This is a genomic window from Solilutibacter pythonis (assembly GCF_003697345.1).
GTDB classification, from domain to species: Bacteria; Pseudomonadota; Gammaproteobacteria; order Xanthomonadales; family Xanthomonadaceae; genus Solilutibacter; species Solilutibacter pythonis.
Genome location: NZ_RFLY01000003.1, coordinates 57,672 through 110,931, shown reverse-complemented (window position 1 = coordinate 110,931; position 53,260 = coordinate 57,672). Strand labels below are relative to the sequence as shown.

General features: G+C 66.5%; 60 protein-coding genes, 1 tRNA gene and 1 pseudogene (1 of these 62 running past the window's edge). 38 read left to right on the top strand and 24 right to left on the bottom strand.

The features are described from left to right. The 30 genes from EBB59_RS03040 to EBB59_RS02895 all read left to right on the top strand — a co-directional run. Nucleotides 1–1,093, top strand: partial view of a glutamate-5-semialdehyde dehydrogenase gene (locus tag EBB59_RS03040; protein WP_122100674.1) — the 3' portion only. 176 nt of this gene lie to the left of the window's left edge; the window shows 1,093 of its 1,269 coding nt (coding positions 177–1,269); the start codon falls outside the window, past its left edge; its stop codon occupies nucleotides 1,091–1,093. Further along, a complete protein-coding gene (locus EBB59_RS03035) occupies nucleotides 1,090–1,623 on the top strand; it encodes a GNAT family N-acetyltransferase (protein WP_122100673.1) in 534 nt (177 codons plus the stop codon). Before EBB59_RS03040 ends, EBB59_RS03035 begins: the two co-directional genes overlap by 4 nt. 22 nt (nucleotides 1,624–1,645) lie before the next feature. Next, nucleotides 1,646–2,299, top strand: coding sequence for an esterase/lipase family protein (locus EBB59_RS03030; protein ID WP_122100672.1), 654 nt, complete (start codon nucleotides 1,646–1,648; stop codon nucleotides 2,297–2,299). A 164-nt stretch (nucleotides 2,300–2,463) separates the two neighbouring features. Further along, nucleotides 2,464–2,634: a zeta toxin family protein gene (locus EBB59_RS14520; protein ID WP_158601695.1), complete on the top strand. Its 171-nt coding sequence runs from the start codon at nucleotides 2,464–2,466 to the stop codon at nucleotides 2,632–2,634. A gap of 24 nt (nucleotides 2,635–2,658) precedes the next feature. Next, nucleotides 2,659–3,051, top strand: a complete 393-nt coding sequence (locus tag EBB59_RS03020) for a hypothetical protein (protein ID WP_245978960.1) — start codon at nucleotides 2,659–2,661, stop codon at nucleotides 3,049–3,051. Then, complete coding sequence (locus EBB59_RS03015; protein WP_122100670.1) at nucleotides 3,048–3,395, top strand: zeta toxin family protein; 348 nt, start codon at nucleotides 3,048–3,050, stop codon at nucleotides 3,393–3,395. The genes EBB59_RS03020 and EBB59_RS03015 overlap by 4 nt, the downstream gene beginning before the upstream one ends. 108 nt (nucleotides 3,396–3,503) lie before the next feature. After that, a complete protein-coding gene (locus EBB59_RS03010; protein ID WP_122100669.1) occupies nucleotides 3,504–3,794 on the top strand; it encodes a hypothetical protein in 291 nt (96 codons plus the stop codon). A 15-nt stretch (nucleotides 3,795–3,809) separates the two neighbouring features. After that, on the top strand, nucleotides 3,810–4,154 hold the full coding sequence (locus EBB59_RS03005; RefSeq protein ID WP_122100668.1) for a hypothetical protein: 345 nt from the start codon (nucleotides 3,810–3,812) through the stop codon (nucleotides 4,152–4,154). Between the two features lie 15 nt (nucleotides 4,155–4,169). Continuing rightward, nucleotides 4,170–4,514, top strand: coding sequence for a hypothetical protein (locus EBB59_RS03000; RefSeq protein ID WP_122100668.1), 345 nt, complete (start codon nucleotides 4,170–4,172; stop codon nucleotides 4,512–4,514). Between the two features lie 69 nt (nucleotides 4,515–4,583). Next, nucleotides 4,584–4,877, top strand: a complete 294-nt coding sequence (locus tag EBB59_RS02995; RefSeq protein ID WP_122100751.1) for a hypothetical protein — start codon at nucleotides 4,584–4,586, stop codon at nucleotides 4,875–4,877. Beyond that, on the top strand, nucleotides 4,874–7,771 hold the full coding sequence (locus tag EBB59_RS02990; protein WP_122100667.1) for a zeta toxin family protein: 2,898 nt from the start codon (nucleotides 4,874–4,876) through the stop codon (nucleotides 7,769–7,771). The genes EBB59_RS02995 and EBB59_RS02990 overlap by 4 nt, the downstream gene beginning before the upstream one ends. Nucleotides 7,772–7,782: 11 nt before the next feature. Continuing rightward, nucleotides 7,783–8,289 (top strand): hypothetical protein, encoded by a 507-nt coding sequence (locus EBB59_RS02985; RefSeq protein WP_122100666.1) that lies wholly within the window; start codon nucleotides 7,783–7,785, stop codon nucleotides 8,287–8,289. Nucleotides 8,290–8,561: 272 nt separating this feature from the next. Beyond that, entirely contained in the window at nucleotides 8,562–9,278 is a 717-nt protein-coding gene (locus EBB59_RS02980) for a YebC/PmpR family DNA-binding transcriptional regulator (protein ID WP_122100665.1), read from the top strand. A 79-nt stretch (nucleotides 9,279–9,357) separates the two neighbouring features. Further along, entirely contained in the window at nucleotides 9,358–9,918 is a 561-nt protein-coding gene (gene ruvC / locus EBB59_RS02975; RefSeq protein ID WP_122100664.1) for a crossover junction endodeoxyribonuclease RuvC, read from the top strand. Between the two features lie 599 nt (nucleotides 9,919–10,517). Next, the gene (gene ruvA / locus EBB59_RS02970; RefSeq protein WP_122100663.1) at nucleotides 10,518–11,111 is read left to right on the top strand and encodes a Holliday junction branch migration protein RuvA; all 594 of its coding nucleotides are present in this window, start codon (nucleotides 10,518–10,520) and stop codon (nucleotides 11,109–11,111) included. Nucleotides 11,112–11,202: 91 nt separating this feature from the next. Beyond that, the gene (locus EBB59_RS02965; RefSeq protein WP_122100662.1) at nucleotides 11,203–13,116 is read left to right on the top strand and encodes a potassium transporter Kup; all 1,914 of its coding nucleotides are present in this window, start codon (nucleotides 11,203–11,205) and stop codon (nucleotides 13,114–13,116) included. Between the two features lie 93 nt (nucleotides 13,117–13,209). Continuing rightward, complete coding sequence (locus EBB59_RS02960) at nucleotides 13,210–14,304, top strand: catalase family peroxidase (RefSeq protein ID WP_122100661.1); 1,095 nt, start codon at nucleotides 13,210–13,212, stop codon at nucleotides 14,302–14,304. Next, on the top strand, nucleotides 14,301–14,930 hold the full coding sequence (locus EBB59_RS02955) for a cytochrome b (RefSeq protein ID WP_122100660.1): 630 nt from the start codon (nucleotides 14,301–14,303) through the stop codon (nucleotides 14,928–14,930). Before EBB59_RS02960 ends, EBB59_RS02955 begins: the two co-directional genes overlap by 4 nt. Before the next feature lie 39 nt (nucleotides 14,931–14,969). Then, a complete protein-coding gene (ruvB, locus tag EBB59_RS02950) occupies nucleotides 14,970–16,010 on the top strand; it encodes a Holliday junction branch migration DNA helicase RuvB (RefSeq protein WP_122100659.1) in 1,041 nt (346 codons plus the stop codon). Further along, nucleotides 16,007–16,426, top strand: coding sequence for a GNAT family N-acetyltransferase (locus tag EBB59_RS02945; RefSeq protein ID WP_122100658.1), 420 nt, complete (start codon nucleotides 16,007–16,009; stop codon nucleotides 16,424–16,426). The genes ruvB and EBB59_RS02945 overlap by 4 nt, the downstream gene beginning before the upstream one ends. Next, entirely contained in the window at nucleotides 16,423–16,866 is a 444-nt protein-coding gene (ybgC, locus tag EBB59_RS02940; RefSeq protein ID WP_122100657.1) for a tol-pal system-associated acyl-CoA thioesterase, read from the top strand. The genes EBB59_RS02945 and ybgC overlap by 4 nt, the downstream gene beginning before the upstream one ends. Nucleotides 16,867–16,880: 14 nt before the next feature. Continuing rightward, nucleotides 16,881–17,669 carry a protein TolQ gene (gene tolQ / locus EBB59_RS02935; RefSeq protein WP_170156546.1) on the top strand — a complete coding sequence of 263 codons (789 nt, stop codon included), beginning with the start codon at nucleotides 16,881–16,883 and terminating at the stop codon, nucleotides 17,667–17,669. Nucleotides 17,670–17,675: 6 nt separating this feature from the next. Beyond that, nucleotides 17,676–18,110: a protein TolR gene (gene tolR / locus EBB59_RS02930; protein WP_122100656.1), complete on the top strand. Its 435-nt coding sequence runs from the start codon at nucleotides 17,676–17,678 to the stop codon at nucleotides 18,108–18,110. Between the two features lie 40 nt (nucleotides 18,111–18,150). Next, nucleotides 18,151–19,131 carry a cell envelope integrity protein TolA gene (gene tolA / locus EBB59_RS02925; protein WP_122100655.1) on the top strand — a complete coding sequence of 327 codons (981 nt, stop codon included), beginning with the start codon at nucleotides 18,151–18,153 and terminating at the stop codon, nucleotides 19,129–19,131. A gap of 106 nt (nucleotides 19,132–19,237) precedes the next feature. Further along, the gene (gene tolB / locus EBB59_RS02920) at nucleotides 19,238–20,533 is read left to right on the top strand and encodes a Tol-Pal system beta propeller repeat protein TolB (RefSeq protein WP_122100654.1); all 1,296 of its coding nucleotides are present in this window, start codon (nucleotides 19,238–19,240) and stop codon (nucleotides 20,531–20,533) included. 40 nt (nucleotides 20,534–20,573) lie between these two features. Next, nucleotides 20,574–21,101 carry a peptidoglycan-associated lipoprotein Pal gene (gene pal, locus EBB59_RS02915; RefSeq protein ID WP_122100653.1) on the top strand — a complete coding sequence of 176 codons (528 nt, stop codon included), beginning with the start codon at nucleotides 20,574–20,576 and terminating at the stop codon, nucleotides 21,099–21,101. Nucleotides 21,102–21,114: 13 nt separating this feature from the next. Further along, nucleotides 21,115–21,894 carry a tol-pal system protein YbgF gene (gene ybgF, locus EBB59_RS02910; RefSeq protein ID WP_122100652.1) on the top strand — a complete coding sequence of 260 codons (780 nt, stop codon included), beginning with the start codon at nucleotides 21,115–21,117 and terminating at the stop codon, nucleotides 21,892–21,894. A gap of 46 nt (nucleotides 21,895–21,940) precedes the next feature. Next, nucleotides 21,941–22,612 (top strand): 7-carboxy-7-deazaguanine synthase QueE, encoded by a 672-nt coding sequence (gene queE, locus EBB59_RS02905; protein WP_122100651.1) that lies wholly within the window; start codon nucleotides 21,941–21,943, stop codon nucleotides 22,610–22,612. Further along, nucleotides 22,609–23,313: a 7-cyano-7-deazaguanine synthase QueC gene (gene queC / locus EBB59_RS02900; protein ID WP_122100650.1), complete on the top strand. Its 705-nt coding sequence runs from the start codon at nucleotides 22,609–22,611 to the stop codon at nucleotides 23,311–23,313. Before queE ends, queC begins: the two co-directional genes overlap by 4 nt. A gap of 46 nt (nucleotides 23,314–23,359) precedes the next feature. Next, nucleotides 23,360–23,435: transfer RNA gene (locus EBB59_RS02895), tRNA-Lys, on the top strand. Nucleotides 23,436–23,842: 407 nt separating this feature from the next. Here the strand turns inward: EBB59_RS02895 and EBB59_RS02890 are convergent. The 5 genes from EBB59_RS02890 to EBB59_RS02870 form a co-directional block, all read right to left on the bottom strand. Further along, on the bottom strand, nucleotides 23,843–25,096 hold the full coding sequence (locus EBB59_RS02890) for a TIGR03862 family flavoprotein (protein ID WP_122100649.1): 1,254 nt from the start codon (nucleotides 25,094–25,096) through the stop codon (nucleotides 23,843–23,845). Further along, entirely contained in the window at nucleotides 25,093–26,454 is a 1,362-nt protein-coding gene (mgtE, locus tag EBB59_RS02885) for a magnesium transporter (RefSeq protein WP_122100648.1), read from the bottom strand. The genes EBB59_RS02890 and mgtE overlap by 4 nt, the downstream gene beginning before the upstream one ends. A 128-nt stretch (nucleotides 26,455–26,582) precedes the next feature. Next, nucleotides 26,583–28,301 (bottom strand): phosphoenolpyruvate--protein phosphotransferase, encoded by a 1,719-nt coding sequence (gene ptsP / locus EBB59_RS02880; protein WP_122100647.1) that lies wholly within the window; start codon nucleotides 28,299–28,301, stop codon nucleotides 26,583–26,585. Next, nucleotides 28,301–28,570, bottom strand: coding sequence for an HPr family phosphocarrier protein (locus tag EBB59_RS02875; protein ID WP_122100646.1), 270 nt, complete (start codon nucleotides 28,568–28,570; stop codon nucleotides 28,301–28,303). Before EBB59_RS02875 ends, ptsP begins: the two co-directional genes overlap by 1 nt. A gap of 10 nt (nucleotides 28,571–28,580) precedes the next feature. Then, nucleotides 28,581–28,976 carry a PTS sugar transporter subunit IIA gene (locus EBB59_RS02870; protein WP_122100645.1) on the bottom strand — a complete coding sequence of 132 codons (396 nt, stop codon included), beginning with the start codon at nucleotides 28,974–28,976 and terminating at the stop codon, nucleotides 28,581–28,583. A 1,194-nt stretch (nucleotides 28,977–30,170) separates the two neighbouring features. On the opposite strand from EBB59_RS02870, the gene EBB59_RS02865 reads away from it, so the two are divergent. The 3 genes from EBB59_RS02865 to EBB59_RS02855 are packed head-to-tail and all read left to right on the top strand — an operon-like array spanning nucleotide 30,171 to nucleotide 33,490. Further along, the gene (locus EBB59_RS02865; protein WP_122100644.1) at nucleotides 30,171–30,872 is read left to right on the top strand and encodes a hypothetical protein; all 702 of its coding nucleotides are present in this window, start codon (nucleotides 30,171–30,173) and stop codon (nucleotides 30,870–30,872) included. A 14-nt stretch (nucleotides 30,873–30,886) separates the two neighbouring features. After that, nucleotides 30,887–31,873, top strand: coding sequence for a sulfite exporter TauE/SafE family protein (locus EBB59_RS02860; RefSeq protein WP_122100643.1), 987 nt, complete (start codon nucleotides 30,887–30,889; stop codon nucleotides 31,871–31,873). Between the two features lie 42 nt (nucleotides 31,874–31,915). Beyond that, on the top strand, nucleotides 31,916–33,490 hold the full coding sequence (locus EBB59_RS02855; RefSeq protein WP_122100642.1) for an NAD(P)-binding domain-containing protein: 1,575 nt from the start codon (nucleotides 31,916–31,918) through the stop codon (nucleotides 33,488–33,490). A 69-nt stretch (nucleotides 33,491–33,559) separates the two neighbouring features. Here EBB59_RS02855 and rapZ read toward each other — a convergent pair whose 3' ends face one another. The 10 genes from rapZ to EBB59_RS02805 form a co-directional block, all read right to left on the bottom strand. Next, a complete protein-coding gene (rapZ, locus tag EBB59_RS02850; protein WP_122100641.1) occupies nucleotides 33,560–34,435 on the bottom strand; it encodes an RNase adapter RapZ in 876 nt (291 codons plus the stop codon). Nucleotides 34,436–34,444: 9 nt separating this feature from the next. Next, entirely contained in the window at nucleotides 34,445–35,413 is a 969-nt protein-coding gene (gene hprK / locus EBB59_RS02845) for an HPr(Ser) kinase/phosphatase (protein WP_122100640.1), read from the bottom strand. After that, complete coding sequence (locus EBB59_RS02840; RefSeq protein WP_122100639.1) at nucleotides 35,410–35,859, bottom strand: PTS sugar transporter subunit IIA; 450 nt, start codon at nucleotides 35,857–35,859, stop codon at nucleotides 35,410–35,412. The genes hprK and EBB59_RS02840 overlap by 4 nt, the downstream gene beginning before the upstream one ends. Before the next feature lie 57 nt (nucleotides 35,860–35,916). Continuing rightward, the gene (hpf, locus tag EBB59_RS02835) at nucleotides 35,917–36,240 is read right to left on the bottom strand and encodes a ribosome hibernation-promoting factor, HPF/YfiA family (protein WP_122100638.1); all 324 of its coding nucleotides are present in this window, start codon (nucleotides 36,238–36,240) and stop codon (nucleotides 35,917–35,919) included. A 119-nt stretch (nucleotides 36,241–36,359) separates the two neighbouring features. Continuing rightward, nucleotides 36,360–37,769 (bottom strand): RNA polymerase factor sigma-54, encoded by a 1,410-nt coding sequence (locus tag EBB59_RS02830; protein WP_122100637.1) that lies wholly within the window; start codon nucleotides 37,767–37,769, stop codon nucleotides 36,360–36,362. A 44-nt stretch (nucleotides 37,770–37,813) separates the two neighbouring features. Next, nucleotides 37,814–38,533, bottom strand: a complete 720-nt coding sequence (lptB, locus tag EBB59_RS02825) for an LPS export ABC transporter ATP-binding protein (RefSeq protein ID WP_122100636.1) — start codon at nucleotides 38,531–38,533, stop codon at nucleotides 37,814–37,816. Continuing rightward, entirely contained in the window at nucleotides 38,533–39,030 is a 498-nt protein-coding gene (lptA, locus tag EBB59_RS02820) for a lipopolysaccharide transport periplasmic protein LptA (protein WP_122100635.1), read from the bottom strand. Before lptA ends, lptB begins: the two co-directional genes overlap by 1 nt. Then, a complete protein-coding gene (gene lptC, locus EBB59_RS02815; RefSeq protein ID WP_122100634.1) occupies nucleotides 39,011–39,568 on the bottom strand; it encodes an LPS export ABC transporter periplasmic protein LptC in 558 nt (185 codons plus the stop codon). Before lptC ends, lptA begins: the two co-directional genes overlap by 20 nt. Further along, nucleotides 39,565–40,113 (bottom strand): KdsC family phosphatase, encoded by a 549-nt coding sequence (locus tag EBB59_RS02810; RefSeq protein WP_122100633.1) that lies wholly within the window; start codon nucleotides 40,111–40,113, stop codon nucleotides 39,565–39,567. Before EBB59_RS02810 ends, lptC begins: the two co-directional genes overlap by 4 nt. Before the next feature lie 27 nt (nucleotides 40,114–40,140). Then, nucleotides 40,141–41,127, bottom strand: coding sequence for a KpsF/GutQ family sugar-phosphate isomerase (locus tag EBB59_RS02805; protein ID WP_122100632.1), 987 nt, complete (start codon nucleotides 41,125–41,127; stop codon nucleotides 40,141–40,143). Nucleotides 41,128–41,188: 61 nt separating this feature from the next. Between EBB59_RS02805 and EBB59_RS02800 the strand changes: the two genes are divergently transcribed. Beyond that, a complete protein-coding gene (locus EBB59_RS02800) occupies nucleotides 41,189–41,434 on the top strand; it encodes a BolA family protein (protein WP_122100631.1) in 246 nt (81 codons plus the stop codon). Continuing rightward, nucleotides 41,434–42,711, top strand: a complete 1,278-nt coding sequence (gene murA, locus EBB59_RS02795; protein ID WP_122100630.1) for a UDP-N-acetylglucosamine 1-carboxyvinyltransferase — start codon at nucleotides 41,434–41,436, stop codon at nucleotides 42,709–42,711. Before EBB59_RS02800 ends, murA begins: the two co-directional genes overlap by 1 nt. 60 nt (nucleotides 42,712–42,771) lie before the next feature. On the opposite strand, the gene EBB59_RS02790 is transcribed toward murA, so the two are convergent. From EBB59_RS02790 to purM, 4 genes and pseudogenes are all read right to left on the bottom strand, one after another. Beyond that, nucleotides 42,772–43,458, bottom strand: coding sequence for a DUF3108 domain-containing protein (locus tag EBB59_RS02790; protein WP_122100629.1), 687 nt, complete (start codon nucleotides 43,456–43,458; stop codon nucleotides 42,772–42,774). 1 nt (nucleotide 43,459) lies between these two features. Then, entirely contained in the window at nucleotides 43,460–44,263 is an 804-nt protein-coding gene (locus EBB59_RS02785) for a DUF3108 domain-containing protein (protein ID WP_122100628.1), read from the bottom strand. Between the two features lie 114 nt (nucleotides 44,264–44,377). After that, nucleotides 44,378–44,947, bottom strand: a pseudogene (purN, locus tag EBB59_RS02780) (phosphoribosylglycinamide formyltransferase); the annotation flags it as partial. 12 nt (nucleotides 44,948–44,959) lie between these two features. Continuing rightward, complete coding sequence (gene purM / locus EBB59_RS02775; protein ID WP_425451787.1) at nucleotides 44,960–46,099, bottom strand: phosphoribosylformylglycinamidine cyclo-ligase; 1,140 nt, start codon at nucleotides 46,097–46,099, stop codon at nucleotides 44,960–44,962. Nucleotides 46,100–46,116: 17 nt separating this feature from the next. Here purM and EBB59_RS02770 point away from each other — a divergent pair, with 17 nt between their 5' ends. Genes EBB59_RS02770 through hda form a run of 3 tightly spaced genes read left to right on the top strand, consistent with a single transcriptional unit; the run spans nucleotide 46,117 to nucleotide 49,074 of the window. Continuing rightward, nucleotides 46,117–47,178, top strand: coding sequence for a DUF2066 domain-containing protein (locus tag EBB59_RS02770; RefSeq protein ID WP_122100749.1), 1,062 nt, complete (start codon nucleotides 46,117–46,119; stop codon nucleotides 47,176–47,178). Nucleotides 47,179–47,185: 7 nt separating this feature from the next. After that, complete coding sequence (locus EBB59_RS02765; protein ID WP_122100625.1) at nucleotides 47,186–48,379, top strand: AI-2E family transporter; 1,194 nt, start codon at nucleotides 47,186–47,188, stop codon at nucleotides 48,377–48,379. Then, on the top strand, nucleotides 48,376–49,074 hold the full coding sequence (hda, locus tag EBB59_RS02760) for a DnaA regulatory inactivator Hda (protein ID WP_122100624.1): 699 nt from the start codon (nucleotides 48,376–48,378) through the stop codon (nucleotides 49,072–49,074). The genes EBB59_RS02765 and hda overlap by 4 nt, the downstream gene beginning before the upstream one ends. A 75-nt stretch (nucleotides 49,075–49,149) precedes the next feature. Here the strand turns inward: hda and murU are convergent, their stop codons facing one another. From murU to EBB59_RS02735, 5 genes are all read right to left on the bottom strand, one after another. Then, the gene (gene murU / locus EBB59_RS02755; protein ID WP_122100623.1) at nucleotides 49,150–49,857 is read right to left on the bottom strand and encodes an N-acetylmuramate alpha-1-phosphate uridylyltransferase MurU; all 708 of its coding nucleotides are present in this window, start codon (nucleotides 49,855–49,857) and stop codon (nucleotides 49,150–49,152) included. Further along, complete coding sequence (locus EBB59_RS02750; RefSeq protein ID WP_122100622.1) at nucleotides 49,854–50,849, bottom strand: aminoglycoside phosphotransferase family protein; 996 nt, start codon at nucleotides 50,847–50,849, stop codon at nucleotides 49,854–49,856. Before EBB59_RS02750 ends, murU begins: the two co-directional genes overlap by 4 nt. Nucleotides 50,850–50,857: 8 nt before the next feature. Next, nucleotides 50,858–51,151, bottom strand: a complete 294-nt coding sequence (locus tag EBB59_RS02745) for a GlsB/YeaQ/YmgE family stress response membrane protein (protein WP_122100621.1) — start codon at nucleotides 51,149–51,151, stop codon at nucleotides 50,858–50,860. Nucleotides 51,152–51,233: 82 nt separating this feature from the next. Next, a complete protein-coding gene (locus tag EBB59_RS02740) occupies nucleotides 51,234–51,491 on the bottom strand; it encodes a GlsB/YeaQ/YmgE family stress response membrane protein (RefSeq protein WP_122100620.1) in 258 nt (85 codons plus the stop codon). Between the two features lie 76 nt (nucleotides 51,492–51,567). Further along, nucleotides 51,568–53,061, bottom strand: a complete 1,494-nt coding sequence (locus tag EBB59_RS02735; protein ID WP_122100619.1) for a M20 family metallopeptidase — start codon at nucleotides 53,059–53,061, stop codon at nucleotides 51,568–51,570. Between the last annotated feature and the right edge of the window lie 199 nt (nucleotides 53,062–53,260).

Sequence of the window (53,260 nt, the reverse complement as noted above, 5' to 3'; positions counted from 1 at the left end):
GGCCGGGCTGTCGCCGGCGATGCGGGATCGGCTGCGGCTGGATGCGGCGCGGGTCGAAGCGATCGCCGCCGCGCTCGACACCATCGCCGCTCAGCCCGACCCGCTGGCGAAGACCGGCGCGCGCGAGACGCGTCCGAACGGCATCGTGGTGGAGCGCCGCCGGCTGCCGCTCGGCCTCGTCGCGATGATCTACGAATCGCGGCCCAACGTCACCGCCGATGCCGCCGCGCTCTGCCTCAAGGCCGGCAACGCGGTGCTGCTGCGCGGAGGCTCCGAGGCGCGCGCCAGCAATGCCGCCATCGCCGCCCGCCTGCATCGCGCCCTGCGCGCGCTGGGCCTGCCGCAGGCCGCCGTGAGCCTGGTCGAGGACACGGCGCGCACGCATGTGGTGGAGCTGCTGCAACTATCCGATCTCGTCGATCTCGCCATCCCGCGCGGCGGCGAATCGTTGATCCGTTTCGTCGCCGAGCATGCGCGGGTGCCGGTCATCAAGCACTACAAGGGCGTCTGCCATCTGTACGTCGATCGTGCCGCCGATCCGGCCACGGCATTGCGCCTCTTGATCGACGGAAAAGCCTCGCGCCCGGGCGTCTGCAACGCCCTGGAGACCCTGCTGGTGCACGCCGACATCGCCGATGCCTTCCTGCCCCCGGCCTTGCGGGCGCTGGCCGCGCATGGCATCGAGGTGCGCGGCTGCGAACGCGCGCGCGCGTTCGACGACGGCATCGGCGCCGCGACCGAGGCCGATTACGCCGCCGAATTCCTCGCGCCGATCATCGCCGTGCGCGTGGTCGACGACCTCGACGCCGCGCTGGCCCACATCGCCCGCCACGGCTCCGACCACACCGAGGTCATCGCCACCGCGGAGCCCGCCGCCGCCGAAGCCTTCATACGCGGCACGCGCGCCTCGGCGGTGATGGTCAACGCCTCCTCGCGCTTCAACGATGGCGGCGAACTCGGCCTTGGCGCCGAAATCGGCATTTCCACCACCCGCCTGCACGCCTACGGGCCGATGGGCGCGGATTCCCTCACCATCGAGCGCTTCGTCGTCGTCGGCGAAGGCCAGATACGCCACCCCGAACTGCAAGCATGAATGCCTCATCGAACTCCCCGCGAATCCGTCGCGCCACCGCCGCCGATGCCGACCTCCTCTCGGCGATCTCCCGCGACACCTTCGTCGATACCTTCGGTCATCTCTACACGCCGGAAGACCTGGCCTGGTATCTCGATTCCACCTATGCGCCGGAGAAATACCGCGATGCGCTGGAAGAGCAGGGCGCCGCCGCCTGGCTGCTGGAAGACACCCCAGGCGACGCCTGGGGCTACGTCTTCGCCGGCCCCTGCGGCCTGCCGCACGACGAAGTGCGGCCGGGCGACCTGGAGCTGAAGCGGCTCTATCTGCGCCAACCGATGCAAAACGGCGGCTGGGGCGCCAAGCTGTTTGCCGAGGCCGAACACTGGATGCGCCGCAACGGCCCGGCGGCGATCTGGGTCGGCGTGTGGAGCGAGAACCTCGGTGCGCAACGGTTCTACGCCCGCCACGGCTACGAGAAGGCCGGCGAGTATTTCTACGCCGTCGGCGCGGCGCGCGACCTTGAGTTCATCCTGCGCAAATCCCTCTGAGGCGCGCGCGGCATCGCCCGGCATGTCTTCAGCCCCACCCCGCGTCGTCCTGCTGCACGGCCTGTGGATGCACGCGCCGGCGATGCGCTGGTTCGCCACCCGGCTGAAGAGCCGGGGGTTCGATGCCGCGCCGCTCGGCTATTACAGCCTGCTGGAAGATACCGACAGTGTGGTGGAACGGCTGGCGGAGGAATTCACCACCCGTCCCGGCAGCCACGTCGTCGCCCACAGCCTGGGCGGATTGCTGGCCTTGCGGGCGGCCGCGCGCGTCGGCGGCGAGCGGCTCGGCCGCATCGTCTGCCTCGGCACGCCGCTGGCCGGCAGCCGCGCCGCCGATGGCGTGCGGACACGGATTCCCGCCGGCGGCAAACTGCTGGGCCGGCATTTGCCGCTGCTGCTGGAGGGCGCGCGCATGCTGCCGCCGGGTATCGAAGTCGGGATGGTCGCCGGGTGCAGACCGCTCGGATTGGGCGGCGTGGTGGCGAAATTCGACTGCGCCCACGATGGCACGGTGGCGTTACCGGAAACCCGTATCGACGGCCTGACCGATCACGTGACGATCCACGCCAGCCACAGCGGCCTGATTTTCTCCGATGTCGCGGTGACTCAGGCCAGCCGCTTCCTGCGCGAAGGTCATTTCATGCATGACGGCGAAAATGCCGGCATCGCTCGATGATGAAAATCGGAATCTGGCGTGCAGCACACGGCTGGTAAATATGGCTCGGCGCGTAACGTGGAGATTGGGATTTCCAACGGAATAATGAAAATCGAGGCGGGCGAGCCTCGCGGGAACCATTCCAAAATACGAAAAGTTCCGCACCCGGAACCCTGCGCCGGGTATTGCATGGCAATGCAGTTACCGGCGATCCCGATGCCCTCCGTGAATTCCACCCCCAGGCCAAAGAATTCCAGCGGACCCACCCCTACACGTGGTCTGGCGACATTCACCCCGATGCGAGTCAATGGGCCGACGAACTGCTCGAAGCCACCGTCTCCGGCAGGAAATGCTGATCGTTGACACTACGCTCAGAAACCTTGTACAAGACCTGGGCGCCGCACGAAGAGATGTCCGACATGCCGATGCCTCCCCCGCCGCCCGTGCCACGGCAACTCCGCAAGATGCTCAAGGACTACCCGGAGCATGTCGAACGATTGCAGCAGACCCTGAACCGGATTATTGAAAAACCGATGAGAGGTACACCGCCTTTCGAGCGGGCGATCTGGCTGCTTGAGGGGTGCTTGGAAACCTTTATCTTCGAGGCCCGGGACGAGTTGGACGCTGCGGAGGAGCGTGGTGATGCGGAGGCCATTGCGCCGGCCGAAGAGAAGATACGACTGATGTTCCGTGCACGGTCTGGCGGTGGGGGTATGTTGAATTTGGAGGATCTATGGGCCTACTTCCAAGCATATAAGGAGGCTTTCAAATGAATGGGCTCACAGGTCATCTTGAGCCTGAAAGGCATGCTCGTATTCTTGCAGAACGAATCCTTCCGGAGAGTGGGTTGCGTACCGCGAACTCGTATGAAAGGCCCAAAGCAATTTTGTTGGGCGGCCAACCGGGCTCTGGTAAAGGTGGGCTCGTCAAGTCGGCTAAAGCAGAGTTCTTTTATAACGTTGTGCCGATTGATCCTAACGAGCTTCGTAATTTCCACCCCCAGGCCAAAGAATTCCAGCGAACCCACCCCTACACGTGGTCTGGCGACACTCACCCCGATGCGAGTCAATGGGCCGACGAACTGCTCGAAGCCACCGTCTCCGGCAAGAAATGCTGATCGTTGACACTACGTTCAGAAACCTTGTATAAGACCTGAGCGCCGCACGAAGAGATGTCCGACATGCCGATGCCTCCCCCGCCGCCCGTGCCACGGCAACTCCGCAAGATGCTCAAGGACTACCCGGAGCATGTCGAACGATTGCAGCAGACCCTGAACCGGATTATTGAAAAACCGATGAGAGGTACACCGCCTTTCGAGCGGGCGATCTGGCTGCTTGAGGGGTGCTTGGAAACCTTTGTCTCCGAGGTCTGGGACGAGTTGGAAGCCGCGGAGGAAAGTGGTGATGTGGAGGTCATTGCGCGGGCAAAGTCCAAAGAGCTGTTGATGGGACGGGCACGTCATCAGGGCATTTATGCTTTAGATGATCTCTCGAATTACTTTCATACGTACACCTGAGTGCCGCACGAAGAGATGTCCGACATGCCGATGCCGCCCCCGCCGCCCGTGCCACGGCAACTTCGCGAGATGCTCAAGGACTACCCGGAGCATGTCGAACGATTGCAGCAGACCCTGAACCGGATTATTGAAAAACCGATGAGAGGCACACCGCCTTTCGAGCGGGCGATCTGGCTGCTTGAGGGGTGCTTGGAAACCTTTGTCTCCGAGGTTCGGGACGAATTGGAAGCCGCGGAGGAAAGTGGTGATGTGGAGGTCATTGCGCGGGCAAAGTCCAAAGAGCTGTTGATGGGACGGGCACGTCATCAGGGCATTTATGCTTTAGATGATCTCTCGAATTACTTTCATACGTACACCTGAGTGCCGCACGAAGAGATGTCCGACATGCCGATGCCGCCCCCGCCGCCCGTGCCACGGCAACTTCGCGAGATGCTCAAGGACTACCCGGAGCATGTCGAACGATTGCAGCAGACCCTGAACCGGATTATTGAAAAACCGATGAGAGGCACACCGCCTTTCGAGCGGGCGATCTGGCTGCTTGAGGGGTGCTTGGAAACCTTTGTCTCCGAGGTTCGGGACGAATTGGAAGCCGCGGAGGAAAGTGGTGATGTGGAGGTCATTGCGCGGGCAAAGTCCAAAGAGCTGTTGATGGGACGGGCACGTCATCAGGGCATTTATGCTTTAGATGATCTCTCGAATTACTTTCATACGTACACCTGAGCGCCGCACGAAGAGATGTTCGACATGCCGATGCCTCCCCCGCCGCCCGTGCCACAGCAACTCCGCGAGATGCTCAAGGACTACCCGGAGCACATTAAAAATCTGCAAGATGACCTGATCCGAGTTGCCTCAAGAAAACACCCCGGTGTTGACCCTTTCGATGTTGCGATATGGGTGCTTGAAAGTGCCCTTGAAACCTTCATCTCAGAAGCCCGGGATGAGTTGGAAGCCGCGGAGGAAAGTGGTGATGCGGAGGCAGTGGCATATGCCAGAAACAAGAGGCATGTGTTCAGTGCGGCACGTGCTGACATGGGTCTTTTATCCGACCTTAAAGCCTATTTAAGCATCCGGAGCTCTCAATGAACGAACAAAGCATCTTAAGTTCACCAGAGCATGCGCGCATTTTTCGGGAGGAAATCCTTTTCGATTACAAACTCTCAAGAAAGTCCAGCCTCGACAACCCCCAGGCTATCATTCTTGCAGGCCAACCCGGCTCAGGTAAGGGCAGATTAAGTGACGTAGCTAAAGCTGAGCTACATGGTGATGTCATCACCGTTGATCCCGATGCCCTCCGTGAATTCCATCCCCAGGCCAAAGAATTCCGGCGAACCCACCCCTACACGTGGTCTGGCGACACTCACCCCGATGCGAGCCAGTGGGCCGACGAACTGCTCAAAGCCACCGTCTCCGGCAAGAAAAACCTCATCTTCGACACCACGCTCAGCGACGGCACATGGGCGTCCGAACTGATAAACGACCTGCAAGCTCAAGGCTATGAAGTCGAAGTGCGTGCCGTCGCCGCGCACCGGCTCGAAAGCGAACTAGGCGTTAACAAGAGATTCGGTGAATCGTTAGATGCCAAGGGCCACGGCCGTCACGTTCCCGCGGCCGCCCGCGAGTCGATCTACGACAAGCTGCCCGCCAGCCTGGATACGATCCACGCAAACACCAACGCCCCGATCCGGCTCTTCAACCGCGAAGGCGCCGAGCTCTACGACAGCCGTCACGACCCCCGGCCGGCCGGCGCGGCGCTGACGGCCGCCCGCGAAGCCCGCCTCAAAGACCCGGCCATTACCCAGGGCCTGCGCGACGGCTGGCGCGAGCAGCAGGGCTGGCACCGCGATCTGCCGCAAAACCTGCCCGACAATCCCCGCGTCGATGCCTACACTCGCGGCAATCTGCTGGCCGAGCGCAGCACCCACCAGGTGGTGGAACGCGTCGAGCGCACCGCGGTGGAAGCGGTCGATGTCGATCACCTCACCCGCATCCGGCCTACCCGCCTTCGCGCCGGCAGCGCGCTGGGCATTGTCGGCCTGGCCTTGGACGCCCACGAGGCCGCCGATACCGCGCGCACCTACCGGCGGCTGCAAGGGCAAGGCAACGCCACCGCCGCCGAATCCGAACTGATCCACTTCGGCTCGCGCAGCGTCGGCGGCTTTGCCGGCGCCGGCCTGGGCATGACGGTGGGCGCCGCCGTCGGGGTCGAGACCGGCCCGGGGCTGCTGCTCACCGGCGCGGCTGGCGGCGTCGTTGGCGTCCTGGCTGGCGACCAACTGGCCGAATGGACTGATCACCGCCGCATCCATCGCCAGCCGGATGGGCAGGGCCACGTCTGGCACTACGACCCGAATGCCCCCGACCAAGGCTGGCAACGCCGGGTGCCCATCGACGCCAGCCTCGATCAAATCGACAACCCGACCCCCGGCTTGCTGCGCGCCTCGCCGGCCCTGGCCAACCAACTCAATTACCAGGCCAGCAGCACCTCGGCCGAGTTGGTGCTGGGGGCCCCGCCCAGGCCGCGCGACCCGTTCGTGCAGGCGAGTGCCGCCACCGACCCGCCCAGCGCTTTCCCGGCCCCCTGGGTTTACCAGGCCGAGCAAGCCGAATGGCGGCGCGAAGTGACCATCGCCTATGTCGAGCGCGGCCTGAGCCCGCGTCGTACCGACGTGGCCGACCCGGAGCGTGCGGCGGCGCTCGACCGCGCGGCGGCCGCCACCCTGCGCGAGAACGCCGCCCACAGCCCGGCCGCCATCGCCGCGCGCTACGAGGAGGCTTACGTCCGCCACGGCTGGGCCGCCTATGGCCCGATGCCGGACGCCGTGCGTCAGGCGCGTACCGACCTCGACAGCCTGATCGCCTCCGATGGCCAGCGCTACCAGCGCCAACGCAACGGCGACTGGCTCAGCGATGGCCTGATTGACGACAGCACCGCGCGCGGCGCTTTGCGCCAGGAACTCGATGCCACCCGGGAAGTCGTGCGCGCCACGCTGCCCGAGCCGCGTCCTGTCGAGACGCCACCGCCGATGACCCCCGAGGCCCGCCTGCGCGATGCCGTGACCGGCGCCTACGCGAACGCGGGTCTTGCGCCGGACGCGGCCCGGCTGACGGCCAGCGCCGCCGCTGTCGAGGCCACTTGGCGCAGCCACGGGCTGGACCCGGGCACCACCGCCTTGCAACTGCGCCCCAACGCCGATGGCCGCTACGCCCTGGACAGCCCGATCGCCAGCCTGCGCCTGGCCGCCGATGGCAAGACCTATGCCATTGCCGCGATGACCACGACGGAAGAGATCCAGCGCGCCGAAGAACGCCAACGCATGCCGGCCGCCCCGCCCAATGAAGTCTCCACGCCGCCCCCGGCCAACCCCGGCCATGCCGCGCCCATGCGCCTGCCCGGCCACGGCAGGCCGGCGGCGGCCCGGTCGCCAGCGCGTGAGGCGGACACGCAATCCGACGCGCTGGTCGCCCAGTACATCGCGGCGACGGCCCAGGGCGACGAACAGGCGATGAGCGCGGCGTGCCGCGCCATGGAAGCCTCGGCATTCGGCCAACGCTTCGCCGAAGAATCGAAAGCCCGGGAACGGGATCGCTTGCAGCGGCTGCCCGGACGCGACCATCCCCTGTTCGCGCAGGCCGTGCAACATCTGGAACGGCTTGGCCCGGACGTGGCTGGTTACTGGGATGACTTGGACATGGAACGGATGGCCGGCGCCATCGCCCACGAAGCCCAGCGCAACCGGCTGCCGGCCATCGAGGCCATCGTGCCCACCCGGGACGGGCAACGGCTGGTCGCCACTTGGCGACATCCCGACAACGACGCGCTCAACGCCACCGCTTCGGTGGATACGATCGAGGCGGCGACCCAGCCGCTGGCACAGAGCCTGGAAGCCCTGTGCGAAGAGACGCGGGAACAGGCCCGGCAGGCGCAGGCGTGGGCGCAACAACAGCAGCAACAACAACATGGCGCGCTCTCGCGCTGAGCCAGGCCGACATGCACCCACACGAGGCACAGGAAACACTCAAGGCGATCATGACGGCCTCGGGCCGGCTGGAGCGGCTGAGCACGGAACTTACGCGGACGTCGCATCAGGCGCAAACGGAAATACGTGAAACGCGCGCGCGGGAGGAAGCCCACTTCCGGGAAGCGATGGTGGCGCAGTTCGAGGAAACGCGGCAACGCATGGAAGCGGCCTTGCGGCCGAAGATCGCCTGGGCTTGGCAGGCGCTGGCGGTATTGGTCGGCACGGGGATATTGCTGTTGGGCGGCTTCGCGGTGCTGCTGGGCCGGGCCAACGAGCGCTTGCGGGTGGCGGAGGCGCGGGCGGATGGCGTGGAAGTACGGGCCGAGGTGCAGGCGGCACTGCGGCAGGTGGAGATCACCACCTGCGGCGGCCGGTCATGTATCCGCCTCGACAGGCGCGCGCCGGTCTGGAAGAACGCCAGCGGCGAGTACGTCCTGGTCGATGGGAAGCCGGGGGAGAAGAAGTCCGCCAAGTGAGGGGGGCCGGCTTGGCGCACGCGTGGCGGGCGGAAAGCCGCCATTCCGCATCGCGGCCGTGGGCGGCGCCAGAGCCTTGAGCCGAAGCCAGCGGTTGCATCTCGCGGGCGGGCGGTAAGTTCAGCCCTGTCGGGGGCGTGCCTCGTGCTCGTCCGGAAAGCCTCATCCCGCGGGCAGGCGGGAGGTTCGGCGGCATCGGCTGGCGTCGAATCCCGCGCGGAAATCTGGATTCCCCTTAAAATCCCGGTCTCTCCACAAACGACGGTTTTTCCATGGGACGTGGCCCTTCGATCGAAGCCCGCAAGAACGCGGTCGATGCCCAGCGCGGCAAGATTTTCACCAAGATCATTCGCGAGATTTCAGTCGCCGCGCGCGCCGGCGGCGGCGATCCCGGCGGCAACCCGCGGCTGCGCAGCGCCATCGACAAGGGTCTGGCGGTCAACATGTCGAAGGACGTGATCGAACGCGCGATCAAGAAGGCCACCGGCGAGCTGGAAGGCGTCGAGTACGAGGAAATCCGCTACGAGGGCTACGCGCCGGGCGGAGTCGCGGTGATCGTCGATGCGCTCACCGACAACCGCGTGCGCACCGTGGCCGACGTCCGTCATGCCTTCGGCAAGTTCGGCGGCAACATGGGCACGGAAGGCTCGGTGGCTTTCATGTTCAAGAAACTCGGCGTGCTGAGCTACGACGCCGGTATCGACGAGGACGCCATCACCGAAGCCGCCATCGAAGCCGGTGCCGAGGACGTGGCGGTGTACGACGATGGCGCCATCGACGTGATCACCGCGCCGGAGTGCTTCGGCATGGTGAAGGCGGCGATGGAGGCGGCCGGCTTCGCGCCCGGTTTCGCCGAGGTGACGATGCGCGCCGACAACGACGTGGCCGTGGCCGGCGAGGATGCCGACAAAGTGCGGAAGCTGCTCGCCTGGCTCAACGACATGGACGACGTACAGGCGGTGTATTCCAACGCCGAACTGCCGGAATGAAGCCTGGGTTCGGCGAGCGCGGCCGGCGCGTCGGCTTCGCGCCTCCGGGCGCTTTGGCGGCGGCGGGAGCCGATGGGCGATGACGCGGCGGCTTTCCGCCTCGCCCCTTCCGCGTCCCGCGCCGCGCCGCATTCTCGGCATCGATCCAGGTTCGCAGCGCACCGGCATTGGCATTCTTGATGTCGCGGCCGACGGCTCGCTCAAGCACGTCCACCACCGACCGCTGAAGCTCCTGGGCGCCGAGTCCTTCCCGCAGCGGCTGCGCCTGCTGCTCGATGGGCTTTGGACGCTGGTGGAGGAATACCGCCCGGACGAAGTGGCCATCGAACAGGTCTTCGTTTCCAACAACGCGATGAGCGCGTTGAAGCTGGGCCAGGCGCGTGGCGCGGCGATTGCCGCCTGCGTGGCGCGCGACCTGCCGGTGGCCGAATACGCGGCCAAGGAAGTGAAGCTGGCGCTGGTCGGCAAGGGCGGCGCGGACAAGGCGCAGGTGCAGCACATGGTCGGGGTGATGTTGAACCTCAAGGGTAAATTGCAGGCCGATGCCGCCGATGCCCTGGCGGTCGCCATCACCCACGCCCACGTTCGCGCCAGCGCGGCGCGTCTGGGCGTGGGCGTGCGGCAGGCGTGGGGGAGGTAGGGTTTTGGGTCAGGGGTCAGGGGTCAGGGGTCAGAGATCAGAGATCAGGGGCTGGGGGGCATGTTGAGTCCCGCGTGTGCATTCGCCGCAAGTGCTCACAGTCCTTACGCCGGCCCTACCGCTTTTCCCTGGCTCCTGAAATGTTCATGCCTTCTGACCTGGCATGTGCATTCGCCGCAAGCGCTCACAGTCCTTCGCCGGCCCCACCGCTTTTCCCTGGCTCCTGAAATGTTCATGCCTTCTGACTTGGCATGTGCATTCGCCACAAGCGCTCACAGTCCTTCGCCGGCGCCGCCGCTTTTCCCTGGCGCCTGAAATGTTCATGCCTTCCGACCTGGCATGTGCATTCGCCGCAAGCGCTCACGGTTCTTCGTCGGCCCCACCACTTTTCCCCGGCCCCTGGCTTCTGGTCTCTTGAAATATTCATGCTGAGTCCGGTATGCGCATTCGTCGCAATTGCTCACAGTCCTTACGCCGGCCCCACCGCTTTTCCCTGGCGCCTGAAATGTTCATGCCTTCCGACCTGGCATGTGCATTCGCCGCAAGCGCTTACAATCCTTCGCCGCCGCCGCTTTTCCCTGGTCTCTGGCCCCTGAAAGATGATTGGACGACTCAAAGGCACCTTGATCCACAAACAGCCGCCGTGGCTGGTGCTCGACGTGCATGGCGTCGGCTACGAGCTGGAGGCGCCGATGAGCACCTTCTACGACCTGCCGGAAGTCGGGCGCGAGGTATCCCTGTTCACCCACTACGCGCAGAAGGAGGACAGCGTATCGCTCTACGGTTTCCTCGGCGAGGCCGAGCGCAGGCTGTTCCGCGACGTGCAGCGGGTCAGCGGGATCGGCGCGAAGATCGCGCTGGCGGTGCTTTCGGGCGTGTCGGTCAGCGATTTCGCGCGGCTGGTGCAGAGTTCGGATGTCACCGCGTTGACCCGTATTCCCGGCATCGGCAAGAAGACCGCCGAGCGGATGGTGGTGGAACTGCGCGACCGCGCCGCCGATCTATCCGGCGGGCCGGCGGCATCGTTGCCGGGGCAGGCGCCGGATGCGTTGTCGGAGTCGATCATCGCTCTCCAGCAACTGGGCTACAAGCCGGCGGAGGCCGAGCGCATGGCCAAGAAGGCCGCGGGCGAGGGCGAGGGCGACAGCGCCGAGGCGATCATTCGCAAGGCGCTGCAATCGGCGCTCAAGTAGTCTTCGCCGCGATCTTCGGCGGCTGCGCGTCGGGCTGCGCGCTCGCGCCCATGGGACTATCATTCGCGGTTCATACGTTTCGACGTCATCCATGAAACAGCAAGCGACCCCGGCGGGGGGCGGCGGCCACGGCCATCACGCGAAGGGCGGCCTGGCCGGTCTGATCGTCGGTGCGATCGGCGTGGTGTTCGGCGACATCGGCACCAGCCCGCTGTATACGTTGAAGGAAGCCTTCAGCCCCCACTACGGGCTGGTGGCCGATCACGATACGGTGCTCGGCGTGCTTTCGCTGGTGTTCTGGGCGTTGATGCTGGTGGTGACGCTGAAGTACGTCACCATCATCATGCGCGCCGACAACGAGGGCGAGGGCGGCATCATGGCCTTGATGGCGCTGGCCCAGCGCACTTTGCCGAAGGGGTCGAAATCGGCTTACGTGGTGGGTGTCTTCGGCATCTTCGGGGCTTCGCTGTTCTTTGGCGATGGCGTGATCACGCCGGCCATTTCCGTGCTTTCGGCCATCGAGGGCCTGGAGGTGGTCGCGCCAAGGCTGCACGACTGGATCGTGCCGCTGACGGTCATCGTGCTGCTGGCGCTGTTCATGGGCCAGCGCTTCGGCACAGAGAAGGTCGGCAAGGTATTCGGCCCGATCACCCTGCTGTGGTTCGCCGTGCTGGCGTTGCTGGGCGTGGTCAACATGCTGCATGCGCCCGAGGTGGTGAAGGCGTTCAATCCGATGTGGGCGGCGCGCTTCTTCGCCGAACATCACTGGCATGGCGTGTTCATCCTCGGCGCGGTGGTGCTGGCGGTAACTGGCGGCGAGGCGTTGTACGCCGACATGGGTCATTTCGGCGCCCGCCCGATCCGCTACGCCTGGTATTTCTTCGTGCTGCCGGCGCTGATGCTGAACTATCTGGGGCAGGGCGCGCTGGTGCTGGAGAACCCGGAGACGGTCAAAAACCCGTTCTACCTCGGCGTGCCGGAGTGGGCGCAGTGGCCGATGATCGCTCTGGCCACCGCCGCCACCGTCATCGCCTCGCAGGCGGTGATCACCGGCGCGTTCTCGGTGGCGCGCCAGGCGATGCAGTTGGGCTACGTGCCGCGCATGCGCATCAAGCACACCTCCAGCGATACCATCGGCCAGATCTACATCCCGGCGGTCAACTGGACGCTGATGGCGCTGGTGATCGGGCTGGTGCTGGCCTTCCGCACTTCCAGCAACCTGGCCGTGGCCTATGGCATCTCGGTGTCGTTGACCATGCTGATCGACACCCTGCTGCTGGCGCTGGTGGCCAGCAAGCTGTGGCCCACGCACCGGCGCTGGGTGCTGCCGCTGTGCGTGGTGTTCTTCGTGATCGAGTGGGCCTTCGTGATCGCCAACGGCGCCAAGATTCTGCAAGGCGCCTGGTTCCCGATCGTGCTGGGCCTGCTGCTGTTCACCCTGTTGCGCACCTGGCGCCGCGGCCGCGAGCTGCTGCGCGCGGAGATACAGAAGGAAGGCATCCAGATCGACAGCTTCCTGCCCGGCCTGATGCTCTCGCCGCCGGTCAGAGTGCCGGGCACGGCGGTGTTCCTGACCGCCGACATGGGCGTGATGCCGCACGCGCTACTGCACAATCTCAAGCACAACAAGGTGCTGCACGAGCGCAACGTCTTCCTGACCGTGGAAACGCTCACCGTGCCTTATGCGCCGAAGGGCGAGCGTCTGAAGATCGCCGGCATCGGTGACGACTTCTGGCGCATCACGGTGCGTTACGGCTTCATGGAAACGCCGGACGTGCCGCAGGCGCTGATGCAGTCGTGCGACCAGTGCGACCTGATCGTCGATCCGATGGACACCACGTATTTCGCCAGCCGCGAGACCATCGTCGCCAACGCGCATCGCGGCATGCCGCTGTGGCGCGACAAGCTGTTCGCGCTGATGCACCGCAACGCCGCGCCCGCCAGCGGGTTCTTCCGCATCCCCGGCAACCGGCTGGTGGAGTTGGGCGCGCAGGTGCAGATCTGAGGCGCGCCATTCCGCCCGCCCGTGGGCGGGAACTTGCCAGGCAGGGGGGAGTCTGATCTTCCCCAGCCGTACTTTCCTGTTTCGAGTTTCCACATGAGTTCCCAATTGCTTTCTGAATTGCGCCGTCGGCCCTGGCTGGCGGCATCGGCCATCGGCGCGGTGGTGCTGGCGGCGGCATCGGCCTTTGCCTGGTCCGCGGGCTGGATCGGCGCTCGTGAGCGGCTGACCTCGCAGCGCCTGATCGAAGCCGTCGAGGTAGGCAATGGCCGGCCCTATCCCGGTTTTCGCCGTGCCCACGCCAAGGGCCTGTGCGTCGGCGGCTGGTTCGAGCCGAGCGAGGCCGCCGCCGCGTATTCGCGGGCGCGGGTGTTCTCGCAGGCACGGGTGCCGGTGGTCGGGCGCATGTCGATAGGCGGTGGCAACCCGTATGGCGCCGATGACAGCGCGCGCGTGCGCAGCATGGCGCTGCAATTGCAGAGCGACGACGGCCAGCAATGGCGGATGGCGATGAACAGTTTTCCGTTCATGTCGGTCTCCACCCCCGAAGCCTTCCGCGACCAGGCGCTGGCCATGCGCGCCGATCCCGCCACCGGCAAGCCCGATCCGGCGCGGCAGGCGGCGGTGGCGGCGCGTTATCCCAGCATCCGAGCATTCCAGGCCTGGGCGAAGTCCGCGCCGTGGCCCACCAGTTGGGCGAATACCCGCTACAACGGCGTCAACACCTTCCTGTTCCAGGATGCGCGAGGCGGCGAACACGCCGTGCGTTGGTCGATGCGGCCGCATGCGGCGTTCGCGGCCATGGACGAAGCCGGCCGCAAGGCGGCCGGCGCGGATTTCCTGGCCGCCGAGTTCCAGCAGCGCCTGCGCCAAGGCCCGCAACGCTGGGATCTGGTGCTGACGTTCGCCGCGCCGGGGGACGTGCTGGAAGACCCCGCGCGCGCCTGGCCCGAGCACGCGCGCCGCGAGATCGTGGCCGGCACGCTGGCGCTGGAGACGGCCACCTCGCAGCAGGATGGCGCCTGCCGCGACATCAACTTCGACCCGCTGATCCTGCCCGAGGGCATCCGCGGCTCCAATGATCCGATCCTCCATGCGCGCTCGGGGGCGTATTCGCGCTCGTTCAACCTGCGCGAGCGGGAAACCGCTCTCGGACGGAAGGCCGAAGGCGGCAAGGAGGTGGACCGATGAACGCAGCGCCCGGCATGTTCAAACCCTTCGCGCGACTCCTGCATTGGCTGATGGCACCGCTGATCCTGGCCATGCTCTACATCGGCGTCGGCATGGTGGCCTCGCTGCCGCACCGCGACACGCTGCTGGCGCTGCACCGGCCGCTCGGCATCGCCATCCTGCTGCTGGCGCTATTGCGGCTGGCGTACCGTTGGCGGCACCCCCCGCCGGCGCTGCCGGCCGACCTGCCGCGCTGGCAGCGGTTCGCCGCGCATGCCTCACATTGGCTGCTGTACGCCCTGATGCTGGCGATGCCGTTGATCGGCTGGGCCACGCTCTCCGCCGGCGGCTATCCGGTCGAACTGTTCGCCGGCCTGGTGCTGCCGCCGCTCCTGCCGCACGATGCCGCCCTGTACGCCGGCCTGCGCGCCTTGCACGGCGTGCTGGGGTACCTCTTCTTCGCCATGCTCCTGCTGCATGCCGCCGCGGCGCTCTCGCACGCCTGGATGCATGGAGATGGCGTGTTCTCCAGCATGACCTGGCGCCGCCACGATGCGCGGCGCGCGCATGAGCGGACGGGCGAAGTCGAACCGGAACCCCCGCCGGGGATCGTTCCCGACGAGACGGAGCCGGTGCGCCCGGTGTAAGGTCGCCGCTGGCGATCCACCGTTCACCGCAGCTTGTCCATGACCGAATCGCGATTGATGGCGCCCGCCGCCGCCCAGCACGAAGACGCCGCCGATGCCGGCCTGCGTCCGAAACGCCTGGCCGACTATCTCGGCCAGGCGCCGGTGCGCGAGCAGATGGGGATCTACATCGATGCCGCCAAGGGCCGTGGCGAGGCGCTCGATCACGTATTGATCTTCGGCCCGCCGGGGCTGGGCAAGACCACCCTCTCGCACGTCATTGCCAACGAGTTGGGGGTGAGCCTGCGCGTGACCAGCGGGCCGGTGATCGAACGCGCCGGCGACCTGGCCGCGCTGCTGACCAACCTGCAACCGCACGATGTGCTGTTCATCGACGAGATACACCGCCTTTCGCCGGTGGTCGAGGAAGTGCTGTATCCGGCGATGGAGGATTTCCAGATCGACATCATGATCGGCGAAGGCCCCGCCGCGCGCTCGATCAAGCTCGACCTGCCGCCGTTCACCCTGGTCGGCGCCACCACCCGCGCCGGGCTGTTGACCGCGCCGCTGCGCGACCGCTTCGGCATCGTCCAACGGCTGGAGTTCTACGACGTGGAGGAACTCGCGCGGATCGTGCGGCGCTCGGCCGGGATTCTCGGCATCGATTGCGAGGCCGAGGGCGCCGCCGAAATAGCGCGGCGCTCGCGCGGCACCCCGCGCATCGCCAATCGCCTGTTGCGGCGCGTGCGCGATTACGCGCAAGTGAAAGCCGATGGCCGCATCGCCCACGAGGTGGCCGCCGCGGCGATGCGGATGCTCAAGGTCGACCCCGAGGGATTCGACGACCTCGACCGTCGCCTGCTGAATCTCATCATCGACAACTTCGATGGCGGCCCGGTCGGCGTGGAGTCGCTGGCCGCCGCGCTCAGCGAAGAACGCGGCACGCTGGAGGACGTGATCGAGCCGTATCTGATCCAGCAAGGGTTCCTGGTGCGCACCGCGCGCGGGCGCATGGCCACGCACAAGGCTTACCGTCACATGGGCTTCGCGCCCCGCGCGCGCGATGACGATCGCTTCGTCGAAGAAGAAGACGCGCCATGAGCCTTTCGCTGCGCGAGCGGGTGCCCGATACCGCCACCTACCGACATCTACGCCGCGAGGCGGGGTTGAGCGAGAAAAGCGAAGCCGCCGCCGTGCTCGGCCTGCCGCGTTCGCTGTATTCGGTGATGCTGTTCGATGGCGAAACGCCGGTCGGCATGGGCCGGGTGATCGGCGATGGCGGGCTGTTCTTCCAGGTGGTGGACATCGCCGTGCTGCCGGCCTGGCAGGGGCGTGGACATGGCAAGCGGATCATGTCGGCGATTGCCGGGTGGCTGCGCGCCAACGTGCCGGCATCGGGCTATGTCAGCCTGATCGCCGATGGCGAGGCCCGGCACCTGTACGCCCGGTATGGCTTCCTGCCGACCGCGCCGGTTTCGATCGGGATGTACTGGCTGTCGCCCGGCGGGGCGGGATGACCCGCATGCCCATGACTTCGCAACCGCCACCGGAGAATGCCTTTTCCTTCCCGGTCCGCGTCTACTGGGAGGATACCGATGCCGGCGGCGTGGTCTATCACGCGCAGTACCTGGCCTTCATGGAGCGCGCCCGCAGCGAATGGGTGCGCGCGCTCGGCTGGGGCCAGGATCAACTGAGCCGGACGCACGACCTGGCCTTCGTGGTCCGGGCGATGCGGGTCGATTTCCGCGCCCCGGCGAAACTCGACGATCTGCTTTCAGTCAGCGTGGTTCCGGCACAATGCCGGCGCGCCAGCCTCGTCGTGACGCAGGAAATCCGCCGCGAAGGCCGGTTGCTGCTGGATGCGGAAGTCCGCGTCGCCGCCGTGTCGGTCGCCGATTTCCGCCCCCGCGCCATTCCCGAGGCCGTGCTTGCGCGCCTCGCCTCCCCCGCAATCTGAAGGACGAACACCGGATGCCGGCTTCCCCACTCGCTCCCGTCATCGCCGCCCAGGTCACGACACAGCCGATCGATGCCACCGCCGCGCCCGCCGTGGAGGTCGCTCAATCGGCCGGCCAGGCGGCCGCGCCGGCGATCTCCGGCGACCTCGATCTCTGGCAGTTGATCCTGCACGCCTCGCTGCCGGTGCAACTGGTGATGGCGCTCCTGCTGCTCGCTTCGGTCGCCTCGTGGGTCATCATCTTCCGCAAGAAGCGAGTGCTCGACCGCGCGCTGAAGGAAGCCGACGATTTCGAGGAACGCTTCTGGTCCGGCACCGACCTCGGCAAACTCCACGACACCGCCCAGCGCAACGGCAACGGCGGCATGGAATCGGTGTTCGAGGCCGGCTTCCGCGAATTCCACAAGAGCCGCCAGCGCCGGGGCGTGGAGGATGGCCGCCTGCGACTGGAATCGGCGCAGCGCGCGATGCGCGCCACCGCTTCGCGCGAGATCGACGGCTTGGAGCAGAACCTGGAATTCCTCGCCAACGTCGGTTCCATCAGCCCCTACGTGGGGCTGTTCGGCACGGTCTGGGGCATCATGATTTCGTTCCAGGGCCTCGCCAACGTCAAGGAAGCGACCATCGCCACGGTCGCGCCCGGCATCTCCGAGGCGCTGATCGCCACCGCGATGGGTCTGTTCGCCGCCATTCCGGCGGTCTGGGCCTACAACCGCTACGCCACCAAGGTGGAGCGGGTGGCGGTGAAGTACGACGCCTTCCAGGAGGAGTTCTCCTCGATCCTGCAACGCCAGGCGGAGTAAACAGCCATGGCGCGCCGCTACAAGAAGCGCAAGCTGAAGGCCGAGATCAACGTCGTGCCCTACATCGACGTGATGCTGGTGCTGCTCATCATCTTCATGGTCACCGCGCCGCTCCTGAACCTTGGCGTGGACGTGGAACTGCCGCAGTCGCGGGCCAAGTCGATCCAGAGCAAACAGGACCCGGTGGTGGTCAGCGTGGACCGCTCGGGCCGCATGTTCCTCACCCTCCAGGGCGACAAGAACCGCGAAGTCAGCCGCGAGGAAATGGTGGAGAAGGTCGGCGCCTTCGTGCGCAACCGCCCGGAAGTGCCGGTTTACGTCGCCGGCGATGCCAATGCGCCCTACCAGACCGTGTACGACGTGCTCAGCCTGTTGCAGACCGAGGCCGGTGTCGCCCGCGCTGGTTTGATGAGCACGCCGCTGGAGCCGGTGCGCCGATGAGCGCTGGCATGTCCGGCGTGCGGGCAGGCGGGGCGGGGCGATGAGGGAGACGCGCGCCGATACCGCCCGTGCCGTCGCCTTCGCGTTGGGCCTGCACGCGTTGCTGGCCGTATTGGTTTTCGCCGGTCTGCACTGGGTGCGCAAGCGCGCCGATCCGGCCGGCGGCGGCCCGGTGGTGGAGGCGGAGATGGTCGATGCCGGCGCGTTGTCGGCGAAGATGCGGCGTGCACTGGCCAGCCGCGCACCGGTGGAGGTGGAAGTGACGCCCGAACCACTGCCCCGGGCGATGGACGAAGCCGTCGAGGAAGCGCCGCCACTGCCGCAACCAGAACCCGAACCCGAGCCGCAGGAGGCGGCCGTGCCGCCACGGCCGGCCCCGCAGGCGCCGTTGGCCCAGCCCGACACCCGCGAGCAGGACGAAGCCCGTCGCGAGGCGATCGACCGCGAGACCCGCGAGCGCGAACAGGAAGAGAAACGCCGGCAGGAGCAGATCGAGTTGCAGCACCGGCAGGCACAGGCACAGGCCGAACAGAAGCGGCGCCTGGCGGCCCGGCAGCAGGCCGAAGCCAAGGCCAAGGCGGATGCCGAGGCGAAAGCCAAGGCCGACAAGGAGGCCCGCGAACAGCGCGCCTTGGAGCTGGCCGCCGCCCGCGCCCAGCAACAGGCCGATGCCCAGGCGCGGGTCGCCGCGCGCGCGGCGGCGTCCAACCCGGGGCCGGCGGCGGGCGCGGGGCAGGGCAAGGACACGCGCGCCGAATGGCTGGCGCTGGTGGTTGGAGAAATCGAGAAGCAGTGGCGACGCCCGGACGACATCCCGCGCGGCCAGCGTTGCCCGATCCGCATCAAACTGCTGCCCGGAGGCGAAGTGCTCTCGGCCGAGGTGCAGCCGAGCTGCCCTTACAGCGAACAGAACCGGCGCACCGTCGAGGCGGCGGTGAAAAAAGCCAGCCCGCTGCCGCTGAAAGGCAACGAGGATCTCGCTTTGCGCGATTTCGTGGTGAATTTCTTCCCCTCGCGGTGAAAAGGCGGATTTGTCGTGGCAACATCCAGTTGACCCTGAACTTCCATTCATCTATCACTTCCCGGCACGTTAATCTTTGCCGCACAGGAACCTCGGCCCCGGATTCATGAAAGCCTTTCCCCACTTCGCGAAGCGCTTCCTCCTTACCAGCCTGCTGGTGTTTTACACCGGCCTGGCCTTTGCCCAACAGGCCGAGGTCGACCTGGTGGGCGGCCGCGATGCCGCCACCCCGATTGCCGTGGTGCCGTTCGGCGGCGACAAAGGGGCGGAGATCGCCGCGATCGTGACCGCCGACCTGGCCCGCTCCGGCCAGTTCCGGCCCTTGCCCGAACGCGATCTGGGCGAGCGCCCGACTGCCACGGCCGAGGTCAACTATCCGTTCTGGCGCACCCTGGGGCAGGACTGGCTGCTGGTCGGCCGCGTCATTGGCGATTTGTCCGTGCAATACGAACTGTTCGACGTCGCCAACCAGACCCGCGTCATCGGCCTGATCAAGACCGGCCCGTCCACCGCGATGCGCGACATCGCCCACCAGATCGCCGACGAAGTCTATGAGAAGGTGACGGGCGTGCGCGGCGCGTTCTGGACCCGGATGGCCTATGTCAGCGTCAGCGGCCTGGGCAAGTCGGCCAGGTACGCCATCATGGTGGCCGATGCCGATGGGCACGGCGCCCGCAGCGTCGCCAATTCCAATGCCCCGCTGATGTCGCCGGCGTGGAGCCCGGATGGCCGGCGGTTGGCCTATGTCAGCTTCGAGAGCGGCAATTCGGCGATTTACGTGCAGGACCTGGGCAGCGGCCAGCGCGAGCGCGTCGCCGCCTTCCCCGGCATCAACAGCGCGCCGGCGTTCTCGCCCGATGGCCGTCGCCTGGCGATGACGCTTTCCAAGAGCGGCAATCCGGAAATCTACGTGATGGACCTCGACAGCAAATCGTTGTCGCAGGTGACGCGCCAGTCGGGTATCGATACCAGCGCCACCTGGAGCGCCGATGGCGGCAGCCTGTATTTCACTTCCGACCGCGGCGGCCGCCCGCAGATATACCGCGCCTCGGCCGGCGGCGGCGGGGCCACCCGGGTCAGCTTCCAGGGCGGCTACAACGCCGATGCCAGCGTCTCCGCCGATGGCCGCAAGATCGCCATGGTGCAGGGTGGCGGCAACAGCTATCGCATCGCGCTGATGGATTCGAGCCTGGGCGGCGCGCGCTGGAGTACGATCTCGCCCGGCTCGCTCGACGAAAAGCCCAGTTTGTCGCCGAATGCCGCGATGGTGGTGTATGCCGCCCGCGCCGGCAGCGGCAGTGCCTTGCAGGTAGTTTCCAGCGATGGCCGCGTGCGCGAGCGCTTGCCCGCCGCCGGCGACGTCCGCGACCCCGCCTGGGGTCCGTACCGCGAGCGGCGCTGAGCGGCCAACTTCCACACGACCCCCTGACAGGAGAACCCCGATGCACCCGATCCCCCGCCTCGTCCTCGCCGCGATGTTGTGCACCAGCGTCGTCGCCTGTTCCAAGAAAGTGAAGGAAACCCCGCCGCCGCCGACCACCGGCGACGCCACCGCTCCGGCCGATACCGCCCCCGCTCCCTATACCCCGGCGCCCGGCGCCTACACGGCCGCCGATCTCGATCGTGACGCCTGCCTGCGCCAGCGCTCGCTGTATTTCGACCTGGATCGCGACGGTGTCAAGCCGGAATTCCAGAACCTGATCCTCTGCCACGCCAAGTACTTGCGCGACCGTCCGATGGCGCGCCTGACGCTGGAAGGCAACACCGACGAACGCGGCAGCCAGGAGTACAACCTTGGCCTCGGCGAGCGCCGCGCCAACGCGGTGATGCAGGCGCTGCAAGCGCAAGGCGCCAGCAATGGCCAGGTCACCGTGGTCAGCTTCGGCGAGGAGCGCCCGGAGTGCCGCGAGTCGAACGAGGGCTGCTGGTCGAAGAACCGCCGCGCCGACCTCAACTACACCGTGCCGTAAGCGACCGACCGTGATGAAGAAGCCGCATTCGTTCCTGCTGTCGTCCGCGTTGTCGGTCGCCCTGTTCGCCTCGGCGCCGGCCGAGGCGCAGCGTCGGCAAAGCATTGCCGATCGCGTCGCCGCGTTGGAGCAGCAGGCGAATGCGCCTTCGCCTACCCTCGAACTGCTGCGCCAGATCGAGGAGATGCGCAACGAGATACAGGGCCTGCGCGCGCAGATCGAGGAATTGCAGCACCAGAACGAGGAGACCGCGCGTTCGGCCCGCACGCAGTACCTCGATGTCGATACCCGTCTGCAACGGCTGGAGACGGCAAGCGCGCCGCCGCCGGTAGTACTGGACCCGGCCGGCATGCCTGACGCTACCGCCGCGCCGCCGGAGACGGCGGGCGAGCCGGCGCCGGCAACCCCCGGCGAGCGCGCCGCCTACGATGCCGCGCTGGCCGCGTTGAAGGCCGGCAAATACGCGGATTCCGCGCGGATGTTCGCCGATTTCCTCGACCGGCACCCCAACGGCCCCTACGCGCCGAACGCGGTCTACTGGCTCGGCGAAAGCTATTACGTCACCGAGAACTACACCTTGGCGCTGGAGCAGTTCCAGTCGCTGGCGCAGCGTTGGCCCAATCACGACAAGACACCCGGTGGCATGCTCAAGCTCGGGCTTTCGCAACTTGGCCTGAAGCAGGAAGCCGAGGCGCGCAGGACGCTGGCGGCGGTGGTCAAGCAGTATCCCGGCAGCGATGCCGCGCGTAGCGCCGAGCAGCGGCTGCGTGCGCTGGGGGCCGCGAAGAAATAAGCCGTGCGGCCGGGGCATCGGCGTGCCAGGCGGTAGAATCCCGCCGATGAATTCCAGCACTCCCGAGCCCGCCGTGGCGGATCGCCTGCGCATCACCGAAATCTTCTGCTCGTTGCAGGGCGAATCGCGCAGCGCCGGCTGCCCGACTGTTTTCGTGCGCCTGACCGGCTGCCCGCTGCGTTGCGGCTATTGCGACACGGCTTACGCCTTCCACGGTGGCGAATGGCGCGAAATCAATGCCATCGTCCGGGAGGTCGAGGGACACGGCGTGCGCCACGTCTGCGTCACCGGCGGCGAGCCGCTGGCGCAGAAGCGCTGCATCGCGCTGTTGGCCAAATTGTGCGATGCGGGCTTCGAAGTCTCGCTGGAAACCGCCGGCGCGTTGGACATCGCCGGGGTCGATCCGCGCGTGGCGCGCGTGGTCGACATCAAGACGCCCGGTTCCGGCGAGGCCGCGCGCAACCGTTGGACCAACCTGGCATTGCTGACCCCGCGCGACCAGGTGAAGCTGGTGATCTGCTCGCGCGCCGACTACGACTGGGCGAAGGCCATGCTGGCCGAGCACCGTCTGGCCGAACGTTGCGAAGTGCTGTTCTCGCCCAGTTACACCGAGTTGCGGCCGCGCGAACTGGCCGAATGGATCGTGGCCGACCGTCTGCCGGTGCGTTTCCAGATGCAGTTGCACAAGCAGCTTTGGGGCGAGGAGCAGGGCCGATGAAGACGACGATGCCGAAGCGGGCGGTGGTGCTGGTCTCAGGCGGCATGGATTCCGCGGTGGTCGCCGCGATCGCGCGCGCGCGGGGCTTCGAGGTATTCGCGTTGTCGGTCGCCTACGGCCAGCGCCACGAGTCGGAACTCGCCGCCGCCGAGCGTGTCGCCGCGATGACCGGCTGCGCGCGCCACAAGACGGTGGATGTCGATCTGCGCGCGATCGGCGGCTCCGCGCTCACCGACGAAGTCATCCCGGTGCCCACCGACGACGACGGCCACGAAATCGGCGGCGACGCCATTCCCAGCACCTACGTGCCGGCGCGCAACACCATCATGCTGTCGGTCGCGTTGGGCTGGGCCGAAGTGCTCGGCGCGCGCGACATCTTCTGCGGCGTCAACGCGGTGGATTATTCCGGCTACCCGGATTGCCGGCCGGTTTTCATCGAAGCGTTCGAGCGGCTGGCCAATCTGGCCACCAAGGCCGGTGTGGAGGAAGGCGGCATTCGCATCCACGCGCCGCTGATGCGGATGACCAAGGGGGAGATCGTTCGCGAGGGCGTGCGTCTGGGCGTCGATTTCTCGCGGACGGTGAGTTGCTACCAGGCCGATGCCGACGGCCGCGCCTGTGGCCATTGCGATGCCTGCCGCCTGCGCGCACTGGGGTTCGTCGAGGCCGGCATCGCCGACAATACCCGCTACATCGTGTAAGATGCACGCCCCGGTGCAAGGCCGGGGGTGCGGCGAGAGTCGCAATGGGCCGTTAGCTCAGTTGGTAGAGCAGTTGACTTTTAATCAATTGGTCGATGGTTCGAGTCCATCACGGCCCACCATATGAATCGAGGGCTTGCGACCGTTCGCAAGCCCTTTTTCGCGCTTATCGGGAAAACTGCCGGGAAATTAGCGCCGGCGCGGAAGTCCCACGGGCGGGGCGCAGGATTGCATGAATGTTGTCTGCGCGATTCCCCCTGTCGGCTGGCTCGGCTCAGGGTATGTCGGCTGGTTTGCCGAAGCGCCGAGGAGTGCCCGCGCATGATCGATGTCGTTCTGTTTCGGCTCATGCCGCCTGAAGTGCCGAGCGCGCGTGATTCTGCTTCGTGCGTCGCCGGATTCGTGGGCGGTGGTGGGCCGGGGCGACGCACCTGGCGGCTTCGAAGCCTGGGCGAGTGCGGGTAGTATCGATTTTCCGCTAAAACTCAGGTTGCGCACGGTGGCGGCCGTGGTTGGTCCGGCGCGTGGGTTATGGGGTTTGCCGCCGCAGCCACGCTACCGCGCCGCGCCCGGCGCAAAGGCCGCTGGCGAAGCAGGCTTGCAGCAGATAGCCGCCGGTCGGGGCTTCCCAGTCCAGCATCTCGCCGGCGCAGAAGGTGCCGGGGTGTGCGTGCGACATCAGGGTTTCGTCCAATGCTTCCAGCCGCACGCCGCCGGCGCTGCTGATCGCTTCGGCGATCGGGCGCGGTCGCCGAAGCATCAACGGCAGGCGCTTGATGGTGCCGCCAAGCCGTTCGACATCGTTGCCGGCGTCGCGTCCCAGTGCTTCGAATACCAGTGCCGTTTTTGCCGCATCCAGGCCGGCTTGGCGGCGCAGGTGTTCGCCCAGGCTGCGTTTGCCGCGCGGTTTGGCGAGGTCTTGGCGCAGCCGCGCGGTGTCGCGGCCCGGGACGAGGTCGAGCCAGAGCAGCGCCTCGCCATCGCGGGTGATGGCATCGCGCAGTTCGGCGGAAATCGCGTAGACGAGGCTGCCTTCGATGCCGGTTCCGGTGAGTACGCATTCGCCCTGTAGCGCGTGTTCGCGGCCGTTGGCATCGCGCCAGTGGGCGATGACCGGCTTCAGCGGCGCGCCGGCGAAATGGCTGGCGAGGTGTTCGCTCCAGCCGATGTCGAAGCCGCAATTGGCCGGTTGCAGGGGGGCGATGTCGATACCGGCCTGGCGTATCGGTTCGGCCCAGCCGCCATCGCCGCCGAGCTGCGGCCAACTGCCGCCGCCCAGAGCCAGCACGGTGGCGGGGGCGGTGAAACGCAACTCGCCGCCGGGCGTGGCGAAGCGGTGCGCGTTGGCCGCGTCCCAGCCCAGCCAGCGGTGCCGTAGATGAAATCGCACGCCGGATTCGCGTAATCGGCGCACCCAGCCGCGTAGCAGGGGGGCGGCTTTGCGGTCGCGCGGAAACACGCGTCCCGAGCTGCCGACATAGGTGTCGATGCCGAGGCCGAGCGCCCAATCGCGCAAGGCGTCGGCATCGAAGCCGTCCAGCCAGCCTCCGACTTCACCCGCGCGCTCGCGGTAGCGGGCATCGAAGCCGGGGCGCGGTTCGGAATGGGTGAGGTTCAGTCCGCCCTTGCCGGCGATCAGGAATTTGCGCCCGACCGAGCCCATGGCATCGAACAGATCGACTTCGATGCCGGCCGCGCGCGCGGTTTCCGCCGCCATGAGGCCGGCCGGACCGCCGCCGACGATGGCGAGGCCCGGCAGCGGCGTCGTCGTGCCGGCGCTCATCGCAGCAGGATCAGCGTGGCGAGGCCGAGGAAGGTGAGGAAGCCCAGCGTGTCGGTGATGGTGGTGAGGATGACGCCGCCGGCCAGCGCGGGATCGAAACCGAAGCGCCTGAGCGTAACCGGCACGAACACGCCGCCGAGCGCGGCGAAGGTGAAGTTGGCGGTGAGCGCGATGCCGATGACGCCGGCCAGCGCCGGGTTGTGGAACCACACCAGCACCACCAGCCCGAGCAGGACGCCGAGGATCAGGCCGTTGATCACCGCCACCCGCACTTCCTTCCATACCAAGGTCGGCACGTTGCTCGAAGCGATCTGGCCCAGCGCGATGCCGCGCACCATGAGCGTCAGCACCTGGGTGCCGGCGTTGCCGCCCATGCCGGCGATGATCGGCATGAGCACCGCGAGCGCGGTGAGCTTCTCGATGGAGCTTTCGAAGCGATCCACCACCGAGGCGGCGAGGAAGGCCGTGCACAGGTTGATGCCCAGCCAGACGAGGCGGCGGCGGAAAGCCCGGCTGACCGGCGAGAACAGGTCTTCGTCGTCGTCCAGGCCGGCCGCGCCGAGCGCCTGATGTTCGGCCTGCTCGCGGATGATGTCGACTACGTCGTCGATGGTGATGCGGCCGAGCAGCACGTTGGCGTCGTCCACCACCGGCGCGGAGACCCAGTCGTTGTCGGAGAAGCGGTGGGCGACTTCGTCGCTGGAATCCTCGACGTGGATCGATTCCAGTTGGTCGTCGATCAACTGGTTGATCGGCGTTCCGCCGTCGTGGGTGACCAGGTCCTGCAACGCCACCCAGCCCATCAACTGGTGGCGCTTGTTGACCACGTAGAGGTGGTCGGTGTTGTCGGGCAGCTCGCCGCGCAGGCGCAGGTAGCGCAGCACCACGTCGATGCTGGTGTCGGCGCGCACCGTCACCACGTCGGGGTTCATCAGACGGCCGGCGGTGTCCTCGTCGTAGGAGAGCACTTGTTCCAGGCGCTCGCGGTTGTCGCGGTCCATCGATTTCAGGACTTCGTCGATCACCGTATCGGGCAGATCCTCGACCAGGTCGGCGAGGTCGTCGATGTCGAGGTCCTCGACGGCGGCGACCAGTTCGTCGTCGTCCATCTCGGCGATCAGGCTCTCCCGCACCTCTTCGCCGACGTGGACCAGCACCTCGCCGTCGTCCTCGGGATCGACCAGGCCCCACATCACGCTGCGCTTGGCCTGCGGCAGCGATTCCAGCAGGTTGCCGATCTCGGCCGGGGTCAGCGAATTGACCATCCGCCGCACCGGGCCCAGGCGGCCGCTGTCCAGCGCATCGGAGAGCATGCGCAGCTGGCGCACGGTCTTGTCGTGGCGAAGGGCTTCGGCCATGGCGGGTTCCGGATGGCGCGGTCGTGCCGGGGCGCGATCGCAGGGCGGGGTCGCACCTGCGGCGCGACGGGGATCAGACGTTCATGATGGCGGCATTATCGCCGCTGCCCCGCGGGCTTGGAAGCCTGTCAGGCTTCGTGCGCGCGCATCCAGTGCTCGATGGCGGCGCGGTCGCGTGCCCGCAGCAGGGTGCGGCCGGCTTTGCGCAGCGTGGTGAGATCGGCGTTGCGGATGGTGCGTCGCACTTCCAGCAAAGTACCGGGGTGCAGGCTGAATTCCGTCAGCCCCAGCGCTAGCAGCAGTGGGGTGAAGTGCGCATCGCCGGCCATTTCGCCGCAGACCGAGACCGGCCGCGCATGCCGGCCGCCGATGCGGATGACATCGGCCAGCATTCGCAGCAGGGCCGGATGCAGCGGCGTGTAGAGTTCGCCGAGATATTCGTTGTCGCGGTCGGCGGCCAGCAGGTATTGCACCAGGTCGTTGGTGCCGATGGAAAGGAAATCCACCTCGCGGATGAAACCGGGCAGGGCGATGGCGGCGGCCGGTACTTCGATCATCGCGCCGAGCGGGATCGCCTCGGTGACGACGTGGCCCGCTTCGCGCAATTCGGCGGCGGTCTCGGCGATCAGGCGCCGCGCGGCGCGGATTTCCTCGCGCCCGCTGACCATCGGCAGCAGGATGCGCAGCGGGCCGTAACCGGAGGCGCGCAGGATGGCCCGCAACTGGGTGCGGAAGACGTCCCGCCGCGACAGCGACAGGCGGATGCCGCGCAGGCCGAGCGCCGGGTTTTCCTCGTTGCGCGGCGCCAGGCCGGTGTCGTCGGCCTTGTCGGCGCCGAGATCGAGGGTGCGGAGGGTGGCGGTGCGTCCGGTCAGGCCCAGCACCAGATCGCGGTAGGCGTGGAACTGGGTGTCTTCGTCCGGCAGCTCGTGGGTGCCCAGGAACAGGAATTCGGTGCGGTACAGGCCAACGCCGGCCGCGCCCAGCGCGTGCGCCTCGGCCACGTCGGCGCGCGATTCGGCGTTCGCCCATAGCTTGATGTCGACGCCGTCGCGGGTACGGGTCGGCTCGCGGCGCAGGCGGCCAAGCTGCCTGTGCTCCTGCCGATAGGCGGCCAGACGCTGGCGATGCGCTTGGAGGTCCGCGCTTTCCGGCTCGCGGATGACGATTCCCTCGCCGCCATCGACCGCCAGCACGTCTCCGTCGTTGATGTTTTGCAGCGCCAGCGCGGCGCCGACCACCAGCGGCAAGTGCAGACTGCGGGCGAGGATCGCGCTGTGCGAAAGCGCACTGCCGCCGGTCGTGACCACCGCCAGCACGCCCTGCGCCTGCAACTGCGCCACCTCGGCCGGGGCGATGGCGTCGGTGACGAGGATGTCGCCGGCGATGCCGTGTAGCTCCGCGTCGCACTGGTGCAGGGCGGCGTGGATGCGGCCGATCACCTGGTCGATGTCGTCGATGCGGCTGCGCAGATAGGCGTCTTCCATCCCCAGGAACACGTTGGCGATGCGGTCGCGCTGGCGGCGCAGGGCGTAATCGGCGGTGTAGCGTTTGCGGCGGATGTAGTCGTCCAGACCCTGAAGCAGCTCGGGGTCGTCCAGCAACAGGGCGTGCAGATCGAGGAATTCACCGACCTCGTGCGCCAGCGCGCCATGCAGGCGCTCGCGCAGACGGTGGATTTCCTCGCGCACCTGCGCGATGGCGCGATGCACGCGCGCGAGCTCGGCTTCGACCTCGTGCGCCTCGATGTGCGCCTGCTCGACCTCCAGCGCATGCGGCAGTCGCACCCGCGCGCGGCCGAGCGCCGCCCCGCGCGAGGCGCCGATGCCGGAGAGGTCGCGTCGCATCAGCCGCCCTCGTCGAAATTGCGGGCGAAGAGATCGGTCACGGCGTCCATCGCCGTGGCTTCGTCCTCGCCGTCGATGCGCAGGCGCACCACCGTGCCCTGGCCGGCGGCCAGCATCATCACGCCCATGATGCTTTTCGCGTCCACCTCGCGTCCCTTGGCGGCGATCCTGATACCGCTGCGAAAGCCCGACACGGTCTGCACCAACTTGGCGCTGGCGCGGGCGTGCAGGCCCAGTTGGTTGGTGACGATGATTTCACGTTCGATCATGCGCGCGGTCTCAGACCGGGTCGTCCAGCAGCACGGCGTTGCGGCCACCGACCGATGCGGTCGATTGCAACTCGTCCAGCGACTGCTCGGGGTAGTTCATCACCCGCAGCAGCATGGGCAGGTTCAGCCCCGCCACACGCCGCACCGGGGTGCCGAGGCGGGCCAATTGCGCGGCCAGGTTGCTCGGGCTGGCGCCAAAGAGATCGGTCAGCACCAGCACGCCCTGGCCGCCGTCGACCCGGCGCAGTGCGGCGCTGGCGGCTGGCAGCAGCTCGGCGAGGTTGGCATCGAACGGCACCTCGAAAGTGCCGGTGGCCAGTGGCAACTGGCCAAGCACGCGGCTGGCTGAGGCATGCACGGCCGGGCCGATGCCTGTATGGGTGACGAGGAGGATGCCAACGCTCATGGAGACCCCGCAATCGGGGAATGCGAAGTGATGGAGAGGCCGGAAAGCAGATGCATGGGCGAAACGGTCGAGTGACGGGGTGTCCAAGTGTGCAACAGAACCGGACAACTATCCGGCGCCTCGACCGGTCCCGTTGCCGCCGATCGCCGTGCGTCGCGATGGGGGGCCCGATTCGCGCGGATCTTCGCCGTGGCGACAAGCCTGAACAGGGTGTCGAACAGTAATTGAAGCTGAATAGGAAGACCTTGCTCCCTATTCACGAAAAAAGTGAATTTATGTGAAGTCTGATGTCGTATGGCATGTGCTTGGTCTCCGGGCGGGAGGGGAGATGAGATGCGTCCGATGCCCGGAGATTTCCGCATTCACTGGAGGGCAGTCGCCCGTGGCGATGGACGTGCGCTCCGCAGGCCGGAGCGAAGGCGGTGGTGAGTTCGCATGGAGAGGCCGGTTGCAATGGGGGACACGCGTTCTCCAGTGGGCCGCTATTGGCATTGAATGGCATCAGTCCGGTCATCAGACTGTCATTTTCGGCTGATAAACAAGATTCTCGATGCCTTCAGGGGAACGCCGAGTAGCGGCCGGGGAGGGCGTCCCATCGATACGTCGCGGGAAATGATGGCGATGCGTGGGTGGAAATATTTACCGAAGGGATTCGCATTGGAGGTGCGGATAAATACGCGTGACCCCCAGGTCGTCGTTTGTCCGCGATGGCGGGGCGGTTGGGGAACGGCCGCGTTGGCGCGCATCGGTGGAGTGGTTATGGAAAGTACATCGTCACGGATACTTTTCGCCATTCGAATTAATCGGGTCTATTTGTCGATTATTTTCAATCGTTGCGCATCGGGAGCTGGTTGAGGTTGCCAAACAGGAACTGCGGGAGGATGGAGTGCCCGGGCAGAAAAATGGGATGGGGAGTGGCATGGATTTGCCGGTGAGTGAGGCGCCGGCAAGCGTGCAGGCACAGGGATGGAGGAAGGCGCGCGATTGGTAATTCACTGAATCTGCCAATGGGGCGGGTGTCATGTGGATTGCCAGCCGGCGGTGTGTGCGCCAACGTCAGGAGTTTCGACAGTGGTTGAACGCCGGGCGGGGTTTTCAGGAATGGATTCGTATTCCCGGGCATGGATTGCATTTAATCGATGCGGTGCGAGTTCGGGTGAGTGTTTTTTCATTAACAAGGTTAAGGAGTCTAAGATGAAGAGAGTATTCGATGAAATCGAGCGGCAGGCGTCCAAGGTCAGGGAGCACCTTTTCATTAGGCTAATCGATGAAACGCCGGCCTCCCTGGTCAAGGCCAGATTCCGTTTCTGGGCGCCGGGATTCATCCATCTGGGAATGACGTTCAGGGATGTCAATAAATTCATCATTCCGTTTGACAACCCCAAGGATAAATTCGAGGCGGCGATCAACGAGCATGCGGAAGTCGACAGCAAGCATTGGAATATGCTTCTTCACGACCTGGGGGTTCTGGAGCTGGACCGGGAGATGCGCCTCAGCGATAGTATCCGATATATATGGGGTGATGAATATTCGTTCATCAGGGAATATATATATTCCTTTGTTTCGCGCTGCATGAGGTGCGGGGACGACGTGATGAAACGGGCCGCGGTGATGGAATCGGCCGAGGCCGGGGTGAAGACCTTCTTCTCTGCGGTCGAAAGAAGCTCGGATAAATTCAAGAAGCAGTACGGCCAGGAGTTGCTGTATTTCGGGTCGGAGCACATCAAATCGGAAACCGAGAATGCCTTCACCAGTAATATTTTCGAGGAAATTTCCCTTGATGAGGAAAAATGCGAAGAGTGCCTGGCGCTGGTCAGGGAGCATTTCGCGGCGGTAAAGGTGTTCCTGGATAACAAGTACTCGACCACGATGAGTAAGCCGGAACTGGTTCCCTGAGCCTGCACAGTAGTATGGATATTAAAGCGTTTTTCTCTAGGAAGAATACGCTGTTGGCCCAGTGCGTCGCGTTGGCGGTCTGGGCGTGGGTTATTTTTTTCACGGGAAAGCTGCCGGATTTCGTGGCGAATGGATTCGTGGTGCCCACCATGCTGGCGGGATCGTTCGTGGCGGGTTCCACGAGTGAGGGCGGCGGTGCGGTGGCCTTTCCCGTGATGACTTTGTTCTTCAATATCAAGCCGGCGGTGGCCAGGGACTTTTCCCTGATGATCCAAAGTGTGGGGATGTGTTGCGCTGGATATTATATTTACCGGAAGGGAGTGCCTGTTGCCAGGCGGTTGTTGGCTGTTTCCCTGGCGGGTTGCTTCGTCGGGCAGGTCGTTGCATTCAAGTTCATCGATGGCTATTTCCTGCCGGTGGTGTTGAAGATTTCCTTTGCCTCCATATGGATGGGTTTTGCACTGGTCATGATCCCGCGGCTGAAGGATGCGGGTGGCCACTACTCATCGGATATTATTGCGCGCAGCCGCGTCGCGTATCTGGTGGCTTTTTTCCTGGCTATTGTCGGCGGGGTGGTGACGGCTTTGATCGGAACCGGGGCCGATATAATAATGTTCTCTTTCGCGGTGCTGGTCTTGAACATATCGGAAAAGGTCGCGACCCCGACGTCGGTCGTTTTGATGGGGCTGGGTTCGCTCATGGGTGTGGCGATCAAGTCGACACTGGTTCCCGGCGGGTTTTCCCCGGAGGCGCTGGATTACTGGCTGGTTGGGGTTCCCGCCGCCATGATCGGCGCCCCATTGGGGGCCAGGGTAGCCAGTAGGGTCTCGCGGAGGGTGATTATCGTGTTGTTGCAAATATCCATAATGATCCAGTTCGTTTTTGCGTGGGTTATCTTGCCGCTTACCCTCCAGCAGAAGATGTTGAGCATTGGTCTGTTGGTTTCCTTCATTATGGTTTTTCATGTGCTGAGTGGCTGGGGGCGGCGGGCGCGGTGGTGATGCGGATTTGTTTTTGAACCGTGAAATTGTGGGGAGGTAATCATGAGAGTCGGAATTGTCGGAGCGGGTGCGTCGGGACTGGTGGCGGCCAAGGAGCTTCTGGAGATGGGGGATTGCTCTTCGGTCGAGGTTTTTGAAAGCAGGTCGTCGATAGGCGGTGTGTTTTCCAGCTCTTATCCCGGGTTGAGGCTGGTTAATAATCCCTGCCTGGTGGCCTTCAGCGATTTTCTGCCCGATGTCGATTCCGGGTGTATGGATATGTGGTCGGCCGCGCAGTATCTGCGATATCTCGAAGATTACGTCGATGAATTTTCGTTGCGCCAGTGTATAAATTTCGATTCGAAAGTTGTCCGGGTGCGCAAGCAGGGGCGGGAATGGCTGGTGAGATACGAGTATTCCGGTATCGAGAGGGAAAAGGTTTTTGATCACCTTGTCGTGTGCAGTGGCGTCAACATGTCGCCAAGGCGGATATCCTTGCCTGGGCAGGACGACTTTCATGGAGACATCCTTCATGGCGCGGACATAAAGGAAAAGGACGTTTTCAACGGCAGAAAGGTGGTGTTCGTGGGGCTTGGCGAAACCGGATCGGATCTGGTTGAAATGGCCTGCGAAAATGGCGCCGAGGTCAGTGTTTCGGTCAGGCGCTGGCCGGGTTATTTCATTCAGCGTTATCACGACGGAAAGCCGACAGATCTGGATACGTCAATTCTCTACCACTGCCTGCCACGAAAAATCAACCAGACTTTCCTTGGCGGGCTACTGCGTCTGAAGAGATCCGTTGAAAGGGGAATGATAAGGTCAGGTAGGGGAAGGGAGGTGCAGGAGGCGATCGACTTCTTGAACAATGGTTATCGGGATGTGGCCGGGCTTGGTCCGTTCCGCAGGATTACAACCAAGAGCGAAGGCTTTATAGAAAGGTATCTTTCGAATCCGGGAATCCTCAAGAGGGGAATTTCCCGGGTTCACGCGGCGGGCGTTTCCTTCGAGGGTGGGGAATACGTGGATGCGGACATGATCGTGATGTGTACGGGTTATGGGCACGATGTGGCTTTCTTGCCCGACGAAATGTCCAGGGAATTCACGAGCAGGAATATGTATCACTATATGTTCCCCCTGCATGACGACAGTATCAGCTTCGTGGGGTTTGTCCGCCCGGGGGTGGGAGCCATTCCTCCGTTGTCGGAGCTTCAGGCGCGGTGTCTGGCGCTTAAGTTGGCGGGGAAGTACACGCTTCCTTCTTTGGAGGAACGGAAGGCGTCGATCGAGAATTTCAGGGCATTGTTCGAGGAACAGTTCCCGAAGGATTACCAAAGAATTCCCCACATCGTGGATTTTTACACTTATATCGTTTCCCTGGCCGGGGCGATAGGGGCCATGCCGAGGCAGGGCAGGCTTTTCCGGCAGAGCATCAGGCTTTGGTACAAGGTGAACGCTTCATTTCTGTGTCCCGGAATTTTCAGGCTGCATGGGCCGGGAGCAAAGCCTCACTTGGTGGTGGACAAGATAAAAAATCTGCCCACTATGCCCAAGCGGGTGCTTCTCATAGAAGTCGTTGCCTTTCTGTTGTGCAAGATCTTCCATGCGCTGGGGGCTGACAAGTACCGCGTCATAAAGTGACGTGGCCCTGCCGGAATTTCCTTGCGAGGGTGGTTTCGCATCTTCGCCGGGAAGCTGCTCCCGGCGGGGTTATTCGAGTTCCCGGTGGAATGTTGTCGCTTCTGGCCAGTTTCTGTCGCGGTATTCGACGGCCAGAGTCTCGGCCAGATAGACCGAGCGGTGTCGGCCGCCACTACAGCCGAAAGCCACGGTGATGTAACTGCGGGTTTCCTCGCGGAGGCGTGGCAGCCAACTGGCGAGGAATTCGCGCACCTGGGCCAGGTATTTCTGCACGTCGGGTTGGGCGTCGAGGAATTCGCGCACGGCGGCGTCGCGGCCGGAAAGCGGGCGCAGCTCCGGGTTCCAGTGTGGATTGGGCAGTACCCGCGCATCGAACACGAAGTCGGCATCGGCCGGCAGCCCGCGTTTGTAGGCGAAGGATTCGAATAGCAATGCCGGCGGCGTATCCTCGCCGATGCCGAGTTGGTCGATCATCCGGCGGCGTAGCTGGTGTACGTTCAAGCTGCTGCTGTCGATCACCGCGTCGGCCAGCCCGCGCAGGGGTTTGAGGGCCTGGCGTTCTAGCGCGATGGCATCGGCCAGCACCAGCCCGAGGTGGCTTAACGGGTGTCGGCGGCGGGTGTCGGCATAGCGGCGCAGCAGCACTTCGTTGCCGGAGTCGATGAATAGCAGGCGGGGATCATGGCCAAGGCGGCCCAGCGCCGATAGCCATTCCGGCATGTGGGCGAGGTCGCTGCGGCTGCGCACGTCGATCGCCACGGCCAGCCGCTCGGGTGCGCCGGCTTCGTGTTCGGCCAGGCTGCGCACGGCTTCGGTCAGCAGTTCCGCCGGCAGGTTGTCGATGCAGTAGTAGCCGAAATCTTCCAGTGTCTTCAATGCGATCGATTTGCCCGACCCGGACATTCCGGTCAGCAGCACGAAGGGCGGGGGCGAGGGGGCGGTCATCGTCGGGTTCTATGGGGGTGTCGGTTCCGGCGCGGCGGCTTCGAGAAAACGCGAATGCCGGGCCATGAAGGCGGCTGCCGGATCGATGCCCTTCACGCGCAGGATGTGCAGGCGCGCGGCGGCTTCGGTCAATACGGCCAGGTTGCGGCCGGGCATCACCGGCAGGGTGATCATCGGCACGTCCAGATCGAGCACGCGGCGGGTGCCGAGGTCGCCGGTGATGCGTTCGATCCCGCTTGGCTGCGGCTCCAGGTGCGGCCGGGTCAGGTGCACGATGAGGCGCAGGTATTTGTTGCGCTTGACCGCGGTGTCGCCAAACATGCTGCGCACGTTGAGCACGCCCAGGCCGCGAACTTCCAGCATGTCCTGTAGCAGTTCCGGGCAGGTGCCGTCGAGCACGTCGGGGGCGATCTGGGTGAATTCGGGGGCGTCATCGGCCACCAGCCGGTGGCCGCGACTGACCAGCTCCAGCGCAAGCTCGCTCTTGCCCGAGCCGGATTCTCCGGTGATCAGCACGCCGATCGAATAGATCTCCATGAACACGCCGTGCAGGGTGGTGCGCGGCGCCAGTTCGCGGGCCAGGTGGTACTGGAACAGATTGAGCAGCTCGTGACCGCGGCGGGGCGAGCCCCAGACCGGGGTGCCGGATTCCTCGGCGGCGGCCAGCAGGTCTTCGGGGGCGGTTTGGTGCTTGCTCACCACCAGCGCCAGTGGCCGGGCCTGAACGATCTTCTCGATCACCTCCCAGCGCGCGCGCGCGTCCAGCCCGTCCAGCCAGTTCAATTCCTCGGTGCCGAGGATCTGCACCTTGTTCGGATAGATGATGTTGAGGTAGCCGGCCAGCGAGGGGCGGCGGGCATTGGTGTCCTCGGCGACCAGGGTGCGTTCCGGCGCGTCGAGCGCCGCCAGCCAGCGCAGGTCGAGGCGATCCTGTAGGTGCTCGTAGAGCGCCTGCGCGGAGATGCGTTGGCCGCTCATGGCGCGGTCGTGGTGAGGAGGGCGTGGATGGTGGCGGTATCGGGCGCGCCACGCAGCGCGTCGCGCAGGCCGGGGGCGGCGAAGCGCTCGGCGATCTCGGCCAGCAGCCGCAGATGTTGGTGCGTGAAGTGTGACGGCACCGATAGCGCCAGCACCAGATCCACCGGCTCGCCGTCCAGCGCGCCGTAGGCGATGGGCTGGGAGAGCCGGATGAAAGCCGCGCGGGCCTGTTCGAAAAGATCGTTGCGGCCGTGCGGCAAGGCCACGCCGTGGCCGATGGCGGTGCTGCCGAGGCGCTCGCGCTGGCGCAGGCTGTCGGCGATCGGGCCGAGCTGGGCCTTGGTATCGGCCAGCAGGCCGGACAGGGCGATGATCAGGTCATCGCCGTCGCTGCAATCGTGCAGGACGGCGATGCGGTCAGGTTGCAGGATCTGCGTCAGGCTCATGCCACGCGCCGGTGCGACAACAACCGACGAGGATACCAGCCTGCGGGTGGCCGGCGCTCAGCCGAAGGTGCCGTCTCGGGTGGGGTTGTCGCCGCGGCGGTGATCGGTCAGTTTTTCCTTGTGCTTGATCAGCAGGCGGTCGAGCTTGTCGACTAGGAGGTCGATGGCGGCGTACATCGTCTGCGCGCTGGCATCGGCGTGGTAGTCGCCGCCGGGCAGTTTGAGGTTGCCTTCGGCGCGGTGGTCGGGCTTGTCCACGCGCAGTTGCACGCGCAGCTCGCCGCGTGTGCCGTGACGGCCGAGGCGCGTCATCTTTTCCTCGACGTAGCTACGCAGGGCGTCGGTGACTTCGATGTTCTGGCCATGGACTTCGATCTGCATGTCGGCTCTTCCTCCATTGGGTGGGTTTGCGTCGACAGCATCGCCCATCCGGGCCGGAAAGGGGTGAAAGGCGGGTTAATACGGGGGCGAAAAGTACCGGTGGGGGCTGCCGCGGCCGGTTACAGCCGCACGCGTTCGTGCGAGGAGGCGATGCCCAGCACTTCGCGGTACTTGGCCACCGTGCGGCGCGCGACCGGTACGCCGCGTTCCTTGAGCTTGACGACCAGTGCGGCGTCGGAGAGCGGCTTGCGCGGGTTTTCGGCGTCGATCAGTTCCCGGATCATCGATTGGATCGCGGTGCTCGATGCCGATACCCCATCGTTGTCGATGCCGGAGGCGAAGAAGTCGCGTAACGCCAGGGTGCCGCGCGGGGTGTGCACATGCTTGCGGGCGATGGCGCGGGAAATGGTGGACTCGTGGAGTTCCAGTTTGGCGGCCACTTCACGGAGCGTCAGCGGGCGCAGCGCGTTCTCGCCGAATTCCAGGAAGCCGGCCTGCTCGCGAATCAGGCAGTTGAGCACTCGCAGCAGTGTCTCGCCGCGTTGTTCGATGTTCTTCAGCAGCCAGCGCGCTTCCTGCAACCGGCCGCGCAGGTACCGGCCGTCGCTACCGGCGGCCTTGGCGGCCATCCGCGCGTATTCGTGGTTGATGCAGATGCGCGGCCGCGACGGCGCGGCCAGCGCCGCGCGCCAGAGGCCTTTCTGGCGCCAGATCACCGCATCGGGCGTGACGTAGGTATCCTGCGCCAGGCCGCCGATCTGGGCGCCTGGCCGTGGATCGAGGGTGCGCAGCAGTTCGATCGCCGTGGTCGCTTCGCGGGGGGCGCAGTGGAATTCGCGGGCCACGCCTTCGGGGCCGATCTTCGGCAGGCGCATGATCGCTTCGGCGGCGATGCGCCGGGCCAGCGGCAGCGCGGGGGTGTTTTCCGGCAATTGGGAGAGCTGGATGCACAGACATTCGCCGAGGTCGCGGCTGCCGCTGGCCAGTGGGTCGAAGCGTTGGATCAGGTGAAGCACCGGCAGGATGTCGCTCTCATCGATCTCCCACCTGGGGCGTAGCAGTTCGATGATGCCTTGCAGCGGTTCGCGCAGGTAGCCGTCGTCGTCGATGGCATCGATCAGCGCGCTGCCGATTTGCAGGTCGCGCGGGCCGAGGTGGCTGAGGCAGAGCTGCCACAGCAGGTGCTGGCGGAGGTCTTCCTCGGCCGCCTGGCGCTCGACGATATCGTCGCTACCGCCGTTGCCGCGGCGCCATTCCTCGCCGTTCTGCCAGTCGCCGGGGGTGCTCCAGTCCTCGCCGGCTTCGAGGCGTTCCCATTCGGGCGCTTCCTCCTTGTATTCGGCGTTGCCGTCGCTGGCCTCGGCCGGTGGGGAGTCATCGCTCCATTCCAGCAGCGGATTGGTCTCGATCGCCTCGGCGATTTCGGTTTCCAGCTCGATGGCCGACATTTGCAATACGGCCAGCGCCTGGCGTAACTGTGGCGTCAGCGCGAGCTGCTGGGTCTGGCTGGCGGTGAGTTGTTGCTTCATGGAACCCCGGCACGGAACAGATGTCCCGCCGCCGGTGTCCACGGTTAGAGACGGAAGGTCTCGCCGAGATAGACGCGTCGAACGTCGGGATTGGCCAGCAGCGCATCCGGAGCCCCCTGAGCAAGCACGCCGCCTTCGTTCAGAATATACGCTCGGTCACAGATTCCCAAGGTCTCGCGCACGTTGTGGTCGGTGATGAGCACGCCGATGCCGCGATTCTTGAGGTGGGTGATGATGCGCTGGATCTCGCCGACCGAGATCGGATCGACGCCGGCGAATGGCTCGTCCAGCAGCATCAGCCGTGGATTGGCGGCCAGCGCGCGGGCGATCTCGACCCGGCGACGTTCGCCCCCGGAGAGGCTGGCGCCGTTCTGTCCGGCGACGTGGCCGACCTGCAATTCGTCCATCAGGCTGGCCAGTTCGCGTTCCCGGCCGGCGCGGTCGAGGTCTCCGCGCAACTCCAACACCAGGCGCAGGTTGTCGGCCACCGACAGCTTGCGGAACACCGAAGGCTCCTGCGGCAGGTAGCCGACGCCGAGTTTGGCGCGGTCGTACATCGGTGCACTGGTGATGTCCTGGCCGTCGAGGACGATGCGGCCGGCATCGGCCGGCACCAGGCCGACGATCATGTAGAAGCAGGTGGTCTTGCCGGCGCCGTTGGGGCCGAGCAGGCCCACCACTTCGCCCGCGCTCAGCGTCAGGCCGAAGTCGTGGACGACCTCGCGCGACTTGTAGCGTTTGCGCAGCCCCTCGGCGACCAGCATCACCCGCCCGCCTTCGGCTGGATGGTCATGCGCACGCGGCCGCCGCCTTCGCCGCCGCTCTGCACTTGGCCGGTCTTCATGTTGTAGACCACGCGCTCGCCTTTCAGTACGCCGCGCGGCTGGGTGATCTCGACGTTGCCGGTCAGCACGACGATTTCGGTATTGAAGTCGTAATCCACCGCCGAGGATCGGGTATTGACCTGGGTGCCGTCGTCCATCTGCTGGTTCATGGTCACGCCGCCGGTCATGCGCGCCTTGCTGGGACGCCCGTCGCTCTGGGTGAACTGCCCTTGCGCGGCGTTGATCTTCAACGTGCCCTGGGTGATCACGACCTTGCCGCGCATCTCGCACGACATGTTCCCGCCCAGGCCGCAGCTGGACCAGTCGGCATCGATGGTCATCGGTTGGTTGCGGTCGGACGATTTCGCCAGCGCCCCCCCACTGGCGGCGGCGAGTGCGGCGGCAAGGAGCAGGGCATTACTGGATGGACGGCGCATAGCGGGCACGGACCTCGGATTTCAGGGTGACGCGGTTCTGGTCGAGCTGGGCTTCGAGCCCGCGACCGCGGATTATAGAACCGGGCTGGGTGACGACCACTTCGTCCTGGCTGGTGGCGCGCTCGGCGTCGGGGAAGACGTCGAGCGACGCGGTTTCCAGGCGCGTCCGGTTGACGCCCCCGGGGTTGTCCAGGCGCACGTCGCCGCGTAGCCGCACCTCGCTGCCCTCGGCGTTCACCCAGGCGGTCCTGGATTGTGAGCGCCAGCGGCTGCCGTGCTTGTCGGGGAAGAGGAAGGTCGGGGTGCGGATGTCCATCTCGCGGTTGTCGGGATTGCGCGCCAGCTCGGGCGCGCGCAGGGTGAAGCCCTCGCTGCCGTCCTTCTTGAGGGTGACGATCTCGAAATCGTGCAGGACGTAGTCCGGGCGCGCCTCGGCCTGGCCGTCGCCGCGCAGTTGCTTTTGCTGGCGCAGGATGGCGATGCCGCCGGCGATCGAAGCCAGTAGCAGGGCCAGGGTCAGCCAGCCGCGCCAGTTCATGCGCCCGCCCCGAACGCGGCGAGCACGGCTTCGCGTTTGTCCCGCGCTTCCAGCAGCAGGTCGCAGAAATCGCGGGCGGCGCCGTGCCCGCCTTCGCGCGGGGTGATCCAGTGCGCATGGGGCGCGGTCCACGCGTGCGCATTGGCCGGGGCGACGGCCAGCCCGACGTGCGGGAATACGCCGAGATCGACCAGATCGTCGCCCATGAAGGCGACGCACGTCATGTCGATACCCATTTTCGCGGCGATGGCGCGCGTCATGGCCAGCTTGTCGTGCGCGGCGGTGTGGACTTCGGTCAGGCCCAGCTCGGCGCCGCGGATTTCAGTGACGCGGCTCTTGCGCGCGGTGATCAGCGCGACCTCGATGCCGTGCTTGCGCAACAACGCCAGCCCAAGCCCGTCCTGCGCGTGGAAGGCCTTGTGCTCGCGGCCTTCGTCGTCGAAATGCAGGCGGCCGTCGGTCAGTGTGCCGTCGACATCGAAACACGCCAGCCGGATGCGGCGGGCGCGTTCGAGCAGTTCGGGGGGAAAGGGGGTATCGGGCATCGTCTGCGTCGGCAATATGAACGGGGATCAAACCACGCGTGCGCGCAACAGGTCATGAATGTTCAGGGCGCCGACCACCTGCCGGCCGGCATCCACCACGATCAAGGCGCTGATCTTGTGCGCTTCCATCCGCTGCGCGGCTTCCACCGCCAGGGCGTCGGCCTGGATGGTCTTGGGCGCGCGGGTCATCACCTCGGCGATGCGGGTGCTGTGGACGTCGGCGCCGGCATCCAGGGTGCGGCGCAGGTCGCCGTCGGTGAACAGGCCGGCGAGGCGGCCTTCGCCATCGACCACCGCGGTCATGCCCATGCGCTTGCGGCTGATTTCCATCAGCGCCTCGGTCAGCAGGGCGGTCTCCCGCACCCGCGGCACTTCGTCACCGACGTGCATGACGTCGCGGATGTGCAGCAGCAGGCGGCGGCCGAGGCTGCCGGCCGGATGCGAGCGGGCGAAGTCGTCGGCGGTGAAGCCGCGCGCCTCCAGCAACGCCACCGCCAGGGCGTCGCCCAGCACCAGCGCGGCGGTGGTCGAGCTGGTCGGGGCGAGGCTGTGCGGACAGGCTTCGGCCGGGATGCTGGCGTCGATGTGGACATCGGCCTGGCGGGCGAGGGTGGAGTCGGGGCGGCCGGTCATCGCCACCAGCCGGTTGCCCTGGCGGGCCAGCACCGGCAGCAGCATCACCAGTTCGTCGGTCTCGCCGGAGTTGGACAGCGCCAGCACCAGGTCGGTGTCGGTGATCATGCCGAGATCGCCGTGGCCGGCCTCGCCCGGATGTACGTGGAACGCGGGCGTGCCGGTGGAGGCGAGGGTGGCGGCGATCTTGCGCGCGATGTGGCCGGACTTGCCCATGCCGGTGCAGACCACCCGGCCCCGGGTATGCAGGATCAGGGCGCAGGCGCGGGCGAAATCGTCGCCGAGGCGGGCCCCGACGGCATCCAGCGCGGCGCGTTCGGTCTCGAACACGCGGCGCGCGCTGGCGAGCAGGGAGTCGGGGGAGGGGGCGGCGTCGTGCATGCCGGTGTCGGTGCTTCCGCTAAAATGGCCGGCTCATTTTACGTGCTCCGAGGTGTGGCCGATGAACCCGCAGATCATCCAGCAGTTGATCGAAGCCGGCCTGCCCGGCGCGTGTGTCGAGGTGGCGGGCGATGACGGCGTGCATTTCGAGGCGCTGGTGGTCAGCGAGGCTTTCGCCGGCAAGCTGCCGCTGGCGCGGCACCGCATGGTCTACGCCACGCTGGGCGAGAAGATGGGCGGCGATATCCACGCCCTGGCGTTGAAGACGATGACGCCGGAAGAGGCCGCCAGGGCCGGAGCCGCCTGATGCAGAAGATCGTGGTCGAAGGGGGGCGGGCGCTGGACGGCGAAGTGCCGGTTTCCGGCGCCAAGAACGCGGTGTTGCCGATCCTTTGCGCCACCTTGCTGGCCAACGAGCCGGTGACCATCCGCAATGTGCCGGCCTTGCACGATGTGGCCACCACCAAGAAGGTGTTGGCCGGACTCGGGGCGGGGGTGGAGATCGATCCAGCGACCTGGGGCGGCGGCCGGGACAGCGCGGTGACGGTCGATCCGCGCGGGGTGAACGGCCACGTCGCGCCCTACGAGCTGGTCAAGACCATGCGCGCCTCGGTGCTGGTGCTGGGGCCGCTGCTGGCCCGCCACGGCGCGGCGGAGGTGTCGTTGCCCGGCGGCTGCGCGATCGGTTCGCGGCCGGTCGATCAGCACATCAAGGGCATGCAGGCGCTGGGCGCCGAGGTCGTGGTCGAGCATGGCTTCATCAAGGCCCGCGCCGGACGCCTGCGCGGCGGCCGCGTCACCTTCGACATGGTCAGCGTCGGCGCCACCGAGAACGTGCTGATGGCGGCCTGTCTGGCGGAAGGCGAGAGCGTGCTGGAAAACGCCGCGATGGAGCCGGAGATCGTCGACCTGGCGGATTGCCTGGCGGCGATGGGGGCGAAGATCGAGGGAGCCGGCAGCGGGCGCATCCATGTCCAGGGCGTGGCGGCGCTCGGCGGGGCGACGCACAGCGTGCTGGCCGACCGCATCGAGGCCGGTACCTTCCTGGTCGCGGCGGCGATGACCGGTGGCCGGGTGACCGTGCTGCACGCGCATCCGCAGTCGATGGACGCGGTGCTGGCCAAGCTGGCCGAGGCCGGCGCCGAGGTGCTGGTCGAGGGCGACCGCATCACCGTGGACATGCGCGGCCGGCGCCCGCGCGCGGTCGATGTCAACACCCTGCCGCATCCGGGCTTCCCCACCGACATGCAGGCGCAATTCATGGCGATGAACTGCATCGCCGAGGGCGCGGGGATGATCCGCGAAACCATTTTCGAGAACCGCTTCATGCATGTGCAGGAGTTGCAGCGGTTGGGGGCGGACATCAAGGTGGACGGCCATACCGCCGTGGTGCGCGGGGTCCCGGACCTGACCGGCGCGCCGGTGATGGCCACCGACCTGCGCGCGTCGGCCTCGCTCATCCTGGCCGGGTTGGTGGCCAGGGGCGAGACGGTCATCGACCGCATCTACCACCTTGATCGCGGCTACGAGAACATCGAGGCGAAGCTCTCGGGATTGGGCGCGAAGATCCGCCGGGTTGGTTGAGCGCGTCGGCCGAACACGGAAAACCCGCGGTTTTCCGCGGGTTTTCGTTTGTGGCGGGGATCACTTCATCGATTGCAGGCGCAGGTCGATAGTGTCGCCATCGTCTTCCTTTTGCAGGATGCGCACCGGCAGCGGGATGCCCTCGGCGACCCATACCGTGCGGGTGGTGCCGCCGTCGCTGCTGATCACCTTGATGGTTTCGGTCGGTTTGCCGGCGACGGTCATGTTCTCGCGGCCGGCCACGCTGAAGTTCATCGCGCTGGCCTTGCCGTTTTCGATCAGGCGGTAGCGCATCGGTTTGCCGGCCAGGGCGTCCTGCACGATGGCGAGGTTCAGCGTCATGCCGTCGACGTCGCCGGCTTGCAGGCGTACCGGGCCCTGGCGGTCGGGCTTGATGTCGCCGCTCCAGCGCGCTTGCTGGCCGGACCAGTCGTAGCTGCCCTGCTTGTTGCGCTTCTTCACCACCATGTTGATGGTTTCGCGGTTCGAGAGCGGGCGCAGTTGGGCGCCGGAGGCATCCACCACCGCGCTGCGGCTCAGTTGAACCAGCGCGTTCTGCATGCTGAGGTTGTAGTTCCAGCGGTCGCTGCCGGCCGGGGCCAGCGACATCGTGGCGTTGGCGGCCATGTTGTTGTAGCTGGCGCGGTAGCTGGCGTTGAAGGGTTTCAGCTCCGCGGCCCGCGCGACGGGCAGGGCCAGCGCCAGCAGCATGGTGGCGCCCAGGCCGGTCTTGGTGGCGTGGTTCATGTCAGGCTCCCTTGTAGTTGATCAGGAGAAGGTCGAGCGCTTCGTCGTCGCCGTCCTTCAGATAGATGCGGACCGGCAGCGGCACCACCTGAGTCACCCATATCTTGGTCTGGTCGTTGCCGCCGTTGCTGCGCTCGACGCGCAGGGCATCGTAGCTGATCTCGCCGATGGCGATGTTCTCGGTCGCCGGCGCGGTCGTGTACTGGTAGGTGCGCAGGCGCGCATCGTCGACGAAGCGGTATTGCAGCGCCTTGCCCGGGCGGGCGTCGCGCATCAAGGCGAGGTTGATCAGCAGGCCGCTCATGTCGCCCTCTTGCAGTGCGATCTGCCTGCCGCGGCGCGATTTCTTCACGTCGCCACTCCAACTGGCGCTGTGCTTGCCCCAGTCGTATACGCCCACCGTCTTGCGGGTGGCGAACAGGGCGTTGCGGACGGTGCTCTGCGAGATCGGCCGGTAGTGTTCGCCCTGGACATCGAACACCGTGCTTTGCTGGATGTTCATGCCGGCCATGCCGGCGACGCCCTGGGTGCCGACGATGTTGAGATCGATGCGCCAGCGCGCGCCGCCGGTATTGACCAGACGCATGGTGGCGTTGCCCAGGGGTTTGCCGGCGCGGAACACCTGGTAGGCGCCGACGAAGGGTCTGAGTTCGTAGGGCCGGTAGTCGCCGGCGTCGGTCGTCAGCGCCGGGGCCGGGGCCGTCTGCGCGGCCGGGGCCACAGGCGACGACGGCGTTTGCCCGGCGGCCAGCGCCAGCGGGGCGAGCAACAGCGCGTTCAGCGGCAGGGATCTGAATTTGTGCATGGGGGCGGGGCGGGAACTCGATTCAGGCCGGGCAATCTAGCCATTGCGCCGTAAATATCGGATGACCATCCCGGTGGCGGTTGTCCGCGGTTCAGTCCGTCAGCGCGGCGGTGTCAGCCGGCCGGCCACGGCCTCCGCCAGCACTTGTTGCAAGAGGGCGTGCTCCGCCGGCAGCAGGCGCGCGGCCAGCGCTTCGGGCGTATCGCCGGGCTCGATGGCGATGCGGGTCTGGGCGATGAGCGCGCCGCCGTCCAGCTCGGGCGTCACCCAATGCACGCTGGCGCCATGCTCGGCGTCGCCGGCCTGCAATGCACGGCGGTGGGTGTGCAGACCCTTGTATTTGGGCAGCAGGGATGGGTGGATGTTGAGCAGCCTGCCGGCGAAACGGTGCACGAAATCGTTACCGAGGATGCGCATGTAACCGGCGCAGACCACCCAGTCGGGCGCGCGGGCGGCCACCGCGTCGGCCAGTTCGGCGTCGAAGCCGGCGCGATCCGGGTACGACCTGGCCTCGCGCGACCAGCGCAACGGCGCCGGCGCCCGGGCCAGCGCCGGGCAGTCCGGCCGGTCGGAGAACACGCCCGCCAGTTCGGCTTCCAACCGGCCGGCGTCGATGGCGTCGATCATCGCTTGCAGATGGCTGCCGCGTCCCGATACCAGCACGGCGATGCGCGGCTTGTGCATGTTCGAAGCGGCTCAGACGAAGCGCACGCGCTGGCCGTCGGCGCGTTCGACCACCCGGCCGATCGCTCGCGGCGCCAGCGCCATGTCCGCCAGCGCCGCGCTGACCGCGTCGGCCGCATCGGCCGGAGCCACGAACACGAAGCCGACGCCGCAATTGAAGGTGCGCCACATTTCGGCATCGGCCACGTTGCCGGCTTCCCGCAGCCACTGGAACACGGGCGGCAGTTCGATGGCGGCGGCCTCGATGTCGAGGCCCAGCCCCTCGGGAACGACGCGGACGATGTTTTCGGTCAGGCCGCCGCCGGTGATGTGCGCCATCGCGTGGATGGCCTGGCCGTGCGGGCCGCGCAGCAGTTCGAGCACCGGCTTGACGTAGAGCCGGGTCGGCGCCATCAGCGCGTCGACCAGCTTCGTTCCGCCGAGATCCAGGTCGGCCGGGCGGCCGGCGCGGTCGTAAATGCGGCGGATCAGCGAATAACCGTTGGAATGCGGGCCGCTGGAGGCGATGCCGATCAGTACGTCTCCGGCCTCGACGCGGCCGCCGTCGCGGATTTCGCTCTTCTCCACGCCGGCCACGCAGAAGCCGGCCAGATCGTATTCGCCTGGCGGGTACATGTCGGGCATTTCGGCGGTCTCGCCGCCGATCAGCGCGCAGCCGGCCTCGGCGCAGCCTGTCGCGATGCCGCCGACCACCGCCGTGGCGGTGTCCACGTCCAGCTTGCCGGTGGCGAAGTAATCGAGGAAGAACAAAGGCTCGGCGCCCTGCACCAGCACGTCGTTCACGCACATCGCCACCAGGTCGATGCCGATGGTGTCGTGGCGACCCAACTGCTGCGCCAGCTTGAGCTTGGTGCCCACGCCGTCGGTGCCGGAGACCAGCACCGGCTCGCGGTACTTGGCGGAAAGATCGAACATCGCGCCGAAGCCGCCCAGGCCGCCCATCACCTCGGGCCGGAAACTCTTTCCGACCAGTGGCTTGATCCGTTCGACCAATGTGTTGCCCGCGTCGATGTCCACGCCGGCGTCGCGGTAGGTCAGGGGTGTGGGTTCGTTCACGGGAGGCTTCGTCAGGCGGCGGGGCGGCGATTTTAACAGCCGCCGGGTGGCCGAGATGGACGCGCAAGCCGCGCTGCGGCACCATTCGCGCAGGATCGACCGGGAAACGAACGATGCGTACAGCCATCCGATGGACATGGGCGGCGATGTTGCTGCTGTGCATGACGCCGGCTTTCGCGCAACGTGCCGAGGGCAGCCGCGCGCGCGCCCAGGGCGTGTACGAGGCGGAAGTGCTGGTGCGCTCGCAGACCGATGGCGAGCGCGATGGCGGCTTCGCCCGCGCGCTGTCGCAGGTGCTGTCCAACCTTTCGGGCGAGCGCAATCCCGGCGCGCGTCCTGGGGTTGGCCAGGAACTGCGGCGGGCGAAGGAGTACGTGGCCGGCTACGATTACCGCCAGGACGAAGGCGTCTCCGCCAGCGGCGCGCCCAGCTTCGACACCCTGCTGGTGGTGCGCTTCAAGCCGGAGATGGTCGATGAACTGATCAAGATGGCCGGCGTGCCGGTTTGGCCGACGCCGCGCCCGAAGCCGGTGCTGTGGCTGGCGATCGATGATGGCAGCGGCCCGCGTCTGGTCGGTCTGCAACAGAACAACGCCGCCCGCAGCATTCTCGACCGTGCCAAGGCGCGCGGTTACAGCCTTGGTCTGCCCGCCGGCAATGCCGCCGAACAGGCCGCCGCCGGCGCCATCTGGCGGGGCGATACCGCCGCCGTCGCGCGTATCTCCAGGGCTTATTCGCCGCCGATGCAGCTCGTCGGCAAGCTCTATCGCGCCGGCGCCGGCTGGAAGGCCGACTGGATATTCGTCGACAACGGCCGCGTGCTGGCGCGCACCTCGACCGGCGATGGCGATGCCCGCCGCGCCATGTCCGGCGGGGCCGACATGGCCGCCGACGCGCTCACCCGCAAATATGCCCGCGCCACCGTGCCGGACAGCCCGCCCGGCGATTTCGTGGTGACGATTTCGGGCATCGCCGGCGCCGGCGAATACCTGCGCCTGATTGGCTGGCTGGAAGGCCACCCGCTGGTCGGCCGCATCGTGCCGGTCTCGGCCGAGGGCGGCAGCGTGGTGCTGCAATTGGCGCTGAGGAGCGGCCTGCCCGGATTCCGCCGCTCGCTTGAGCGTGACGGGGTGATCGTCGCGGTGGGCGACGATGCCGATTTCGTGTTGCGCTGAGGTGGGGATGAAGCCACAACACCCCCCGCGCCAGGCATCGCTGGCCGACATCGCCGCTTTTTTCCGGCGCCTGCAATGGGCCGCGGTGGCGGTGGGCGTCATCTGGCTGGTCAGCCTGCTGGCGCCGATCCTTACCCCGTTCGTGATCGCCGCGATGCTGGGCTGGCTGGGCGATCCGCTGGTGGACCGCATCGAGGCGCGCGGCGTCGGCCGCAATACCGCGGTGATCGCCGTGTTCACCGGGATGTCGCTGGGGCTGCTGGTGGTGGTGCTGATCCTGGTGCCGGTGATCGCGCGTCAGATCATGACCTTGGTCGAATCGTGGCCGGAATACCAGGCGTGGTTCGCCAACTGGTTCACCGGGCGGCTGGCGCCCTGGGTGCTGGCGAAATTCAAGTTCGACCTGCTGGCCTGGTTCGACAGCGAACATTTGATGGCGATGCTGCGCGAGCACTGGCAGCGCGTCGGCGGTGTCGCGGCGACCGTGCTGGGCTTCCTCTCACGCTCGGGCATGGGCATGGTGTTGTGGCTGACCAACCTGGTGCTGATCCCGGTGCTGGCGTTCTTCTTCCTGCGCGACTGGGATCGTTTCGTCGAGCGCATCGCCGCGCTGATCCCGCGCGATCACCTGTCGACGGTGACGCAACTGGCGAAGGAATCCGATGCCGTGCTCGGCGGCTTTCTGCGCGGCCAGTTCCTGGTGATGGTGGCGCTGGGCGTGATGTACGGTCTCGGCCTGTGGCTGGTCGGGGTGAAGGTCGGCATCCTGATCGGGGTGATCGGCGGATTGCTCAGCTTCGTGCCCTACCTCGGCCCGGCTTCGGTGGTGGTGATGGGCGGCATCGCCGCGTTGGTGCAGGGCGGCGGCTGGCCGATGCTGGCCGGCGTGGGCGTGGTGTTCACCGTCGCTCAGTTGATCGAGAGCTACCTGCTGACGCCCAAGCTGGTCGGCGACCGCATCGGCCTGCACCCGATGGCGGTGATCTTCGCGGTGATGGCAGGCGGCGTGCTGTTCGGCTTCGTCGGCATGCTGCTGGCCTTGCCGGGCGCGGCGGTGATCAACGTGCTGCTGCATTTCGCGGTGGAGCGCTATCGCGCCAGCCGGATCTACGTCGGCGAGCAGCCGGCGATCGTGCTGGAGCAGGCCAAGGGTTCCCGGCTGCTGATGCCCGAGGAAGACACGGGGCCACCCGAGGCGTGAGCAATACCCCGCAACTGCCGCTGGCGCTCCGCTATCCGCCCGATCAGCGCCTGGAAAGCTTCGTCGCCGCGCCGCCGGCCGCGCTGGCCCAGTTGCACGCGCTAGCGGCGGGCGCGGGCGACTGGCTGTACTTGTGCGGGCCGTCGGGCGTGGGCAAGACCCACCTGGCGCTGGCGGTCTGCGCCGAGGCCGAAGCGCGCGGCGTCGAGGCGCAATATCTGCCGTTGGTCGCGCTGGCCGGTCGTCTGGCGGCGGCCTTGCCGGCGCCGCGCGCTGGCGCGCTGTACGCGCTGGACGGCCTGGATGCCGCCGCCGGCGGGCGCGCCGATGAAGTAGCCCTGTTCGATTTCCACAATGCCGCCCGGGATGGCGGCGCGTACTTGCTCTATACCGCGCGCGCGGTGCCCGACGCGCTTGGCCTGGACCTGCCGGATTTGCGCTCCCGTCTCGGCCAATGCGCGCGGATCGCGCTTGCGCCGCCGGATGACGCCGTCCGCGCGGCCATCCTGCGCCTGCGCGCCGAACGCCGGGGGCTGCAATTCGACGAAGCCGCGATCGACTGGTTGCTGAAGCGGGTCGAGCGTGACATGTCCAGCCTCACCGCGCTGTTCGAACGCCTCGACCGCGAGTCGCTGGCAGCGCAGCGGCGGCTGACCGTGCCATTCTTGCGGCAGGTGCTGGAGGCGGGCGGCTGAACGCGGCGGCGCGCATAGCCGTGCCGGCGTGCCGATGTTCCTTCAAACCGAGTACGGCCAGACGCATGGCCGCCGTCAATCGCCGGCGCGCAATGCCGTATCCAGTGCGCGCAGCCGCGCCGGCGTGCCGACATCGGTCCAGCGGCCGGGATGCCTTTCGCCGCTCACCATTCCCCGCGCCATCGCCGCGCGCAGCAGCGGGGCCAGCTTGAAGCGTGGTGGCGCGTCCGCAGCGCCATCGGTATCGTCGATCACCGCGTGCCAGTCGTCGAACAGTTCGCGCCGGTAAACGCCGATGCCGGAGAAGGTCAGCTTGCCGTGGCCATCGGCGTGCAGGCGGCCCGTGGCATCGAGGGCGAAATCGCCGGCTGGATGGTGCGTCGGGTTGTCCACCAGCAGCAGGTGGGCGAGGCCAAGGGGGTCGCGTGGCAGGCGGGCGAAATCGGCATCGCTCCAGACATCGCCATTGACCGCGATGAACGGCGTGTCGCCGAGCAGCGGCAGGGCGTTCCACATGCCGCCGCCGGTTTCCAGTGGCGTCGGGCCTTCGTAGGAATAGTGCAGGCGCAGGCCGAAGCGGCCGCCGTCGCCCAGCGCGGCGGGGAATTGCCCGGCCAGCCAGGAAGTGTTGACAACGACTTCCCGCACTCCCATCGCCGCCAGTTTCTCCAGGTGCCAGACGATCAGCGGTTTGCCGCCGACTTCCAGCAATGGCTTGGGCGTGGTGTCGGTCAGCGGACGCATGCGCTCGCCGAGGCCGGCGGCGAAGATCAGCGCTTTCATGCTGGCGATCGATCGTGCGCGGCCAGCGCCGGCTTGACGCGGCCATCGATGAAGGCGGCCAGCCCGGCCAGCGGCGCATGTTTCGACAGCGTCTCGTCGAGATAGGCGAAAAAGCGCGGCGCGTCGGCCAGGTATTTCGGTTTGTGATCGCGGTGGCGCAGGCGGGCGAAGATGCCGATGACTTTGAGATGGCGTTGCACGCCGATCAGCTCGGCATCGCGCAGGAAGCGTTCGGCCGGCGGTACCGGCAGGCCGGCGGCGGCGGCGCGGGTGTGGTAGCGGCGCAGCCAGCCATCGACGCGCGCGGCCGGCCAGCTCAGGAAGGCGTCCTTGAACAGGGAAAATGCGTCGTAGGCGATTGGTCCGCTGACGGCATCCTGGAAATCCAGCACGGCGGGACCATCCTCGGCCCGCATCAGATTGCGTGGCATGAAATCGCGGTGCACCAGCACCCGCGGCTGCGCCAGCGCGGCATCGATCAGGAAGCGGTAGGCGGCGTCCAGTGTCTCCATTTCGGCGCAGTCGAGCGTCATGCCGAGATGGGCGCGGCAGAACCAGTCGTCGAACAGGCGCAGCTCGCGCGCCAGCATCGCTTCGTCGTAGCGCGGCAGCGTGTCCGGTGGCGGGATCGCCTGCAATTTCAGCAACTGGCCGATGGCGGCATCGAACAGAACGTCGGCGTTGCCGTCGTCGAGATCGTGCAGATAGGTGTGGATGCCGAGATCCTCCAGCAGCAGGAAGCCGGCCGTACCGTCCTCGGCCAGTACCCGCGGCACCCGCACGCCGCCGGCGTGCAGCAGGTCGCGCATCGCAAGCCACGGGCGCACGTCCTCCTTGTCCGGGGGCGAATCCATGACGATGCGCGAAGGCGCGACGCCCAGCGTGCGCCAGTAGCTGCGGAAACCGGCATCGGTGGAGGCGCGTTCGAGCGCCAGCCCGGGGGCGTCAAGCGTGCGGCGCGCCCAGTCCAGGCGTGCGGTTTCCCGATCCATGCGCGGCCTCAGCGACGGCTGCGGAAGATGCGGCGCTCACGCGGCTTTTTGAACAGCCCGACGAACAGCAGCAGAAAGACCGCGCCCAGCACCGCGCCGAGGAAACCGGCCTGCTGGCCCGGCTGGTACCAGCCCATGTATTGGCCGAACCAGCCGGCGAACAGCGCCCCGGCGATGCCGAGCAAGGTGGTGAGAATGAGCCCCATGCGGTCGCGGCCGGGCTTGAACAAGCGCGCCACGATGCCGACAAGGAGGCCGATGAAGGCGATGTACAGCCAGTTTTCGCTGCCGAACAAAGGCATGGATGTCCCCCGTCGCGTATCCGCCGCCCAGCATAACAGCGCGGGCGGCGGAAAGATCAGCGGGGGCTTCGGCGGCGTGGCCTCAGCGGGCGGCCGGGCGCTTCGCGCGCATGGCTTCGAAGATGAACAGCAGGATGATCGCGGCGACGATCGCCACTACCCAGGTCATGAAGCCGCCAAGCCCGAAATAAACCGAAGCCTGGCCGCCGATGACCGCGCCGACGATGCCGAGGACGATGGTCATGATCCAGCCCATCGGGTCCGCGCCCGGCTTGATGAGCCGCGCCAGCACGCCGATGACCAGACCGCCGATGATGTAGCCGAAGATGCCTTCGAACATGTTGAATCTCTCGTGAATTGACCCGCGCACTATCCCCGTGCGCGGGTCAAGAAGGCGTCAATGCCGGCGAGCGGCTTCAGCAGCAGCCGTGGTCGCCGTGGCGTTTCCCGCTGTCGGCGGCCACGGCCACGCCGCTGGTCTCGCCACGCAGACTGGCGGCGTGGTGGGCGGCGATCACCTGGGCCACGCAGGCGGTGACTTTCTTGCCCATCGGGATGTGCAGGAACTCGTTGGGGCCGTGCGCGTTGCTGTGCGGGCCCAGCACGCCGGTGATCATGAACTGCGCGCCGGGGAATTTCTCGCCCAGCATGCCCATGAACGGGATCGAGCCGCCTTCGCCCATGTACATCACCGGCTTGCCGTAGAAAGCCTGGCTGGCGGCCTCGATGGCCTCGGCCAGCCAGGCCGACATCGCCGGCGCGTTCCAGCCCGAGGACGATTTCTCCAGCTCGAAGTCGACCTTGGCGCCGTTTGGCGGGTCCTTCAGCAGGGCGTCGCGCAGAAGCTGGCCGCCGGCATCCCCATCCAGCGTGGGCGGCAGGCGCAGCGAGAGCTTCACCGCGGTGAACGGGCGCAGCACGTTGCCGGCCGATTCCAGCGGCGGCATGCCGTCGATGCCGGTGATGGAAAGCGCCGGACGCCAGGTGCGGTTGAGCACGCGCTCCATGTTGTCGTCGGCCATCGGGCTGAGGCCCTCGACCAGAGGGAACTTGTCGAAGATTTCGTCGCCCAGCACGTCGGCGGCCTTCTTCGCCTGCTCCAGGCGTTCGGCGGGGATGTCCACGTACAGGCCATCGAGTTTCATCCTGCCGCTGGCCTCGTCCTCGACCCGCGAGAGCAACTGCCGTACCAGCCGCCAGCTGGAAGGCACGATGCCGGAAGCATCGCCCGAGTGCACGCCTTCGTTCAGCACATCCACGCGCAGGTTGCCGCCGGCGAGGCCGCGCAGCGAGGTGGTGCACCAGAGCTGGTCGTAGTTGCCGCAGCCCGAATCCAGGCAGACCACCAGCGAGGGCCTGCCGATGCGTTCGGCAAGGTGATCGACGTAGGCCGGCAGGTCGTAGCTGCCGGATTCCTCGCAGGCTTCGATCAGCACCACGCAGCGCGCGTGCGGCAGGCCCTGCGCCCGCAACGCCATCACGCCGGTCAGCGAGCCGAAGATGGCGTAGCCGTCGTCGGCGCCGCCGCGACCGTAGAGCCTGTCGCCGCGCAGCACCGGTTTCCATGGGCCGAGGTCGGCATCCCAGCCGGTCATTTCCGGCTGTTTGTCGAGGTGGCCGTAGAGCAGCACGCAGTCATCGCCCACCGATTCGCCGCTGGCCGGGATATCGATATAGATGAGCGGCGTGCGCGTTTCCAGTTGCACCACCTCGACCGCCATGCCGGGGATGTCCTGCGCCCGGGCCCAGTCGACCATCAGCTCGACCGCCTGATCCATGTAGCCATGTTCGCGCCAGTGGGTGTCGAACATCGGCGACTTGTTGGGGATGGCGATGTAATCGATCAGTTTCGGGACGATCTCTTCATCCCATTTCTCGTTGACGAACTGGTTGATCTTGCTGGTGTCCATCGCGGGCTCCGCTGTCCGGGAAACCCAGGATTCTAGCGGGGCGAGGCTTTGCATCCCGTGAGCCCGCGGCGGGGGGAAGGTCATCGGGTAGGAGAATTCCTACACGGTAATGGGGTGTTTTCCCGCGGCATTTCGAGTCTTCCGGCGATAGGGGGCGATCACCGTCCAGGGGAAACTTCTCTCCGAACCCACGAACCAG

What these genes read in the sequence shown, in the direction of transcription:
- EBB59_RS03035 (WP_122100673.1), top strand. Translation starts at nt 1,090, where the DNA reads ATGAATGCCTCATCGAACTCCCCGCGAATCCGTCGCGCCACCGCCGCC.
- EBB59_RS03030 (WP_122100672.1), top strand. Translation starts at nt 1,646, where the DNA reads ATGTCTTCAGCCCCACCCCGCGTCGTCCTGCTGCACGGCCTGTGGATG.
- EBB59_RS03015 (WP_122100670.1), top strand. Translation starts at nt 3,048, where the DNA reads ATGAATGGGCTCACAGGTCATCTTGAGCCTGAAAGGCATGCTCGTATT.
- EBB59_RS03010 (WP_122100669.1), top strand. Translation starts at nt 3,504, where the DNA reads ATGCTCAAGGACTACCCGGAGCATGTCGAACGATTGCAGCAGACCCTG.
- EBB59_RS03005 (WP_122100668.1), top strand. Translation starts at nt 3,810, where the DNA reads ATGTCCGACATGCCGATGCCGCCCCCGCCGCCCGTGCCACGGCAACTT.
- EBB59_RS03000 (WP_122100668.1), top strand. Translation starts at nt 4,170, where the DNA reads ATGTCCGACATGCCGATGCCGCCCCCGCCGCCCGTGCCACGGCAACTT.
- EBB59_RS02995 (WP_122100751.1), top strand. Translation starts at nt 4,584, where the DNA reads ATGCTCAAGGACTACCCGGAGCACATTAAAAATCTGCAAGATGACCTG.
- EBB59_RS02990 (WP_122100667.1), top strand. Translation starts at nt 4,874, where the DNA reads ATGAACGAACAAAGCATCTTAAGTTCACCAGAGCATGCGCGCATTTTT.
- EBB59_RS02985 (WP_122100666.1), top strand. Translation starts at nt 7,783, where the DNA reads ATGCACCCACACGAGGCACAGGAAACACTCAAGGCGATCATGACGGCC.
- EBB59_RS02980 (WP_122100665.1), top strand. Translation starts at nt 8,562, where the DNA reads ATGGGACGTGGCCCTTCGATCGAAGCCCGCAAGAACGCGGTCGATGCC.
- ruvC (WP_122100664.1), top strand. Translation starts at nt 9,358, where the DNA reads ATGACGCGGCGGCTTTCCGCCTCGCCCCTTCCGCGTCCCGCGCCGCGC.
- ruvA (WP_122100663.1), top strand. Translation starts at nt 10,518, where the DNA reads ATGATTGGACGACTCAAAGGCACCTTGATCCACAAACAGCCGCCGTGG.
- EBB59_RS02965 (WP_122100662.1), top strand. Translation starts at nt 11,203, where the DNA reads ATGAAACAGCAAGCGACCCCGGCGGGGGGCGGCGGCCACGGCCATCAC.
- EBB59_RS02960 (WP_122100661.1), top strand. Translation starts at nt 13,210, where the DNA reads ATGAGTTCCCAATTGCTTTCTGAATTGCGCCGTCGGCCCTGGCTGGCG.
- EBB59_RS02955 (WP_122100660.1), top strand. Translation starts at nt 14,301, where the DNA reads ATGAACGCAGCGCCCGGCATGTTCAAACCCTTCGCGCGACTCCTGCAT.
- ruvB (WP_122100659.1), top strand. Translation starts at nt 14,970, where the DNA reads ATGACCGAATCGCGATTGATGGCGCCCGCCGCCGCCCAGCACGAAGAC.
- EBB59_RS02945 (WP_122100658.1), top strand. Translation starts at nt 16,007, where the DNA reads ATGAGCCTTTCGCTGCGCGAGCGGGTGCCCGATACCGCCACCTACCGA.
- ybgC (WP_122100657.1), top strand. Translation starts at nt 16,423, where the DNA reads ATGACCCGCATGCCCATGACTTCGCAACCGCCACCGGAGAATGCCTTT.
- tolQ (WP_170156546.1), top strand. Translation starts at nt 16,881, where the DNA reads ATGCCGGCTTCCCCACTCGCTCCCGTCATCGCCGCCCAGGTCACGACA.
- tolR (WP_122100656.1), top strand. Translation starts at nt 17,676, where the DNA reads ATGGCGCGCCGCTACAAGAAGCGCAAGCTGAAGGCCGAGATCAACGTC.
- tolA (WP_122100655.1), top strand. Translation starts at nt 18,151, where the DNA reads ATGAGGGAGACGCGCGCCGATACCGCCCGTGCCGTCGCCTTCGCGTTG.
- tolB (WP_122100654.1), top strand. Translation starts at nt 19,238, where the DNA reads ATGAAAGCCTTTCCCCACTTCGCGAAGCGCTTCCTCCTTACCAGCCTG.
- pal (WP_122100653.1), top strand. Translation starts at nt 20,574, where the DNA reads ATGCACCCGATCCCCCGCCTCGTCCTCGCCGCGATGTTGTGCACCAGC.
- ybgF (WP_122100652.1), top strand. Translation starts at nt 21,115, where the DNA reads ATGAAGAAGCCGCATTCGTTCCTGCTGTCGTCCGCGTTGTCGGTCGCC.
- queE (WP_122100651.1), top strand. Translation starts at nt 21,941, where the DNA reads ATGAATTCCAGCACTCCCGAGCCCGCCGTGGCGGATCGCCTGCGCATC.
- queC (WP_122100650.1), top strand. Translation starts at nt 22,609, where the DNA reads ATGAAGACGACGATGCCGAAGCGGGCGGTGGTGCTGGTCTCAGGCGGC.
- EBB59_RS02890 (WP_122100649.1), bottom strand. Translation starts at nt 25,096, where the DNA reads ATGAGCGCCGGCACGACGACGCCGCTGCCGGGCCTCGCCATCGTCGGC.
- mgtE (WP_122100648.1), bottom strand. Translation starts at nt 26,454, where the DNA reads ATGGCCGAAGCCCTTCGCCACGACAAGACCGTGCGCCAGCTGCGCATG.
- ptsP (WP_122100647.1), bottom strand. Translation starts at nt 28,301, where the DNA reads ATGCGACGCGACCTCTCCGGCATCGGCGCCTCGCGCGGGGCGGCGCTC.
- EBB59_RS02875 (WP_122100646.1), bottom strand. Translation starts at nt 28,570, where the DNA reads ATGATCGAACGTGAAATCATCGTCACCAACCAACTGGGCCTGCACGCC.
- EBB59_RS02870 (WP_122100645.1), bottom strand. Translation starts at nt 28,976, where the DNA reads ATGAGCGTTGGCATCCTCCTCGTCACCCATACAGGCATCGGCCCGGCC.
- EBB59_RS02865 (WP_122100644.1), top strand. Translation starts at nt 30,171, where the DNA reads ATGAAGAGAGTATTCGATGAAATCGAGCGGCAGGCGTCCAAGGTCAGG.
- EBB59_RS02860 (WP_122100643.1), top strand. Translation starts at nt 30,887, where the DNA reads ATGGATATTAAAGCGTTTTTCTCTAGGAAGAATACGCTGTTGGCCCAG.
- EBB59_RS02855 (WP_122100642.1), top strand. Translation starts at nt 31,916, where the DNA reads ATGAGAGTCGGAATTGTCGGAGCGGGTGCGTCGGGACTGGTGGCGGCC.
- rapZ (WP_122100641.1), bottom strand. Translation starts at nt 34,435, where the DNA reads ATGACCGCCCCCTCGCCCCCGCCCTTCGTGCTGCTGACCGGAATGTCC.
- hprK (WP_122100640.1), bottom strand. Translation starts at nt 35,413, where the DNA reads ATGAGCGGCCAACGCATCTCCGCGCAGGCGCTCTACGAGCACCTACAG.
- EBB59_RS02840 (WP_122100639.1), bottom strand. Translation starts at nt 35,859, where the DNA reads ATGAGCCTGACGCAGATCCTGCAACCTGACCGCATCGCCGTCCTGCAC.
- hpf (WP_122100638.1), bottom strand. Translation starts at nt 36,240, where the DNA reads ATGCAGATCGAAGTCCATGGCCAGAACATCGAAGTCACCGACGCCCTG.
- EBB59_RS02830 (WP_122100637.1), bottom strand. Translation starts at nt 37,769, where the DNA reads ATGAAGCAACAACTCACCGCCAGCCAGACCCAGCAGCTCGCGCTGACG.
- lptB (WP_122100636.1), bottom strand. Translation starts at nt 38,533, where the DNA reads ATGCTGGTCGCCGAGGGGCTGCGCAAACGCTACAAGTCGCGCGAGGTC.
- lptA (WP_122100635.1), bottom strand. Translation starts at nt 39,030, where the DNA reads ATGCGCCGTCCATCCAGTAATGCCCTGCTCCTTGCCGCCGCACTCGCC.
- lptC (WP_122100634.1), bottom strand. Translation starts at nt 39,568, where the DNA reads ATGAACTGGCGCGGCTGGCTGACCCTGGCCCTGCTACTGGCTTCGATC.
- EBB59_RS02810 (WP_122100633.1), bottom strand. Translation starts at nt 40,113, where the DNA reads ATGCCCGATACCCCCTTTCCCCCCGAACTGCTCGAACGCGCCCGCCGC.
- EBB59_RS02805 (WP_122100632.1), bottom strand. Translation starts at nt 41,127, where the DNA reads ATGCACGACGCCGCCCCCTCCCCCGACTCCCTGCTCGCCAGCGCGCGC.
- EBB59_RS02800 (WP_122100631.1), top strand. Translation starts at nt 41,189, where the DNA reads ATGAACCCGCAGATCATCCAGCAGTTGATCGAAGCCGGCCTGCCCGGC.
- murA (WP_122100630.1), top strand. Translation starts at nt 41,434, where the DNA reads ATGCAGAAGATCGTGGTCGAAGGGGGGCGGGCGCTGGACGGCGAAGTG.
- EBB59_RS02790 (WP_122100629.1), bottom strand. Translation starts at nt 43,458, where the DNA reads ATGAACCACGCCACCAAGACCGGCCTGGGCGCCACCATGCTGCTGGCG.
- EBB59_RS02785 (WP_122100628.1), bottom strand. Translation starts at nt 44,263, where the DNA reads ATGCACAAATTCAGATCCCTGCCGCTGAACGCGCTGTTGCTCGCCCCG.
- EBB59_RS02770 (WP_122100749.1), top strand. Translation starts at nt 46,117, where the DNA reads ATGCGTACAGCCATCCGATGGACATGGGCGGCGATGTTGCTGCTGTGC.
- EBB59_RS02765 (WP_122100625.1), top strand. Translation starts at nt 47,186, where the DNA reads ATGAAGCCACAACACCCCCCGCGCCAGGCATCGCTGGCCGACATCGCC.
- murU (WP_122100623.1), bottom strand. Translation starts at nt 49,857, where the DNA reads ATGAAAGCGCTGATCTTCGCCGCCGGCCTCGGCGAGCGCATGCGTCCG.
- EBB59_RS02750 (WP_122100622.1), bottom strand. Translation starts at nt 50,849, where the DNA reads ATGGATCGGGAAACCGCACGCCTGGACTGGGCGCGCCGCACGCTTGAC.
- EBB59_RS02745 (WP_122100621.1), bottom strand. Translation starts at nt 51,151, where the DNA reads ATGCCTTTGTTCGGCAGCGAAAACTGGCTGTACATCGCCTTCATCGGC.
- EBB59_RS02740 (WP_122100620.1), bottom strand. Translation starts at nt 51,491, where the DNA reads ATGTTCGAAGGCATCTTCGGCTACATCATCGGCGGTCTGGTCATCGGC.
- EBB59_RS02735 (WP_122100619.1), bottom strand. Translation starts at nt 53,061, where the DNA reads ATGGACACCAGCAAGATCAACCAGTTCGTCAACGAGAAATGGGATGAA.